The organism is Pseudoalteromonas sp. G5_S1_14_S5 (assembly GCF_054968605.1).
The window spans coordinates 1-51563 of record NZ_JBQKUM010000036.1; the positions used below are offsets into that span (position 1 = coordinate 1).

Consider the following 51563-nt stretch of genomic DNA (forward strand, 5'->3'; position numbering starts at 1 on the left):
GGGGATGACTACACTTGAAACTCAAATCCAAAAGGAAATTCCTTTACCTTCACAACCGAGTGAGTTTATTGAATGGCAAGCAAACCTTCAGCGTCAACATGAAGAAGCAACCAAACACTTCTATGATTTTTTGGCGGAGGATGCAATCGATAAAGAGATTGCTCAATACATCTTGCATGAGCGCTTTGTCGATGGTGTTTTCGATGATCTCTTAGCACTAGCTCAACTGGGTGTTCAAGGTAAGCCTAAAATGGCAATCGCACATAACTATTGGGATGAGATGGGTGAAGGTGACCCAGCTTTAGTACATACGACCCTATTTGATAAAACAGTCGCATGGGCCAAAGAAGTACTGCAGGACGATGATTTGAAAGATAACGTCGAAATCCTTCAAAACAGCAACTCATTTTTCTGTATGGGTTTTCGTCGTCGTTATGCGCCGCGCATCATCGGTGCCCTGTCGTTCATCGAAACGATCGCTCCTGTCCACTTCGAAAAGGTGGTAGCAGGTTGTAAGCGGCTATCTGTACCGAGTGAAGTCATCTTCTATCAAGAAGCTCACATTGAGTATGATGCGGCTCACGCTCAAGAGTGGGTGGATGACGCAATTATTCCGTTGATTAATACGAGTGAAATTCTATTTAAAGAAATCTGTATTGGCGTAGCAATCCGTTATTTGATGGCGACCCAGTATGCGAACGGCTTGTACAAAGCAATTAAACAAGAACAGTAACCCTGACAAGTGGCAACAATCATGTTGCCACTTACTCATCCGAGCCCATTGATATGTCATATAAAAAAGAACTAAATCAACTGCTTAGCAATTCAAGCATTTCTTTGGACTTATCCAAAACGCCTTTTACGTTGTTATTCGTTTATCCAGGGATTGGAGTTGGAAAAGTATTTGAAGATCTAGCTGGGTGTACTAAACAGCTTTGCCAACTGGCAACTACACAGAAACGAGCACAAACACTTGGAATCCAGATCGCTGCGTTGTCATCGGTCGATGAAGTGACAGAATCATTGAACTCGGTCTACTTCCCGATTGGCACTATTTCTCCAGACTTTATACCGAAAGATTTGCTTGTAACCAAAGGGGAACAGCACTTCTTTGAACGTACCGCGTATTTAGTGCACCCAGATGGACAAGTAGAACGCTGGATAGACCCCGATGGTGCACGAATTGTTGATGATGGATTTAAAAAGGTCGAACAATCATATCTACATTTTGTTCATATCGTAACGAAAGACAGTATGGATGCACAGAACGTTAACCAGTGTAATGTTGTTGCCTTACCAACAGGTGCGGACTCCCTGAGTGTTCTGTCCTTTGATATGACCAATAACTATGTCTTAAAAAGAATGTCAGCCGCGGGTACCAATATTGAAACAGATTACATGTTTCAGTCGATTGAAAATAACAATTCGATTTTTCCCGTCATGTACGCACAAAGAGTTTTAGGTTCAGAACGTTGGATCGTGATGGAAAAGCTATCAGAATTACCGGAACGCAACGCTGGTGAACTCATAAAGCGATTAGCCAGCTTCTACCAATCAAATCGAACAGATACTAATATCGAACTCGATTACCATCTTTACCATCGCTTCTTTCAAATACTGAACTCTGAAGCTTTTGCAAATACATTGAAGTCACTTTCGATCTCCGAGGCCCATGTCCTTGAGCAGACAGTATTGGTGGGTAACCGAAAAACATTAACTATTGAAAACATGCTCAACGTCCTCAATGATGCGTTACCAACATTCCAGACCCCACTAATGAGTCATATACATGGTGATGTTCACTGGCCAAATGTCCTTTGTAATAAAGAAGGCGAAATTAAACTTATTGATCCACGGCTTAACTGGGACGGATGCTTTTCGATTGATGGGCGCTTCGACCCAACGTATGACCTAGCAACTCTCCTCCACAGTTCAGTTTTAGAGAAGTTACATCATACGGAAATTTCAAGAAGTATCGATGGAACTCTTGTCGCCAGTACTTATTTGGTCGAAATCATCGAAGAGTTGGAATCGGACCTATTAAATTCAACAAGCATTTTGTTACCAGCACTCACTGACGACTTAACGTTTGTTCAGAAGCTACGAGTGTTTTGTGCGAATGCAACCTTTGGATGGCTCAAATACAATCAAGTTGTCTCATCCCATGAAAAATGGAGCTTCTACTTTGGGCTCACGCTGTATTGGCTAGACAGAGCATTAAAAAAATAGAGGGCTTTATGAAAGAAACTGTACTGATTTTTAGTCGCAATGGGTATTCATCTCTTTTGGACGAAAACAAAGAGCTTTTTTGCGAGCTGCGCGACAAGGAGATCATCTTTGCCTTGTCTGTCCGTACGACGTCGATACCACCAACAAACGCATATAAAGAATTGTATATCATCGAAATGGTCGACAATGATGAAGTTATCGAGCAGTGGTTAGAAGAATTGAGCCTAAAGCATAGTATTAGTGCTGTGATCGCTATGGATGAACAATGTATCTACCCTGCCGCGTTGGCGCGAGCTCACTTCAAATTACTGGGTCTGCAGCCGGACGCTGCCGAGATGGTGCGGAATAAAAACACAATGAAAGAGTGGGCTCGTAAAAGCTCTGTTCGATGCCCGGATTACCTAACTTCCGAGAACCCTGAATGGATTCGAGATTTCTTCAGCAAATATACAAGTGTTGTTTGCAAACCTCTTGATGGTATGGGTTCCAAGGAAACCGCTATCATCAGTTCAATGGAAGACCTCGACAAAATCATAAATCAGTTGGTCAGCGAGAAGCGCCTGAACAAGTTCATCTTTGAAGAGTTCATACCGGCAGATATCTATCACCTAGATGGTTTGTATTCCAATAATGAGCTCGTGTTCTCGAGCCTGGGTAGTTATGTCGAGCCGCCAGTATACTTTGCGGACAGTATTGGCCAAACTACAAATCTGATTCATAAAGGGGAGATTTTCGATAAAGCTAACGTCGCTTTATGCGACATAATGAAGGCTTTCGAACTAGAAAGTGGGGTTTTCCACTTTGAGTTTTTTTACTACCAAGACACCGTAGTTTTCTGCGAAATTGGTTTGAGACCTGCGGGGGGCGGTATTGTTGAAGCCATAAAATATCAACTTGGCATAGATCTCAATCGTGAAATGGTTCGAATCAGCTTAGGACTGACTCCCTCTCAACCAACGAGTACGTTTGAGTATGCAAAAGTAGTTTCTTTGTTTGCGCATGACAAAGGTGAGATTGTATCGATATCATCTATTGATGATTTTGACCCGAGTGTTTATCCATTTGTGAAAATTAATCGTCGTATCGGTGAGAAAAACAATCCACCGCGACACAACACTGACTTTGTAGCGACTTTTGCCATGGTTGATAATGAACCGAACAATCTCGAAATTAAGGCTGCACAAATCTACGATTTATTCGATTGTCAGATAGCCAGTGATTGCGGAATTGAAAATAAAGAGCTGAACCTTTCAGAGCATTAACTCTCCTAAAACTCCTGATTTATATGTATTTTGGAGGTCATTGACTGACCTCTACTTTTATGTTTTTGTTTATGCCATATAAGGACGCAATTACTTGTTGCCATCTTATTCTGGGAGTTCTAGTTGTGATGGTCGCCTCTACTCTTTGATATGGAATAGAGTTAAAATTGAGTGCCCATTCCACTCTTCCTGAGCTGCTTAAACCTATGGCGCAGTAGAGCAGAACTTTCATACTTTCTCCTCCTACCAGTTAAAGGTGGTAGTTTACTGGTATCTCATATTTGGTGCATTAGATAAATTTGGTCAAAAAAGAATTCTTGGAATTGTTCAAAATGCCAACTCTAGAAAGGTTTGGGGCATTTTTGAGTAAGAAAATGCCACGAGTAACATAGAGGTGAATGCGTTTTTGATTTATTTAAGCTTGTTATTCATAGACTGATTGGCGAAGACTGTATCAGGGTCGTTTATTTCTGGCTTAGTAGAAGCTGAAGATCCATTCTCAACACAATCAATGTATAGCATTGGTGCTATACATTGATTGCTGCTTCTCGTTTTTTATACTGAGCCATAAATTATCGAAATATTGTAAACACATGTCTATCTTTTTGTGTATAGCATTAATGCTATACATAATGCTTGTGGCCCTCTTCTCTGAGTCAACCTAACAGAAAAGCATAACTCGTTTATCATAAGGTGAGGGTGTGCCAATCAGGCTTTACTATTGGAAACGAGGATTCTTATCTAGAGTGATCTTTCTAATTTCATTGATAGCTAGGCTAGTAGGAAGTAGTTTTAGTGTTTGATTTAAAAGTGGTGTCAGTTGCTCATAGTGAGCAGAGGAAAGCTAAAATGTGTTTAACAATAAGTACGAGCTTATAAAGCTCTGCTTCTACGTTACTGCTCTTTGCTCAACGCTTATTCGTATATCCATTATGTATAGCATTGATGCTATACACTATTGGTGTTTACCAACAGTTGACTTTATCTTAGTGATTACGACTTAGGTGCAGGACTTACTTACCTTTGTCGTTTATAAAGACCATTAAGGGAATAGTGTCCGGCTCAAAGCTGAGTTGCTCTGGTGTTATACCAAGTGCCTCTGAAATCTTTAGTAGCACAGATTTGTTCTTAATTTTCTCTGAGCAGTATTGGCTTACTCTTGCTTGAGATACGTTTAACTGTTCAGCTAACTCGTGTTGTGAAACTCCAAGGTAGATTAACCAAGCTTTTAAGGATGAGTCTTGGTCTTTTGAGAGCTCTCGAACTTTGAGTGGAATGTCTAAACTTTCCTGGCGTTGTGGCATTTGGTGCGGCTCTAGAAATGAATCTATGTATAGCAATGGTGCTATACATAGATAACTATCTGATCATATTTAATTTTACTTGCTTTATAGCATCTACAATATCTTCATGGCTATGCTGCTTCAGTAAGTAAACGGCTGCGCGTACTAGTTTTGTGTCGTTTATTTCTCTTTCGCTTCCAAGCTCAGTTATAACCAATTCAAGGTTATTGGTTTTGATGTCATTAGCGAGTTCGGTGATCCCAGTTCGTTCGTCATTGGAAAAACGAATTGGTAGCGGATTGATTTTCGTCGTGGGTTTCGTCGCGAATACGTTACTCTTACTCTCCTGTTTACTCGGTTTTTCTGCTCGGTTTATTTTACGCTCAAGCATTTTTAACTGAGCTCTTTCGGAGCCTGTCAGCTTCTTTTTTTGCTTTAATTCAGCGAGTAATTCGGCGTCTTTATCCATTATTAATGACCTCTTTGGCTAGCTCTTTGTAGTAAAGTGCTGCTACATGGCCACGGTTAACTACACTTGCTGGTTCATGCTCCATTTCCGCTTCCGTAAATAGGCTTCGTTCCCAAATGGTAGTTTTAGCTGTATTCTCCGGCCATCTCTCTCTTAAGTATCCTGTACCATAATCAAGCGCTTTTTTGGCCGTTTTGCTGACTTTAGAAGGAACAACTAAGAATTTGATTTCAGTCTCTTCAACGAATTTCACATCTTGAATATGCTCAAGGAGTGTTTCAACTCCATCAAGGCTGTGCTCTTTATATTCAGTTGGGAATAGATATTCCGTAGCCGCCATTACAGCATTGAGTCCAAGCACAGATGTCCCTGGGTTTGTGTCGATTAGTATAAAATCATAACAACCTTTAAGCTTTTCTAAATGCAGCTTTAACCGCTCTTCTCTACGCGTAAGAGAGATCATGTCCATATCAAGCTTAGTCATGATATCGCCTCGACGACCTGGAATAATATGTAATCGTTCTTGTGGCTCACCGTTAATTATTGCTGGGTAAATAGCTTCTTTAATATCAAACTTTCGATCAAGCAGAGCATCGCCTATGTAGTGCTCTGAATCTTCACGACCGTAAAATTTAGTACTATCACCCTGTCCATCAAAATCTAGGATAAGGACACTTTTACCTTGTTGGCTGAGTTCATAGCCGAGGTTTACAGTGGTTGTTGTTTTTGTAACTCCCCCTTTTCGGCAGCCAATCATTATGATTCTAGTTGTTCTATCGTCGAGCGTTGTCATGTCTAAATTCCTTGTATAGCATTGATGCTATACATATTCTATTCTCTAGATTTGGTTATGTATAGCAAAAATGCTATACATAACCAAATTAATTTAAAACTACGTATAGCACAAATGCTATACGTAGTTTTTTTGTTATTTATCAATGCCTTATTTCTTAGGTGTCGAGGTGTTATACATCCAGGCTGATAGGGAGTTGTTTGATCGGTGGAATTTAACTTTCTCTTTAAATAGCTCTTTATCCAAAGTGGCCTATTGAAACACTGTTTTTATATACAGTATAATGTGAGTATGCTGATACTAGAAAACTCGGTTTCTGCCTCTATTACTGGCTTTGAAAACCCGACCCTGACATTTCGTAAGCAAGCCTTAAACTTGAATCAGATGTTTGTGCATTCACCCTCATCGATGTTTCTAGTTGAGAGCAAAGGTGAGCTTATTTACGCTGGCATTGCTATCGGAGATTGGCTGCTCATCGATGCCTCTCGCAAGCCACTCATGAATGATATTGTTTTGGTTGAGCAGTATGATGAGCAATATTGTGTGGAATGGTCTCAACTTTATTCACACATGAAAAGTACATGCAATGGTCAAGATGACTTACTCGTGATTGGGGTTGTCACCATATCTATACACCACTTTCGTAAACCGATTTCTTTGCCAAGACACGACAACCTAACAGAGATCGACCTTCACTCCCTTCTCATTGACGTGGAATACTCAACTTTGATTTGCAAGGCTGATGGTGAATCCATGAAGCCCTATATATTCCATCATGATTTAATGCTCTTGGAGCGTCACTTAAAACCAGATGAGGACGATGTTTGTATTCTTGCTCTTAATCATGATCTTGTTTGTAAGAGGGTACACCTGAGTTCCAGAGTTCTTTCCTCTGATAATCCTGCTTATTCAAACTACAGAGTGACCGAGTCCGACTATTTAAGGTTACACGGCGTCGTTCGTGTTAGTTTTCGTTTACATAGGGGGTTATTATGTATGGGCTCATAGACGGAACGCGATTCTATAGTGAAAGTACTTCAATCTATAAACCGGAACAAAAGTCTTTACCCGTCCTCGTTACCGCAGGCCAGGGGATTAGCATTGCTGCTAATCGTGCTTGTTCAAACTTGGGTATTCAGAAGTTTCAACCGATTTGGGAGAACATCGATTTACTTAAACAGCACCGTGGTCGAGTTTACAAAGCAAACTTTAATACCTTCAGTCATATTTCCGATAGATTTATGTCAAGTGTTGAGGCTGTAATGCAAGGTGAGAGTACCTTTCGGTACTCTGTCGATGAACTGTTTATCTCATTGGCACACCTATACAGCATCAATGTTAATCTCGATGATTTTATATTGGAGCTACGACAACGAGTCTATAGAGAGACTGGTGTACCTGTTGGGGCTGGCGTTGGTCCTACATTAACACTAGCGAAGGTTGCTAGCTGGGCTGGAAAAAACCTACCAGGTTTCAAAGGACAGTGCTGCCTTGCCGTTGAAAAGCAAATTGATTCAATCTTAAAACAAATGCCAGTTGGTAAGGTATGGAATATTGGTGGAGCTTATCAACGTCACTTGAAAAATGAAGGGATATCCACAGCGTTAGATCTAAAGCGTTGTGATCCAAAAACTTATCAAAAGCGATACTCGATCAATATCGCCAATGTCATTTCTGAGCTTAATGGTGTCAGTGTCTTAAATTACTCGGATATACGTGAGAAAAAGAAGCAGATCTGGTCTACATCCAGTTATCGCGATCGTTTAAGAGAATCTGATATGTTGTTTGGAGAAATTGCACATCATTGTGCTGAAGTAATGGCTAAGGTGAGAACTCAAAAAAGTGAAGTCAAGACACTAGCCGTTTTTATCAGTACAGGTAAATACGATAAGTGTATGCATTATTACAGACGTGTAGACATTAAGTTAAACAATGGGCTGACGGACACGGGAAAAGCGCTTTCAGAGATTAGAGCTGTATTCATGGATCTGTTACCCCAAAATTTAAAAAAACAACCTATCTATAAAGTTGCGGTTGGTGCTATCGATCTTATTGATGGTGAAAAGAAGCAGTTTGACCTCTTTGAAGAGCCCAGCTCTAACAAGTTAGAGCTTAATAGGGCTCTCGACACGATAAATGCTCGTTTTGGCAAAGGTACGCTGACTTTTGGCTCTCAGAAGCGAAGTTATAAAGAGCAGAAAGGCAATATCCAATTCGAAAGATTAGAAGATTATTATACTGACTCTAGTGATCTACTGACAGTAAGATGTATTTAGATGTATCTGTGTGATTAAGGTTGACCTTATCTTGAGGTTTTTCTTTAAGCTATCTGAGCTATCTGAGCTATCTGAGCTATCTGAGCTATCTGAGCTATCTGAGCTATCTGATCCCTCTTAGACTTGGATTATTGTGAAAGATAAAATTAACCTGCCTAATAATGCTTACAGTTTGATCAATTGTATGAGTTATCGAAATCATTGAAGCAAGCTTTACTTTGAGCGTTACCCTTCGGGCAAGGCTTTTCGCTTGTATCTTTCAGTTATGGCCTAAGAGTGGCATCACCCTGGTGAGTCACTGCGTGCCGCCCCAGGATGTGCCTCTCTACAGCCCCTATCTCAAAGGATATCGCTTCAATCCTGAACGCACTTCTCTCACTGCGTTCGTTGCGCCTCGTCATTCTTCCTCGTTACTGTTCGTCGTGCCTCCTCACTCTTTTCACTGACATAGGTTAAGTTCGAGTAAGGGCGTGTTGCCTTATGTGCCGATTTCCCTTTCGACTCGCATCATTTGATGGTGCTCGCCGGCTGTTAACCCTCCTCAATCAGAACCTTATCTGCAAGGGTAAATGAACGCTGCGCGCCCCTGCAGAGAAGAACCTTGTTTGAGCTAGGGACAGCCAAGCGGCTCCATAAAAGTGATACTCAAACAAAAAGGGAACTCCTCATGGCACAACGACACTCAAGCCCAACTCTCTCTAAACCCATGCTCAGCGACCAGCGTTTCGCCGCTGGGCACGAAAGCTCACCAAAAAATGATGTCTCTAGTCCGAGCGTTGAACGTGCAGTTCGTTCGACCGTTTCAGCGACGGTTTCAAAGGGGCTGATTTGGGTTAATTCAACGGATTTAAATTCAAGTGTTCGAGCGGTCAAAGTACACGAAATTTTACTGGAGGAGTTTGGTTATACCGATGCTTTGATTCTAGAGGAAAGCCCAAAAGGGAAAGGCATTTCCATTGGCCTGTGTGATAGCAGTACAACGATTAAACAGATGCGCGAAGACTATGCCTACGCCAAAAAGGAAGAAAGAAATGTGGACACTACCGAGAAGCATCAAGCCACAGCGAAAGACTTTTTGATGAGCTTGTACGGTCAATAACACGGATTGGACGCCGCTCAATGCGACTTTAAACATTAAAAGGAAACGATTATGTCTTTACTTGCTAACTACTCGAATCACAGTCTTTTTTCCGTTGAAGAAAAAGACATCCTGAACCATGCTGCGAGCATTTTAAAATCGAAGTTGTTTGTGTCAGAGCAAACGCCCTTGAGTTCCCCTGAATTGGTCAAGTCCTTCTGTCAGACTTCACTCGCGGCCAGTGAGCGCGAGGTGTTTGGGGTGATTTTTCTTGATAACCAGCATCGTGTACTACGCACAAAAGAACTGTTTTTCGGAACCATTGACGCCGCTTCCGTGTATCCGCGTGAAGTGGTCAAAGAGTCATTAGCCACAAATGCAAGCGCCGTTATCTTTTACCATAACCACCCAAGCGGTGACGCTAATCCTAGCCAAGCCGATCGTCGCATTACCCGACGACTGACCGACGCGTTAGCCTTGGTTGATATTCGAGTGCTCGACCATTTTGTGGTGTCTTTTGAAGGGGTGGTGTCGTTTGCGGAGCGCGGTTGGATATAACCATTAATTAGTGAAAAATTTTTCTCATTCACGCCTATTCTGGCGTGAATGACTTCCACATCATAATGCTATAAACTGTAATCAATTAAATAAGGTTTCTACTATGTCTGAATCAAGCAAAGTCACATTAAGCGTTGAAGAGCTGATCAATCTTACCGCGCATGCTGCCACTCAAGAGCAGTTAAATGATACGCGTAAAGAACTCGATCACAAGATCGAAGCTGTTCGTCATGAGCTTTCAGATAAAATCGACACGGTTCGTAATGAACTGAAGTCTGAAATCCAGGGGGTTCGTAATGAGGTGAGTTCTGTTAAAAATCTCATTATTGCCACTGCCTTTACTATGATTGCGACTGTCGCCGGTGCTGCGTTTTGGATCGGCAGCCATATTAACGTCTAATCCTTATTCCTTTCTCAACAGTGCCTCTTATCTTAGAGGCATTTTTCCTTTTTCCTTTTTACTTTCTCGCTCGCGTTAGCTATCGCGCTAAAAGATGTTGAGCCAAAGGCTCGACCGCAAGCGGTCGTCATAATGGCTCTATGTGCGATTCTCAGACCACTTAACCGTTGTTCGAAGGTGTAACCGTGTTCGGGGGTTATTTTTCCTTAGAGAAGCGGATAGAACTTAGTTGCTCAGTGTTTGATACGGATGGTTATCGGATGATTTGAAGTCATTCGTTGGGGTGTCTTGTTGAGTTGGGCGTTACCCTTCGGGCAAGGCTTTTCGCTTGTATCTTTCAGTTATGGCCTAAGAGTGGCATCACCCTGGTGAGTCACTGCGTGCCGCCCCAGGATGCGCCTCTCTACAGACCCTATCTAAAAGGATATCGCTTCAATCCTGAACGCACTTCTCTCACTGCGTTCGTTGCGCCTCGTCGTGCCTCCTCGTTGCTCTCCCTGCCTTTGAATAAGTTCGAGTAAGGCTTGTTTTCTTATGCGCCGATTTCCTTTCACTCGCATCATTTGCGGGCTCGCAGGCTGTTCACCGTCTCTCCCCACAACCTGATTTGCAAGGGTAAATGAACGCTGCGCGCCCTTGCAAAGCAGAACGATGGTGAGAGAGCGGACAGCCAAGCGGCTCCGAAAAGTGATACTCAAACAAAAGGAAAATCCTCATGGCGCAACAAAATTCAAACCTAACTCTCTCTAATTCAAATTCAGTGACCAGCGTTTCGCCGCTGGAGCACGAAAGCTCACCAAAAAATGATATCTCTGAGCGCGTGCACTCAGTAGGGCTAAGTCGTGATTTTTCCCTGGCAAGATCAACACCTGTGGGAAATATTGTCGTGATTGGCGCTCATGTAAAAGCAAGAGCCAGGCATTCCAGTGTTTGGCTAGAGCTGACGGTTTTGTTCCCAGAAACAGAACTCAATAAGCCGTACTGGGGGCAAGGCATCGCGAGAGGTCATGTGATTACTGAGACGAATAAAGTCGGGCTGAATAGTCGTGCCGTCGTCATGGGATGGGTGACAGATAGCCATCAATACATCGAAGCATAAAATGGAGACTTAAATAATGAAATATCTCTCACACTATATTCAAGACAAACAAACTCAGGCTTTTAATGATGCAGGGGCGTTCTTTGCTTTTTCTAATCAACAATTCGATGAGGCAAAAAAAGAGGGCGTGAAATACGCGTCATTAGGTATGGGGTTAATTTGCCCCGTTGATAATGCCAAGCAATTAATGACTCGTTTAGATTCCATCGCTCAAGAAGGGATCGCCGAAGATATCAAAGAGAACGGGAAAAAGGCGATCATTCGCCGTGAGCTATTTAATCACGAATGTTTCTATACTAATGATATTTGTGATTGTGTGGAAAAGCTCGAAGGGTATGGCATTTCATACGATGAGATTTATGAAGTGTTTAATCACATTCGTAAAACGGAAGATGTTTATTAAACGTGAAATTAAAGCGCCTTGATAATTGTTCCATCAAGTATCAAGGCATGTTCAAGTCAATTATGGTGAATATTCGAATGAACATTATGAATACTACACAAAACAGAGAAGAAACAAAAGCAAAATGTTACGTCTGTACGGCCGTGCCGTTTTTGTTGGGGAAGGTGGTCTATACGCAAGGTATCCAATTGTTACTAGATAGCTATGTCGGTGTTAACTTGTCGATATATTTGCAGCGTCACCAAAATGGGGATTGGGGGGATGTTTGTATTGAAGATAAAATCACCAATGACGAAGCCACCAAAACAGGCGAGCGAGTGATATCGAGTTATACCATTTGTGATCAATCGGTTTGGGTAATAACGGAACGTGACCGCAGTGTCACCACAATTTTATTACCTTGTGAATATTGATATCTCTATAGGGTGGCATAAAATGAGAGTCCTATTATTAGGGCTCTTTTTTATGAGAAAACCATTACTTTATCTTTCGTTGTTATCGCCGTGTTTCAGTTGGGCTTTTTGCTTTGATGAGGCAGGTCGATATTATAATGTCGACCCACTTCTTTTAAAATCCATCGCCACGGTAGAAAGTAGCCTAAACCCGAACGCGTACAATGAAAATAAAAATAAATCCGGTCAAGTTGTCAGTCGTGATTTTGGCTTGATGCAAATTAATTCTCATTGGTTTGATAAGTTATCCGTTTTTAATATCAATGAAACAAACATTTATGAACCCTGCTTTAATGTTCATTTGGGCGCGTGGGTATTAAGCTCAAACTTTGCCAGTCATGGCTATAATTGGAACAGTGTCGGTGCGTATAATGCAGGGTTTTCAAAGCGCACCGAGAGCGCCAGAAAAATATACATCCAAAAAGTCCAATCGGTTTATTTTCAGCGAAATTTGAAATAAAGGGCTTTGCACCATAATGGTGCAAAGCCCTTTGTCGTTTTGCCTTGTCCACTTTGTCATTGCATCCTTTCTCAACTCACTATCTCTACCGATTCAATCGCCACCAGGTCGGCTTTTGTCTTTCGCTTCTCTCCAGATCCCACTGATTAGATTCTTTTGCTTGATAGAAAGCGTCCGAGAAGTCGGAGGCTTTTGAAAGTCACCACACCCTACGCTAAATCGAAATTCGATTTAAATGGTTGTCTGAAAAAATATAAATCCAACAAAAACAAAAGTTTATAGGTGTGATTGTGGCGTAAAAGTCGCTTTGAAAAATTTTTAAAATCTCAACTAATTAGCCGTTAATTTTTCAATGAAAAAACATGTATATCCAATGAATATTCATTGAGCCCATGTTTGCAAAGGGCTGGGGAGCATTTCAATGGCTTTTCAATGAGATTTGATTGAATGTTAATTGGTGCCACTGTTTTATTGGCTTTGAGAGGTTTTTGATAAAACTTCTCATTGGTTTTTCAATGAAGTATCATTGATTTTCAATGAAGGGAAAAGGGGTTAATTTTGAAGAAAGGTTACTCGTTACAAAGCACAATTAGGGATCAGTTGGAGCTGGACTTTATCAAGTATAGGGATCGAGAAGGACTAAGCGACGCCGAAGCCACTCGACAACTTTTGGCTTTAGCATTGCGCATCAAGCTGAACGAGAGTGATGATGATAGGCCATCCAATCGTGAGCTGATGGAAGAGATGTACCGTCGCATTCGACAGGTGCAAGGGACGGGAAATTTAAATTTTGCGCATAGCTTTGATGGTGAGCGATATTATAAAAATAAAGCCGATTCCATCGAGCAAAGAAGAGCCAATAGCGCGTTGGTTGATAAAGCCGTGGATGAGTTTCTGTCAGGCAAAAAAAAAGGGTAGCCATGGGCTACCCTTTTTATTGCTGATTATCTCTCCAGTTCTTTTTCTATTTCTCGGTCTTCATGAGAGGCGTCTATATCCTTTTCTAACGAGATGGATTCTTTTTGTTGGCTTAGGTTACTATTGTCGAAATAGTCCAATGCTTGACTGTCTTGCGCTTTTCTTTCCTTTAATTCATCGATTTCTAATCGCTGCGAGTGTTCGTCTTTGAGAATATCGCTCTTATCTTCTTCTGTGATGCTAGATATCTTATCGAGTTTATGTAGACACGATTGAATATCGCGATGCAAATCCTCTTCTGTTATAAAGGTAATGTCTCTTCCGTGAAAGTTCTCCATGATTTTTTCAATGTTGTTGGGATTCAAATCTTGATTGCCTTGACTCAAAACAATGATCACATTTTGTCTCAATTCGTCCGTAGATAGATTTTGGATGTCATTTTTATGATTGACGTTAATAATGTCGATGTTCCCTTGGGTTTCTTCTCGAATTAAAAAGGATTGCTCAATAGACGTGCTGATGATTGTCGCGTGTAAATGCTCACCCTGGTGAAACTGCGTAAATTGCTTCGATTTTGTTCCCAATATTCTCGGGTTAATGTCGAGGGTGTTGTCTTTATTTCCGCTAGAATCTAAATAGGTAATTTCAACGGCTCTCGTTGCTCCATGTTTATCGTGAATGTTCGTGAGCATCGCGGGGTGGAGGGCTTTATCTTCAGAAGAGTACACGGAGGGGTGGTATTTCACATGCTCATTCTCAATATTATTGACCCCCAATTTATTCAGGTACGTTTGTACTAATGAATCGTTAATCGGTTGACTCTGTTTGATATACTCCTTGGCCCTCTCTTCAAATTGCGCAATGTGTCTTGGTGTGGTGTTCAGTAATTTGTCGTGATTCGGGTTTTCAGATAGTTGATGTTTATCTGGATCATTGATCATACTGTTCGCCATATTCATCGCCTCCTTATAGCCGATGTCTTTGTGACTCATCATGAGGTTAACGAGTGAGCCTTTTTCACCTGTGGTGTAGTCCTTGAAATAACCACGGTGGGAGCCGGTTAAACTCACTTTAATAGCAGATTTACCTATCCCGAAGGTTAGATAATCTCGATCCGATTTACTCCTATTTGGCGCCCCTAATAATGCTTCTGCGAGGCTCTCTGTATATTTAGGGAGCGTCTCATTAATGTGTGTTTTGAATTTTTGATAATCAAAATCACCACTGGCATTTTGAAAACGCGTGTCCTCATGGGGCAGTGCATTGCGGTTAAAATACACGGTGTTGGTGGGCGGCGTCTGCTCGATGGTTTCCAACGCGCTCGATTTGTGACTCTCTTTGGATAGCCAGGTTTTGACCAGGTGCTCCGTGTTGTCGGTATAGAGACGTATGTGCTGACTGGCACGGGTGACATCGATACCGGCGCGTCGAAGATTGGTCAATGCGCCTTTGCTCTTAATGGCGGTGATGACGTGTGGGTAGGTTGACCCCTGAGCCATATCCGCCGTGCGGCTGTAGGCGTAATCCCAATGCCCATCTTGCAGGGTCGACGGGTTGATGGTTAGTGATTGTCCAGCCGATGATTGCGCCAAGATAGCCTCGGGGGTGGCGTGAGTAATGCGGTATTCGACGTTCGCTTTGATGTCACGCGTCTTATCGGTAAAGCGCGTCACGATTTTATCCCCGGTTGAAAGTGGCTTTTCAGACACCGAAAACAGGGTGGTGAACGTATGGTCACGGTTTCGAGGCAAGAAAGTGGCCGTCTTACCCGTTTTCTCATTTTGCAGTGTCACGATGCCATGCTCTGAATCGACGCCAGTAATGGTCGCGTATTCCCCTGGCTTAGTACTTAATACTAAGCCTTTTTGATAAGGCATCATGGTGGAGAGCTCTTCGCCTGTTGCGCCCACGGAGCGAAGGCGTGTCGCCACGATGTTCTCTTTACCTAGCTCTCCGTTTTTGATGAGGCCACTGCGAATGTACTCGGTAATGTCATCACGCTCGGCGTTGGTGTAGGCGATGATGAGAGTGTGCTCTCGCGTCTCTGGTGTGCGCTCTAAGTAATCTTTGGCCACAACATAAGGAAGTTTAGCGGTGGCCTCTAACTGCGCCTGGCGTTTATCCTGGGTGTGCTCATTGAGCGTTGAGATCACGTGCTGGGTTTTCCCTTGCGTGTCGGGAGCCTGTTTTTGGAGTTTATCGAGCGCACTGTCTGGTTGTTTATCAATGGTGTTTTGCGCCGCATTGAGTAGCGTGTCGTTTTGCTGACGGACGATGTCAGTCATATCAGCGCTATCGATGCGGCCTTGACTCATCGCCAGCTCAAACGGCTTACCGGCACTGAGTGATAACAACTGCTCTTTGTCCCCTAAAAGAACGGCTTTGGATTGACTGGCCAGAATGAGATCGGTGAACGCTTTGGCTTGCTTGTTGCTGACCATGGAGCTTTCATCCACAAAGAAGAGGCTGCCCTGGTAATCACTCGGCTGACGGTTTCCTTGGCGCAAGTCGGTTAATAAACTTTCTAAGGTCTGCGCTTTAACGCCCTTACTTTCGAGCTCTGAGACGGCCGAGTGGGTGGGGGCTAGACCAATGACGGTTTGCGCTTTCTCCTGGTTAACGGCTTTCACCGATTGAATGAGTTCAATATTGGATTCGAGCATAGTGGATTTACCCGTGCCGGCTAAGCCCTGGATGGCCACAACACTGTCTTTGGTGGTCGAAATGAGCGTGATGCTGCCTTTTTGACCCTCTGTGAGTCTGGGTTTGTCGGCCAGATAGTGCGCCACCTGTTTTGCCGAGGCAAACGGCGTGTGCTGATGCTTACCTTGATCAAGGTTCCGTAATATATGTTTTTCGGTGTCTAGCGCGGCTTGGGTGGTCCACCGCGTGCCGTCACTGTACTGCGCGGATAACGTGTCGCTGCGTTTGGCCAGCTCCGCCTCAATATGGGATTTTGTAACGGATGTGCCCGCTTCTTCAAACGCGTAACGTACCGCCTCAATCACCAGCGCTTTTTGACTAAAGGCGGCTTCTCGCTCTGAGAGGTGGTTCAGTGCAAAGCTCACGGCTTTTTCTATGGTGGGAGCGTTTTGCTCGCGAGAGAGGGCGGTCAGGGCCGCGTTGACGTCCTGTTTGAGCTCATTTGCAGTACGACCATTTAAATAGCGGTCGTTGACAGGGTTTGGTGTCATGACGCGCTCGATGGCCGACGGGGCGATGTGCGTTTTATCTAAAGCGTGTTGGGCTTTGTCTATGTTGTCGGTGAAGACATCGATGCGCCCACTTTTTTCTGTCAGCTCTGTGAGCAGTGGCTTAGACAAGGTGAACGCTTTAGCGGATAGCAAAGTATGCGATTTGGATTGGATATGACTGGCTGTATGGACGTAATCATAGTGAAGAGGGGCATCTTTGAGTGCGTTCAGCGGCAGGCTCTTGGTTTGGCCTTGATGCTCTAGGGTGATGGTGTCTTTATTGAGCGCTGTGATGCGATAACTTTGATGCGCGATTAAACCGGCGGCTTTATGGTGGCTGACGGCCTTAATGCGTTCACCGACAGCCACATTCAGGCTGTCAGGTTTGGTGAGCTGCATGCGTCTGTTTTTAAAGTCAGAGCTGGATGGGTCAAAGCGAACGCTCTGGCCATCTTGCTGGCGAAATGCGGTCATGGTATTGCTCTCTTTATCGATGCTGGCGATGACAAAGCGATGGGGCTGCTTGTTTTCCCACTGAGTGAGTATCATGCCGGGTTTGTAGTGTTGAACGAGGGGCTGTTGCGTTTTAGAGAGGAAGTGAGGAGCTTGAGTAAATAGGGTGGTCTCGATGCGAGACAGGGCGTGGGTGTTTTTTAATTGTGTCCTTATTGCTTCGGTCAGTCGCCGTTGCTCGACACCAGAGGTGGCCAACACTTGGGTTTGGTCTTTATCAGGCAGGTCGGCATAGACACGGGCGAGTCGTCGTGTGTCACTCTGATGAAGCGTCACCTGGCTGTCTTGGCTTTTCCCATTGACCCAAGTGTGGCTCTCAACATGGCCCTTACGGTAGAGCTCGATGGCATTGTGGGCTTTAAAGCCTTGCCGGTTCGTGACGCGATTGAGCATCACCACTTTGCTGTTCGATTGCTTGGCCTTTTCAGTCAGTGCCAGCAATTCATTGGCACTCAGTTTATTGGCTTCATCGATGAGCAATACGTCTTTGTTGGTCAGGGGTAAGTCACCGTTCAACAAACTGTGTGTGGTATGACGATGCTCTGAGCTGAACAGTTGGCTGACCCAGGCGCTCAAAGTGTGGCTTTTTCTTTGAATGCTGTCCATGCTGTCTTGTTTCTCCCTGGCATTGGGTGAAACCAAGTGAACCCGTTTTTGGCTATGGTGACCGACATTCAGTAGCTGCTGAGCCATCGGTTTTGAGTCGCCGTGAACGTTCACGATGTGGAACTGTTTGGTGGACTGGTACACCTCCGTGAGGATTTGTTGCTGCTTGTGAGAGGCGTTGAGCTGATTAAGAACGCTTGGATTAACGTGGGTTCTCATGTGGTGCGCTCGGCCTTGAGTCGCGTCCATAAGCGCGCGCTCGTTATCGAGGAGGGCTTTGGATGTGTACTGTCCTTTTTCCTGAAGCGCAATCAACTGACCGCTTTTGATAAGCTCATCGGTGGCTTGCTTTAAATCTAGAGCATTCAATTGCGTTTTACCGAAAGTGAAATCAGCAGCCGCGCTCTCGATGATTTTTTCAATGTGCAAGGTGGTTTTATATTGTCCCAAATGTTCAACGGCGCGATGGATGGCAGCCTTAGCTTCTTGTGGTGAGGGGCCGACACGTTCAGTTGAAGCACGCTTTGCCAGAGAAACTAACTGAGCAGGCTCATGCCCGTGCTCTTGGATCTTGGCTTGCCATTGGTGATTGAGTGTTTCATGGCTGTGATAGGTTTTGGCTTTGCGTGTATCGAGGGCGGCCGTATCTCTGGCGGTTTGAGTATTACCGAAATCCAACGCTTGTTGGTCTATTTGTTTTTTTCTTGTGGAAAAAGCATCAATAAGAGATTCGGGTACGCCAGTCACTTCAAACTGGCCATTTCCGACCCCTCGCATACTGAAGCCAAGGTTTTCAGCGCTTTTGGCAAGGTGGCTTTGGTACAGTGAGGTGTAATATTTTTGAAAATGATAGATGCGTTCACCCGCTCCGTTAATCACCCCTCCTTTTTGCTTGAGGCACGTTGATAACGCGCGTAATTCTCCTGCTTGATCCCGCGTCATATTGGCGGCGAGGGCGTGAGAGTGGAGCTGCATGTCATTCTCACGACTGGTTTTATGGCGGATCACTGCAAACATCATAGCGTCGGTGTCTTCGTACTCCTGGACGCCTTTTTCATGCGTTACTTTGACTTGCGCGACGTCTTTCTCTAACTCTGCGAGCGCGAACTTAACCGCATTGTTGTGAGCGTCGATTAACCGTGTCTCACCCCCCGCTAAAGCTAAGATACTGATGGACTTCGGGGCTGAGAACGTCAGGTCGAAGCCTGATTTATGATTGGCTCGCTTGCCTTTAATGGTTTCTTGGCCAAGATGGCCAGAAAGGACAGACTCTAAGGTCTCTTTTTCGACCGGCTTTCCCGCTAAATTGACCTCTTCGGCCAATTTCCCGTGCCAAAAAGTGGTTTCAGGTTGGTCTGCTTCTTTTAGGTAATAATTATCACCGTCTTCTTTCTCAAGGGTGACGTCGGGGAGGTCTTTCGGGTTTTCTTCACCAAGGTAGTATTTGGTCGCGCCAGAGGCGGATTTGAGGGGGCTAATCGAAAGCATGGCATTTTCCTTGTGCAATGCCAACGACCGCTGGCAGCAATGCTGAGCGGTCATTGGGGTAAATGGGGCTTTAAATACCTTGGATAGCAAGGTTTCAATGAGTCGTTAATGCACTTCTAGTGCACTATAACTAAATGGTTTGTTGTTAATGAGTCGGACACAGCGCGTTTTTGGAAAACAGTAAACCGCAATACAAGAAGAGCAATCCAATAGAGTGTAATAACCCAAATAATGAGTGCTCCATCGTGATGCACAGTAGTAATATTAACGCAGCCGAAGTCAGCACAAGATAGTGAGGGGAGTTGGGACGCCTTTTAACAAATAGAGCTGCGATGCGCTTAAATCCATAAAGGAATAACGAACCCATGGCTGCGATGAAAAAGTGCGTCCATTGAAATGGGAGTTCGGTGATCTGCATTAAGCACAGTGCGGAAAATAAGAGCGAGACTACGAGGGCCTCAAAAATGAGCTGAGATAGGTGAGTGGTCATTTAATATCACCTTAATTTAGAATGTGCCATCCTAGTGATGACACATCGTTGGTGTGAGATAAGGACTCGGTTAGGGGGAGAAGCTTGAATGTGATGGAGTGTCTACGTTGACGTTATTCCACCATACCTCCAGGCTCCATCTCAACGGGAGGTGAGATGGCTTGCTCTTCAATGACACGTTGCGCCTGCTCCTGGTACGCGTGATTCGCTTCGGGCTCCGGCGTCACCATTTGTTGCACCGTATCGCTTTGCATGGCTTCTTTCATTTGTCTTGTCTCTGTCACCATTTCTTCTTTGCTTTCAAACTGACCGTGTTGACGGTTGAGAAGAGGTTGCTGATCTTCTTTTGAAAGGTGAAGACCCGGCGCGACCGTTTCGTAGTAGACGGCTTGCGAATAGGCTTCTTGCATACCTTGTGACAATGTCACTTCCCTTTTATGGAACGAAGGGCAGATGTCTTTCATGACATCGAACTCTAAGTCCAATTTCGTAATGAGATCGACACCTGGCGTGCGCAAGTAACATTGTAAATCGTCCAGAGCTTGTATTTCACTCGGAGAAACCACCGGTCTGGTCACCGTCTGATGCCCTAGAGATACGCCATCACGCAAGGTATTCGCGCCATACGACACGTTTTCCTTGGAAATATCGACCTCTTGCTCACCTAAATCCTTGGAGGAGATTTGCGCCATTTGGGCTGAGGGCGCTCGAAAGAAAAAGCGCGTGTTCAACAAATCAAACATCTCATCGGCGGCGTTCTTGCCGTAGGTCTTGACCAACTGCGCGTACGACTGGATACCAATCAAATAGCACCCCCCGAATTTTCGAACTTCGGCAATAATGGAACCCAGCTCAGGGAGTTTATGAAGACTCGGCATCTCGTCCATTAATACCCAAATGCGTCGATCTTCATCGGGCTCCAACCCTAAAATGGCATTGGATGCTATTGCGAGCCACATCGAGATAAGTGGTCTCAGTGAAGCGTGCTGTTGGGCGTTGCTCGATAGGAACAAAAAACCCCGTTGCTCATCGTCTTGTACCCAATCAGTGATGGAGAATTTCTTTTGCAGAGCGTCACTGCGTTTGCTGTCGTCCAACCCATCCAAGAAGCGCAAGCTTTTCATGTAGGTCGCCAGTACGGATTTTATGGAAATGGCCGTTTTTTTGATGTCTTTTGAGGCGAGAGACGCCGCTTCAGTGCCTTCTAAAAAGTTACCGAGCGCTTCGAGCTCACTCGTGAGGATCAGGCTGAGTAAGCGGGCAGTGGTCGCCGGTTTACTGTCTTGGCCCATACGGTACGCCGTCGATGAGAAAATGGTGCGGGCCGACTCAACCCAGAACGGGTCTCCATCGCCGTGTTGCGGGATGAGGGCCGCCGCCATGTTTTCAAAATCGGGCGCGTCTTTGGCATCGCACCAGACGTCCCAGTTGGCGCATCGGGCATCAAACGGGTTTAAGATGACATCCGTTTCGGGACGATAGAACTTACTGGTGAACACACAGCCTTTATCGTAAATGATGGCTTTATCGCCTCGCTCGCGTATCCAGCGCACCAACTTTCGGATCATGACCGATTTACCCGCGCCCGTAGTGCCATCAATGAGCAAGTGTTTGACCTCAAATGACTGCTTAAGCAGAGCATGGCCATCAATCTTGAACGGTGAAATGGAGCCGTCGCCATAACCGCGTTTACGGTTCACTTTGGCGCGCTTGATTTGTGTCTTGGTTAGGACGTCAGGGGGCACCAAACGAAAACCACGCACATGGAAGTCTTCACTCTGTTTCTCCCCTTGCGCTTTGAAAAAGCGTTGCAAGAGATAGAAAATGAAAAAGCCGATGGCCATAGAGAGCAAATAGTAAACTTGAAAGTTATGCCACAGTTGATCGTGGATATCGAGCAGCACAGGGTTCTCAAGTTGAGTCGCAAGCGCAGACTGATAGCGTTCTCCCTCCCAAATGGTGGTCACCATGCTGTCGAGGGGTTTTCCTAATTTGGCGTAAACGATATTGCGCCAGTAGTAGAACTCGCCCCACAGCGCATTGGGTGGGGCTTGCCAAAATGTCAGCCCCAAGGTTGAAATGAGCATCCCTATACCGATGAACTTGATGAGCGCGTTATTAACTTGAAAGAACATTCGTATGGAGTGAAAGGTGACTTGGCCACCACGAGTAAAGTGGTTACTTTTTTTACGGGTACGCATCTGCGCTCCTTATTCAGCGTGAACATGAAGATAAAATGAGGGTAGGCGGGCGAAAGCCGCGTTCAAAGCCCCGCAGGGCCATGATTTTTAAAGAGACTTAGGTATATAATGCGCGCAAGATTTCACACACGGATACGGACATGAGTCGCAACCTGAAACACTACCAAGCCCTGGATGAGCTGGTGACCCATTCGTTATTGACGCTCTATTGCACCATGAGCCAGGAAGGTGGGTTTTGGACCGTGAAAAAGCGCAATGCGCTTTTGGTCAAACACCTCAAACCTAAAGTGAAGTTGGCTCAATTTTCGGTGTGTAAAAATGACCTCAAAACCATGCTCAATATCGGTCGTCAGGCCAATGGCAATCTAGAGCGAAAGTTATGGGAGGTAAACCGCCTAAACCTTGAATATCAGGCTCGTTTTTCACAGGCCGATGAACTTTACATTATGCTGACTGAGCTTAATGAGCAGCATCAATTTCCTTCCGAGCTCGACCATCCCGATAAAACCCACGAGATGGAGACCTTGTATATGACGAAATCTGAAATTGAAGACGGCTTTGATGAGGCCAATCGACAAATCAAACCCTTGGCCATGACCGTGAAAACCACGCGCCTTAAAGCGCTGATTGAAGCGGTGCAAGCCAAGGGCGTCTATCGTGTGGAAATCGACCATGTGGATGAGCAGGAAGTGATTCATCTGCTTTTACACCGAACGTCTCCTTAAACATCATGGGTAACCTATGACTGAAATGATAAAAACATTGCTGAACATTCGCGCGCTTCGTGCGTACTCACGTGAATTAACGTTAGAGCAACTGGAAGAAGCGCTCGATAAACTCACGACCGTGTGTCTTGAGCGTGTCGAAATCGAAGAGGCGGCCGAACAAGCGCGCGCAGAGAAAGAAGAAAAAGTGGCTCAGCTTGCCAAACAGATCGCACAAGAAGGCATTGAGGTTGAGGCGTTAATTGCCGCGCTGTCAGGACACTCGGCAGAGAAAACGAAAGGGAAGCGCGCACCACGCCCCGCTAAATACCGTTATACCGATGAACAAGGTACAGAGAAGACGTGGACCGGTCAGGGCCGAACGCCTTCAGCCATTCAAGGGCAGCTTGATTCGGGCGTGTCTCTGGATGAGTTCTTGATTGAGAAATAGGGCTTACTCTCTCCCAAGCAAGTTGTCACACGGCTTGAGCGTGAGTCGTGCGGATGCCGTGCCTTTGAGTTAAATGGATACATTTTCATCCACAGAAAGAGTGAGTAAGTCGATTTTAGCTTAATAAAACAACAGGTTGCATAATGGTTTTATTTCTATCCATAAGCCATTAAAAATTAAGGCTATGATATTATTCACAACAAAGCATTTCTCAGGTTTTCTCCGTTGTGAACAGTCGCCTCCTCCACGTTCAGGAGGCGATTGTTCGTCAGAAATCCACTTCGTACTAAGTGACGTTATGGTAAATAAGGGGCTGAGTGGTCATACAGCCAAAAAAGAAAGTGGTTGGTGTTGTTATTAGCACCTAAACACCTTAAAACATTATTACTAAATAAACACCTAACAAAGCACCAGTCATGACGCCATTATCGAAAAAACGTATAAATAATGCACTAGAAAAAATTCAAGAGTATAAAGAAATCAGCTCAGTAGAATCAAAGGAGCTAGATATAGTGTGCCTACTTATTCGCATCTGTGGGTTGCAAACAAAGAAGATATCAGAAGAAGAACGCAAGATACTGATTGACCATGCTACCGTGGTATTAGAGAGTGAAGTGGAATTTACAGAGAAAATGAGAATGGATGAGCCAAGGGATATTTTAGCTCATCTTAAAGGAATGCTAACAACTAGCTAAAACCCTACGATTACAAATGGTTCAATAGCCCGCTGATAAACGGGCTATTCTTCAATCTAATTAAAAAGCATTCAAGGCTAATGAGTAATTTGGCTCCTCAGTTATCTCTTTAACCAACTCTGAATGTGTCACTTTTCCATCAGCATTCACACATACGATTGCACGAGTTGCTAAACCTCTAAGAGCACCCTCTGGAATTAACACTCCGTAAGTTTCTGCAAAGTCAGAGTTACGGAAGGTAGATGCATGTTGAACGTTATCAATACCTTCAACTTCACAGAAGCGACCTACAGCAAAAGGCAAATCGGCTGATACACATAAAACCGTTGTATTTTTAAGTTTTGAAGCTTCTTCATTAAATTTCTTAACGCTAGATGCACAAACAGGAGTATCAATACTCGGGAATATGTTAATGATTACGTTCTGGCCTTTAAATGATGAGAGTGTCAAATCAGATAAATCCGAAGCCGTAAGAGAGAAATCTGGAGCCTGACTACCTACAGTTGGAATAGATCCTACAACTTTAACTGGGTTTCCTTGAAAAGTTACTTGTTCCATATTTACCTTCTTTTTATATGATATAGCTAATAAAAGCATAGTATTGAGTCAAGCCATGAAAGCTCAATATTAATTTGGCATCAATTAAAACACTGCTCATCGGAGCAGGTTCAATTGAAAACCTGAAAAACCGATGTTTATTATTCCTATGGTAAATGTGCGAGTTTGCTATCAGAAACAGCCCAAATGCAGCCTCAAACGCTCCTAGCGAAGATACGTTGCCGCATGGCTTGAGCGTGAGTCGTGCGGGTACCGTGCCTTTGAGTTAAATGGATACATTTTCATCCACAGAAAGAGTGAGTAAGTCGATTTTAGCTCAACAAAACAACAGGTTGCATAATGGTTTTATTTCTATCCATAAGCCATTAAAAATTAAAGCTATGATATTATTCACAACAAAGCATTTCTCAGGTTTTCTTTGGTGTGAACAGTCGCCACCTCCACGATCAGGAGGCGATTGTTCGTCAGAAATCCACTTCGCACTAAGTGCCGTTATGGTAAATCGACTAGTATTATAATTATTTATTGTCATTTCATTGCGAGGCTTTAATGGATAAAAAAACCATACAATTATCCCTACCGCTAGATTTATTTGAATTAATACAACAAGTTAAGAATGAGAAAAACATATCGCAAGATGAATTGATTCATCTTGCTTTGACTTCATACCTCATACCAGAAAAAACTAAAATCATTATTGGTGAAGATAAATATTATGGCTAATGAATAGGTCAAGAAGGCCGCCAATTTGAAGTGACCACCTTTGCTGTTAGTCCAAATTTAATGCGCGATATTCCTAATAGGGGTACTGCGCACTTTTCCCCGAAAAGTTCGCCCCTCTAACTCAAGGGGACAAATCGTTGTTCATTCTTCCAATTATGTTTAACAATAAATTCACACAATTGTTGCAATAGTGTAAATAGTCATTAATGTTGTAGAAGCTAGCTAGGCATTAATTAGCCAAAAATACGCGAAGGGATCTCGCCTGGAAGAAAGAACGATCCCAAACTCTTTCTTCACCCCAATCATCTTTGTAACCATCACCAACTTGGTGATGGTTTTTTTTACCCTCTCGAATGTCTAATATCACATATAAAATGATTCTCTCTCCCTTGAATAGTCATCGATAGAGGATGAGCTGGACGCTATGAAAAAAGTGCCGTCATTATTAACGACATGTTCTCCAAGCGTAAAAAAAGGCAAGCCAGGCTTACCTTTTTTCTATCATGTTTATCATCGCTCAGTCTAAAGCCGATGTGTCCAAGGCTGCGACTCTCGATACAAGAGATAGCCGCGATGTGACGTTCGCTTTAACAATCGCAAGACTTGAGCGTAAGTCGTGCGAATGTAGCGCCAGTCGTTTCCTTCCAGCATTTCTAAAATCATGCGATCGTTAGAGTTATATTTTATGCTGTTGTTTACCCCTTGAAGACCAAGTTTGCTTAGTAGTTAAAACCCACTAGACGATGCGCTTGTGGCACTTGGTCATAGCAAGGATATTTAGTCTGTAGACCGTATTTAATAATAGCGCTTGATGACATAAACGAAGCTGCACCGTTATAAGCATCAAAGCGCTCAGGGTCATACTGCAAGTCCCGCTCTAACCCGAACCAAACGATGTTCTCGATGAACTCGGTCGGGTTTTTCGCATTGTGGCTGACCGTTTTTAAACTGCCTCCTGGCGGACAAAACCACGGCACCACGTTAGTCTGAATTTGTTGGTTGATGCTACCAATGTGCGCCGACTGCATCCCCCACAAAAACGCCTTGAGCTGCGCGTGCTCCGGCGTACCCGGCTTATCAAGGTAGCGAATGAAGTAAGAAAGATTATCAACACGATCCATTTTCTCACTTTGATAATCAGATAACTCATTTGACTCGTACTTCGCGTTGAGCTTGGTGATTAGCGCCTCCAATTCAGGGCTTTTATGCCATGGCTGCGCCATCGCAGGCAAGCACACTAACACGCTCAGTAATCCCGTTATCATCCACTTCATGCTTCATTCCTACCTTGAATTCGTACCGCTATATTAACACAGTTTAGTATGTGTTTAAATATACAGCGCTGTGTTTTTAACCACCATTTTGGGGCGGTTGATAAAGAGGGTAGCTCGTATTGGTCGGACTGCCCACCCGCGTCGATTTGACTGGCTCCACCTCTTGAGCGACGACAGTTTCTACTGAACCCGTTTCAACCGGAGGAGACGACAACGTTGACTCTACTTGATTCTGCATGTGACCCGCGTACAACAAAGCATTACCTTTCACGTTGTTGTAGGTGCTATCAACGTACAGTTGCCCACTCTCATTGAGCTGAAACATCTCCGCCGAGATTTCATCGGTCTGAGCGCGCGCCTTGCTGGCTCCCGAGCCAATAAGCGAACTCTGCTCAGGCTTAAGCGTCGGCTGCGCGCTTAAATCTTGCGGCTTATAGCGCTCTTTAAGCGTCTCAAGAGAGGCATTTGAGGTGTTGATCCCGTAGTGCTTTTGAAAATCGTCACTATGGGTATAGTCATTAAAGGCCTTCCTTACATCTTCAATGTCCCCAGGCTTGTAGGCGGTCATTAGCCTTCCAACATCATCTGGTTCAATGCGCTCTAAATACTGCTGAAAACCCGTAACGGCGCTGGCACTGAAGTTCACCGTGTCGTTTTTCAATCTTGACTGCATGTGACTGAGGGTGTCGACGTCCGCATTGGACGCGTTGACCGCCGCGGCCGTTTGTTGAGTGCGTTGGAAGTTGAGCGCAAAGTCGTACGCGTACTGCTCCACTTCACTGCGGTTGTCTTTCGCATCGAGCGTGCGGCCCGCGCGCTGCATCTCTGTGGCCCCTTCGGTGTATTGCTCTGTGGCTTGAGACAGCGCTTGTTTCTGCTCCGCGCTCATTTTACTGAACGATTCTCGGTCATCTTGACTCCAACTGACGCCCGCTTTTGCGCTCATACCAAACAACAAGTTTGCGCCTTTTGGTGTCCCCACTTCGATGCCACCACTGACTGCTGTTACATATGCCTTCGCTTGGTCGTGGCTCCAGCCTGTGGTTTCTGAAATACTCTGAATGGCCGATTCCATTTTCGAATGCGACTGGCTGATTTGGCCTTCCGTTGACATGGATTGACCGTCCCCATAACTTCGATTATGACTCCAGTTGTCATTCCAACGGTCGCTTTGCGAAAAGCCCTTTGAAAAGCTGTCATTGAAGCTGTTCATGTGTTGCGTTAGAGCGGTTTTCGCGTCTGTGTATTGGTCGTTGAGGCTGTTTTGCAGCATGTTAGAGGCTTGCGCTTGCCACAAGGGTTTGGATTCGGCCTCTTGCGCGTTGTACGTCCTACGGCCGCCGTCGTTTTGAAAGCGCGTCACACTGGTGCCATCCGCTTGCTGCGCAGTGCTCATCCCGGTTCGCATCAGGAGATTGTCGTCAAACTTATTGGCCGAGGTATTATTGAAGCTGTGGTTTTGCATCTGCAAGTTACCAAAGTCCAAGTTGCCGGTCGAAGAGGCCGCCGACACGCGGGCATTGGTGCTGTTAATCATGCCGGCCAATTGATAGTTCATGGCCTGAGCGGCCGCGACGCCCCCTTGCAGGATTTTGCCCGCTAAGACCGGGATCGACATCATTAAAAAGCCCGCCATATAACCGTAACGCATGTGCAGCTCATCGAGCGCATTACCGTTAGACAGTGACAGTCCCTTCATTGGATTGGCCACCGTGCTTGAAGGGTTAGCCATCGCGCTCGAATGCGATTCGAGCGTCCACGTCATGATGGCATTGAGGATCGCAAACAAAGCGGGCCACGTCGCCAAATACGCAAACGTCTTAATGTAGTTGGTCAGCACCATTTTAGTGAACGCGGGGATCAGCGCCACCGCCGCGACCATGAACCCGAGACAGCTGAACAAGGTAAAGAGCATGGTGTGCATCATGGGAATGAACTCACGCGCTTGCATCCCCAAGGTGGCCCACATCGAGGTTTGCTGCATCTTGTTCGAGGTGTACGCGTAGTTCATGGCCGAGGCCGATGGGTCGAGGTTATTGATGCTGTGACGAATGGCATTCATCGCCATGTTTTGATTGAGCACATTGACGGCGTTATTGCTTATCCCAATGTATTTTTGGTAACTGTTCGACATGGCATTTTGCACGTGCGCTTTGTAGGTGCTCGCTTTACTGCCATGCAAGTAGGTCGCAATCAAATCCAGCTCTTCGGCGGACTCGCCCAAGAATTTTGTCTTGATGTCAGGGTAGACCTCCTCACACGTTTGAAAGGTCTGGTTGATATCGTTCAATATCACCCCGCGCAGCGGGCTCATCCTCTGTCCATCGAGAAAGGTAAAAATGTCCGGCGCGTTTAAGAGCGAGTCCCAGGTGTATTTCTTGTTGATTTGAATATCACCAACAATGCAGTTTTTGAAAAAGTCATCCCATAACCGGCGTAGATCGGTGTCTTTTAAATCGGCTTGGCGTGACAACTGATAAAGCTCGGAGCCAAACATCATGCCTGTGCGGCCATAACGTTCATCGTCCACCGTCGTAAAGATGGACTCGATCGCATCGGCACTGCCCGCCATTAAGGTAGAAAAGAACCAGGTTGGCAGAGCCACGATGTAAGGCACATTCGCGACCGAGTAGCCCGCGGTGGGTTCAGTTTTATCGATGACCTGCATGGTCACGGTCTGTTTGATCAACATCGAGGGCACCAAGGTAAACACCAGGGCCCAAATGTAGATGTGTTTGGGGTTACGGGACGCCACAAAGTGTGCGTAGGTGAGGGCCGCTCCAATCATAAGACTGATGGACATCATCGAGGCGAACGATTGGCTGGCAAAAAATAGAGCAATGGCGTTGAGCGCTTTTTGTATCGCCGCGCCTTGGGTGTAGGTGTAGTATTCGAGTGTCACGTTACCCTCCAAAAGACAGGTTTTGTAGAAGTTGCTTATTGACCTTACTCATGGCGTCTCGATCCGTTTCTTTATACGCCTGAGTCAGTTGCTCCTGCGTTAAAATCAGTCGTTTGGCTTTATCGGCGAGGCCGTCGGTAAAGCGGCGAGCGCGGTCGACGTCGCTCATAATGAGATCGATGTCTTTGCTATCGACTTGCGTTTGATTGAGGGACGTGGACACCACCGTCAACATGTTATTGAGGTAGCGCGTCAACAGCTCAATCGCAATGATGCGTGAATACGCTGCAAAGTTCGGGTACTGATTGCCTCTGACCGAGCTCACGAACACAGCAAGGACCGGCGTTTCGGTGTATTCCAAAAAGCTTTTTTGACTATTGGTGAGTTTGGTGTCGTTGGCGACGCTCATGTAAAGCGCTTCGAGCGTTTTACGTATGCGCGATTCCAGCCCTTTGTCTTGCGCTAACGTCAGTTCTTTTTTCTTCGGTGACAGACACGCTTTCGGGCCTTGGTTGTCGCACTTGTAGTACTCCACCTTCCCGCCTTTGAGTAACGCTTGCACCAAGTTGTTATTATCGGCCAGCAGTGAGGCGTAATATTTGGGTTTTCCGTTGGCATCGTAAACATACGTACCCGATAAACTCATCAAAAACTCCGCCAAGGCTTTGTCTTTGGCTAACCACTCGTTTTTGACCGCCGCTGACCAGACGATGTTGTGGCTGGTCTTGGTGATGTCATCCAGCCCCGAGGCATCATCCGCGCGCGCCTTATCCAATTGCGCTTTGGCTTGTCCGCCGACGCCGCATTCCGTTTGCGCGGCCACCCAGTCGTCAAACACGTTTTGTTTGGTGCCCAACGTTTTACAGACGTGTTTTTTGGCATCCGCTCCCCCAAACGAAGCCGCTAAACCACTAACCGCGGCCTGCGCGGCCTCACACGAGTTGATGGATTGGTTGAGAAACTCATCAGCAATGGATTGCAAGTTATCGCGAATTTGTTTGATTTGTGGCGCCCAAACTTGCAGCGCCAGGTCAACCGCAAAGGGAGCCGCATTTTGCACCACCGCTTTACCAAATTGCACCAGACCATCGGCACTGATGTGCGAGAAGCCCCCCAAAAAGGCGTCAATGCCGCCGCAACCCATTGAGACATCCGGTAAATTAACACTGACCAGCTGCGCACTCATGATGGGCGAGCGCACAGAGAGCGCCCCCGCATTGTAATAACTGGCCGCCTGGCCTTTGTAGGCGTTCGGATGCGTCACATTCGTGTTGTAACCCAAGCCGTTAAAAAAGCCGTCCAGAGAGCCATTGACGCCGCCCGCCTGCACGTTGCTTATCATGAGGCCGCTTAGCCCCACGGCGAGGGCGAAGGGGCGCCATCGAAGTGGTCGTTTCATCGGGTTCATTGCAACGCCTCCAGAGTTTTCGGATCGCCTAAAAGGCGCGTGACACTTTGGTTGAGTACGTCGGTGGCCACATCGCCTATCGATAAGCGCACGAACTTTTGAGAGTTCACGTTAATCAAAAAAGTGGCCGGGACCGTCACGCTGCGCGGATTGTCAAAAAACATTTGGCTTATCTCTGGCGTGGCCGGGATAGGCACGGGGTAGTGGGGAATGGATTGACCATCGAGTGAAAACGCGTAGGTTTGCAGTTGATGACGCTCGGTGACGTGTTTCAGTTTCGGTGCAAAGCGGTGACAGTAAGGGCAATCACTGCGAAAGAAAAACACCATCGCATAGTCGTCATTTTGGGCGGCCTGCGCCGTCGATAGGGGGAGCCAAGCGAAAAGGCATAATAGTAGGGTTCGGATTAACATACATAGACTCTCTGGGTCGCGGCAAGCGTTCGCTGCCTTAAAAATCGGGGGTTTGATAGTCGTTGGCCACGTTATAAAAACGGCCTAACAGCGCAGTTTGCGAGATAAAGCCGTACGCCAAGGGTTTCATCTCACCCGTACTCGGGTTCACTAAAATCAGGGCGGGGGCATAAGGCACGGCCACCTTGTTGTCGTTGGCTCGGTTTTCCCGAATGCCGGACACAAACGTGCGGTCGCGGGATAAGCCCAAAATCTCAATCCCGTGCGTATCGGCAAAGCTTTGCATCGAGGGGGCCAGTTTCTGGCTGAGGGCGTCTTGGCCGTCATAGACAAAGAAAAAGCCCCATCCTTCGTCTCGCATTTGTGCCACTGCCGCGATTTTCTTGTCCCGCTCTAATTGGTGATAGGTGCCGCGGGCCGCAAACTCGGCCGGGCGGTCTTTTAGATAAGAAAGCGCTGGGTTGGCGTGCAAGACTTTTTTAAAGGTCATGCCCGTTTCACTGGTCCGTTCGCCAATGAACTGGTGAAGTTGCATCACCGTTTTGAGCTTGTCTTCGTCTTTCGAATTAATCGTGGCGTCGTTGAGCGCTTCCTTGTAGGTCTGATGAAACCAGTCCATTTGCTCGGTCGCGCTCATCACTCGCGTGGTTTGGTTGGGGGGAATGGGCTTAGGGGGCGTTTTTTTAGGGGCCGGTTTGGCCGCTGGCTCGTTGTACCACTTCCAGCCCTGGGGAGACTGGTTAGCCTGCACGCTGCCCCCATAAAGCAGGGTCAGCGCAAGCAGGGCGCGTGCAATGTGCGTCATTGTTTATCCTCCCATGGCACTGGAAATACGGTCTTGGATTTCTTTGGATGAGGGCAGATTGGTATTACTGTTCATCTCAGCAAAAAAGTCTGAAAAATCGATGTCTTCAAAATTGATTTGCTGCATTTGCTCTGGGGTGATGGCCCCACACACCGGCGCTCTGGGCGTTCCAAGACTGAGGCCCAATTGCCCTTGAACGCCTTGCTGTTGAACAATGCGCGCTAATAAGCTGTCAAACAGGCAGTACGCCTGCTTTTTACGAATGCACTTACCGAGTACCTTTTCGGCGCAATAACTGCCTAAATAAATGGTCAATTTGTCCTCCTTGGCTTTGCCAAGCGCCTTTTCTTGCTCACTGCAACGGGCGAGACCGATATCCGTACCCCAGCCTCCGTCTTTGCAGCAGTTGGCAATGCCCGCGATTTTCTTACTACAGGTTTGGCCTTGGCCGGTGAAGATTTTGGGTGGATCGCCTAGCCCTTCGGCGGCCTTAGCCAAGGCCGCGAGCGCGGCGGCGGATTCATTAAAGTCGTCGGACGGGGTCGGCATTTCGCCATAGCAGTCGCCATCGAGACAAAAGCTCTCTTCGCCGCATAGGAGATTGGTGCTGCTGCACCGCTTTTCAGGGCAGGATTTTTTCAGCTCCTGCTCAATACACACGCCTTTTTGTTGTGCGCTGCAATGGGTGGCAGTGGTGGTGCAATCAGCAGGCAGGGCGCTGCAGGTATTGGCTCTCTCACAGTGATGATTAACTTGGTATTTCCAGCAATCGAGCGTGGTCGGTATGCCATTGATGCGACGGGTCGCTCTACCTTCAACACAACGCTGAGAGGTCACCTTGCATTCGCTTAAAAGATTGCAGTGGGTTTTCCAAGACATTCTATTTTTAATGCAGTTGCCGCCAGATAGGGTAAACCCACTTGAGCAACTTAATGAAGCTTTTATGCTTTCCTGGACAGGACCGCAAATCTCGTAACTTTTGCTCCAGTTTGATCCTTTACACCCCCCCCAACTCGAAGAGCCTTTCATGGCTCCTTTGGTAAACCCTTGATTTGAATTTACATATTTTCCGTCCCATAGATAAGTCGTCCTATTTGAAGAGCAATTACTGTTGCCGCCTGATTGGGTTACAGCGTTCGAACTATTATATCGACATTGCTTTATCGTACGCTTGCAATGATCACCTTGCCGAGTCCACCCTGACGGACAGTTGTAAATCACGGGAGAGGTGACGACTGTGAACACTGGACTTTTTGTACACGGCACATTGCTATTGGTCGGTTGGCGACACACTTTAGGGATATAATCTATGGTGCACTGAGTGGCGTTATCGCAATCGACGTATTGATTGGAGATGCCGTGGGTGATTTCATAGGCGTTGTCTTGAGCAACGAGCGCAAATTCATACGCGGGGTCGTTTTTCACCGCTGGGCGACCTTGATCGAAGCTGCTTTTAACGGCTTGCGCCTCGGCGTTGCTGTGCATCGCCGACTGCTTTTTCGATGTCATATTGCCGTCGGTCAGGCTCGCTTCCCCGGGTCTCGCGATTTTACGCTCACATTCAGGCTCAGCGCAGTAGTCGCCCGCATTTAACTTGCCTTGAGCTCTGGCAGGGATTGCTTGTTGTGCATTTTTTACCCACTCGACGTTGTCGTAGTATTTATCGCCCTGCGCATCGGCTTGAACGGACAACGGCAAACCCACTAGGGCCAATAGCGCCGCCACACTGAAAAAGAACGTCTTATTCATCACCTCTCCTCAATAACGGACGAACGACCTCGGGGTTATCCCCTTCGGCCAATAAGTGGAGCGCGTCGGACAGCGAAACGTTCCCCGTCAAACGGTCAAAGTCGCTGGCCTCGCAAGGCTGCTTAGGTAGGCAGCGCCCTGGCTTGACCGCGACGAAGGTCGGTACTTCGGTCACCTCAAAGGTGCGAAACCATTCCGGGTTAATGGCAAACCCGCTCTGAATGGGCGCATCAAGCGCTTGGGTTTTCAGTAACGACTGAATGCGTCTCGCCGTGGCTGGAAAGCCGTCAGGTAGCACGCCCCGTATCACCAAGGGCACTTGCCACTGCTCACTTTGCTTGAGTAGGGCTCGCAGCGTGGCGTCCGGCATTGTTAAAGACACAAACACCATCACCCCCGTTGGGGCCGCATTGGGGTTTTGTTTCGGCTCTGGAATATCGATGACCCGCTCAAGGTGCTGGGGCTTTAATTTTTCCTGCCAAAACAGGGCCATCTCTTGCGCCTTGGCGGCATGCGCATCACTGGCTTGATATTGAGCGTCGATGGTGCGTGCCGTCTCGTTTGAAACCGGATTGGTCAGCACCGAGGCTTCAAGCTCACTGAACGCTTGAAGCTCTTCTGGCGTGTACGCGTGACACAAGGTCGACACAAGCAGGGCAACCGTGGCGACCCAAGAGAAGAAAGGAGACATAAAGACCTCAACGAAATAAAAGCTCCACGCAAGCGTGGTACTCCTTTTGACAGGGCAGGCAAGCCTACCCCGCCAAAAGCGAGCTCAAGTTAAAAAGCATCAGTTTAAGGAGGCGTTCATCTGTCACTGCCAGTCCGGTGACTTTAATACGCTAGGGCATGGCCTTGTTTCACTCATCCCAACGGGTCTTCTCTTAAGCGATGAGTGTTGACATAAAGCCTGCAAATATTCATCAAGCGTGTAAGCATGATTCTTTGACCAAGGGGCCTTACCGGCACTAAAAAATTGGGTCTGTTTTTCTATCTCTTCAATTAACTCTCGATACTCATCAAGTTGCCTTTCTATCGGGAGATGATGCTCTAGGTTAGAGAGCGAAATGAGATCTTCAGGTATAATTTTGAGTTTTTGACAAAGTTTGAATAACTGAGTCTGCAAGATAAACAGGGACATAAAATCCTCCGATGGGTGATATATGAAATTTTACGGGAAACTAGAATGGTTATTTAAATCTGAATCAGCGAGAGTGAAGTTTGAAAACTTGCTTAAGGTTGCGCATGACATCAATGCTATAAACCCACTTGCGTTATATGACTTTATTAATTTGATCCTGAAACCGATGCAGTCGGAGCTAAACTTGATAACTGTCGAGCTTGGTACTGGTGCTGCAAAACCAATTGGACTAAAGGATTTATTTACAGAAAAAATGGAACCTTATTTATACGAATTCAGCCGATCCCCTATAAATTCAAGCGATCATAAATTAAAGATAAATTGTGATATTGCCTTTACTCGCCCTTGGAATAGGCAACGGTACATTGATAACTTATGCTATTTATCGTCCCGTACTCCAAATAGGGAGCCTGTAGTTTGGCAAGAAGACAGCAACCACTATGTAACACTAATTCTTCCTTGGCGGTTCTTTTTGGTAGGTACGGGAAATCATTCGATAATGGCGGGTATTGCAACGGGTCGAGGCGAAGTTTCCCCCCAAGAAATCGAGGACGCATCCCTACTACTTTCAAAATTTCATACAGATGGGAAATATTGGTTTGAATCAAAAACCAATAAAAAGGTTGATAAAGTGAACAACTATCGAGGAGCCGCTGTATTTGAAATTGGCCGCTTACTTTCTTCTTAGGTTGACTCGGCGATTAAGGACGTGTTGATATTGCGTTTTGATGGCTTCTAATGATTGGTAGGTATAGGGGGGCCCCCCACCTAGAGAGTTCCATCGCTTTCGAGGTAAATGATCATTTATCGCCTCATCATCAATGCCGCATTGCCGGTAATATTCAATCAGCGCGATATCTAAACACTCACCTCGGCCATGGCACTGACTGCACCACCCTTGATCGGCCACTAGGTAACCATAATGCTGAAACACGCCAGGCGCACAGGCATCACACACCTGACTAGGCAATGGAGGCTGCGTCTCATTTTCGATGGCCTGATGCACATCAATCGGGCTCAAGGTATAAGTAAACAAAGGCATGAGCGCCTCATTAATGAGCGCTTTTTTCTCACGCCTTCTCAGCTTGAGCGGCGCGAGTAGGGCGGATAACTCACTCTGTCGATAACGGTGATTCTCCGCACCGTGAGAGAAAATCAGTCGAACACCGGTTTGCTGACACTGTGCCAAAAAAGCAGCAAGCGACGCTATTTTAGGGGGCGAGTTAGTTGATAATAATGACAAGTTATACTCCTCGATAAGAAAAATCATGACGATTGAACGTGATTGCTCTGCTGGTTTGCCTTGCCCATCACACCGAGTGCTCTACCAAGGGCCTTCAAACGTCAAAAAGAGAGCGATTAACGCCAGTGGCCCACATTGGCATGTAACAACGGTTCGATTATCCGATGTAGTGGGGAGCCTAGAACCCCGATACGCCGGGAAATCGTGGCTGGAACTGTTTCCATCTATTGATGCCCCTGGTGGATTGAAGCGTGGTCATCGATTCGCAAGACAACTTCAACAATCTCCTTTGTATTACCTTCCTGAGCATGAGAAGCCAAATATCTCTTTTCGAAATATTGATGGCGAGCTTTATATCGATGATGGTCACCACCGAACCATCATTGGTCGTGTGTTCTTAGAAGCAAATGGCTTTGAACCCATCTTTCACAATGTGGTGGTGGGGTATTACACTGGTGGATTCAAACATCGATTACACATTTTACCGCGACGACTTAAACGCCAAGGGATAAGCCTGCTCAATCGATGCTATCGACTGATAAGACGGCACCTCACCTCTTAACCCCCATCGCGCTTTGGGGAGCTGGCGCTCGATGGTGGCTTCCTCAATGCCGCATTGTCGATAATGCTCAATTAACGCGGCATCAATGCACGGCCCATTTTGATGACACTGACTGCACCAACTGCGTTGTGACAAAGACTCACCATAATAAGCCAACAACCCGGGCGCGCAGTGTTGGCACAATTGGCAAGGAAAGTCAGGGGGCTCAGCGCTGTGGATGGCCGTCGAACAGGCGCCTATACCGATATCAAACACCGACATAGGCCGAAGATACGTTTCGAGAAGGCGCGCTCTTTTCTCATCCGATAGCGTCAATGGTTCGAGTAATTGCGAAAGCGCGTTTTCTCGCGCCTGTCGTGATGCAAAACGGGGAGGAAATTGAAACTGCACGCCTCTTAACTGAGCGAGCAATAAAAACGCGTTAAGCGCATCATCTGGCAGGCAACGCCTCAATTGGTATGTGTCCAGGGCCCGGCGCGCTTTGAATACAAGCGACATTCGTTTCTCCTTAAACTCAAGTTACAAAAAGACGCAATTGCGTTTACGCCACTGAACGAACCCAAAGTTATCGCCGGTGGTGGGGTTATCGTGGCCCATCTCCCAAATCGTGGTCGTCGTGGTGTAGGGGTGACACCAGGCCGCGTCGGTAATGGGGGCGCTCATTTGATAGCGGTATCGAGACTTGGGCAAGATCGGGGTTGGGTACTGGTAACACACCGCGCCATCTTCCCCGCGCGTTTCCCACACCATGCCTTGCCGATGCAGCTTGTAATTCAGCCGCTCCATAATAAGCGTGCCCGCTTGGATGGGGGTATCTCGGTAGTTGGTGTTGCCCGTTAACGGGTAAGCGCTGCCTTGCGAGCCCAGGCACCAAAACAGAAAATCAAAGGGCAGGGCGAGGTTAGTGGTGGTCGCGATGGACTCAGGGATGCAGGCCAATTGGGCGATGGGGTTACCAAATAAAATGGCCTCGGGGTTTAAAATGAACGCCAGTTCATCGTCATTCCACAGGGGATCGACTTCGGTCAAATACGCCACATCAAAATTATCCGTGGCCATGCACGCCGCCGATTGCATCAATTGCAGCCAATAAATCAGCGGGTATTTGTACCAGTGCGCGTGATAAAACCCGCCATCGCTCGACGTCGATTCGCGAGAAGTGCTTCGTCCACCCAGCCTTTGCTGATTGGCCCCCGCCAATTGCATCCCCATGTTAACCATGCAGTACGGCACCCTTGTCACGTCAGTCAGGGCGTATGGCTCCCAATAGCCAATATTGAGTCCAATTTGCATGAAAATGGGCGGGGGTTTAGGACAAAAAGAAATGGGGGAAGCGGGGTTGTTCGTATCAGGATAAGCCGAGGGAATGAGGGGCACTGAGCCGAGCGTCATGGGGAATAAGCAACCCCAACACACATCGGTGATGGGGTTGATGAAACGACTCACGCACGCCGCGCCACCGGCGTTGGCGCTCGGTGGACCAAGTAATACCAGGCACAGCGCCAGCGCGCGCCAAAAACGAAAAGGGATCATGGTCACTCCTCAAAAGGGCGCAAATGCTGAACATCAAACTCTTGCACCCGCCACGCCTTACCCGATTGCTCAACCAGACTCGGCACGGCTTGGATACGCAGCTTCTCGCTCAGCGTCCCTTGTTGATCAAAGTAAATGCGTTGGCCAAGTTGCTTCGCGACGCGATTGGGGCTGCCCCCAGTCAACACGAACAACAACGGTTTATCGTGCTTAAGCGCCAAGGCAAACGTCAATTGCCGCGCGTCCCGCGCATCCAAAAACACCAAGGCTTTGCGGTACTCAAACTGGGGTAAACGGGCTTCACTTGGCCACGTCGCCGTATCAAAAGGGTTCACTCGCGTGCCCGCTTTGGCAAACACGCGGCCTTGCGCGTCCGTTAAGTCCTTGGGCACGACAATGCTGGGGTCAACGAGATACGTCTTAGGCTCCGTGGTGGTACGAAGCGCCAGGGGCGGGGGCGTTTGCACACTTTTTTTCACTTGTTCAGAAAATTCGTGCTGCATTTGGGCCAATTTTCCATTTTGCTCAAACTGCTTCAAACGCGCTTGTATCCAGCTCAGCATATCCATTTCCCCAATGGGGAAGGTGGGCCCCACGCGGCCGAGGTCTTTGGCCATCAAAGGCCCGGCCAGCAGCGCCGTGAGCAGCCCAAGGTAAGAGAGGGGTCGCATCGCGCCTCCTACGGTTGATAACGCTCGATGATGGCGTGTTGAATGTGGTTGGTGATGTCCGGCGTGCCATCGACCACCGCGGCGCTGACGAGCACCACTTGACCGTGCGCCTTGGCGTAACGCGCCACTTCCTCGTTCATCACCTCGGCAAACGCCGCCAATTTGTCGGCTTGCTCTGGGACAGTCAAAGACGAGTCCAGTAACGTTTTGTGGTACTGGTCGAGGGTGCTTTTGACATCAAAGCTGACCAGGGGAGGCGGCGTGTCCAGCGCCCAAGTGGTGGCCACCGAAGCGGCCACACTCAGGCACAAGACGCTAAACAGGCGGTGTAACTCATGCGTCATGAAGGGCTCCTTGCGTTTGTTGAGAAAGGGCGCGTTGGTAGTCGGTAATTTCTTGGCCATAGAAGTGCTGCGCCGTGGCTTCAATGGCGTCTAGGGTGTCCATTCCTTGCTGAATAAGCTGCTCACAATATTCAAACTCGTGGGCATCGGTGCTGTAACACGCGCGCGTAAAAGGGTCTGAAAACACGCGATGATAGGTGGTGTGACCGCCCGCTTTGATGCGCACGCAGCTGTAGCCAGCTTTTGAGGCGCGCGGAAAGCTTTTGATGATCCCTTGCTCCATCTCATTGAAGGTTTTCGGGTTGTCTTGCAAAAACTTCTCAAACCCTTCGCCTTGTCGCATCGTAATATGAATGTCCGAGTTGTCGTAGGAGGCCCGCGCCTCTTCATTGACGAAGAAATCGCCTGTCCCTTGGGTGACCGTACAAAATGAGCCCCCAAACTTACGGGCGGTGCGATAACCGGTATTAATGAAGGTGCGGGTTTGCGCGTTGGTGCCCGACATCAAGCTCCACGCCTCTTCGATGATGCACATCTTCGGCGTTGAGCGAGAGCCCGATAGGTACATTTGCTGGTTGATAGACACAATCAGGGCAAACACCACCGGACGTAACACGTCTTCGGGAAACCCTTCCAGCTCCAATGTGGTGATGTCGACATTGGGATCGAGCATCGACGGTCGATTGAACGTGTCGCCATACACGCCATCGGCGCAATATTTATTGAGCTGCACCGCAATATCGCGAATGCGTCGGTCATTACCATGCTCTTTGGCCAACTCAAACAATTGCGTTTGCACATCATCGACTTGCGTGGCCGTGCCGTGCTGCTCCCAGGCTCTTAAGATCCCATCACCGAGTACGGCGGTCTGATACCCTTCCAGCTCGGCATGGGGCGAGGCGATGGTGGCAAAGAGCGCGGTGATGTTACTGAGCGCCTCTTTCATCGGATCGACCCGCTCACTGTCGTCCCACTCACTCGGCGCATGACGTTGGAGTTGGTCTAAGTGCGTAAACGGGTTTAAGAAGATGTTGCTGTGATTGAGGTACGAGCCTCCCAGCATCAAGGTCAGCTTCTTGTAGCTGTCGCCTTTGTCTAAGATCCAACACTTGCCCCCTTTGGCGTACACGCTGCGCACCAAGCCTTGTGTAAAAAAGCTTTTTCCCGCGCCTGAGCCGCCGGTCAGCGCGATGTTTTTGTTGTCACTGCCACAGTGAAACGGGTCGAAAAACGACACCTGTCCACGCATGGTGGGCAGCAGCATGCCACTGACTAACCGTTTAAAGTCGAGCACCATAGGAAAAAAATTCACCACATTGGCGCTTTTCATCGTCCGAACCCGCCCCGCGCGGCCGCAGTCTTCCCACAGTCCTTCGCTCATCAAAAACGGTAAGGCGCTGAGCAGGCTCTGACTTTGCATCATGATCTGCTCTTTGATGTCGAGCCCTGTCGCTCGGAACGCCTCTTTGGCCGCTTGCACGTCACGGCGTTGCTGCGCTTTGGAGGTGAACAAGGTTAAATTCAACACCATTGAACAGACGGTGGTCGCCTTATCGGCCAAGCCTTTTTGTAGGGCGGTGCGCTCTTCGAGCTCATCGCCGGCCGTCGGGGAGAGGATGGCCATCGGTGACTTCAAGGTTTTGGTCAGGTCGCTGATTTTTTTGTTGTTCTCATGCTCAAAATTGCCCGTGACGTTGTGACGAAAACTCAAGGTCAACACATGAGGGCACGTCAACATCTTGGACACGTTACGCAGTGAAGCGAACGCTTCGGGCATGGCATACAACCGAAAATCGGTCGGCGCTTGCGCCAGCCCTAAACACACGGTGCGTCCTCGGGTCTCTTGGCCTTTCGAGTTGGTGAACCGCGTGGCAATGTGGTCGCGTTTGATGAGCATTTCGGTGTCGGGGGAGAGCACCTGGCGGTTGATGGGATCAAAAGGGTTATATTCTCGCGTTTGGGGGCGGTCTTGCGTGGCATCGAAATTTAAGAGATCGCCCGCAAAGGTCACCAAGGTTGCCGGCGTCACTCGCTCGGTCTCCACGCCCAGTTGCAGCAGCACGGTTTCCATCGCGGCGCGCACGTCATCGAGCTTGTCGTCTTTTTTCTCTTTCGTCGACACAAAGAAATACGCCTCGTAATCGCGCAAATCAAATCGGTGCCTCTGTCGGTGGAAAAACCCGTGTGTGGCAGAAAAGCCGGCGTATCGCACCTCCTCCTCGGCCAAGCGGCGGCAGATCCCGCCACGCTGAGCCATCGCCTCACCGTTCGCCTCCAAAAAATGCGCCACGCGATGATGGCCAAACATGGATAACTGGTAATCCCATTTGTCCCCTTGAGGAAAATCCATCACCATCTTATTGAGTGAGGCCACCAATTCGTCGTTAGCCCCGCCCAACACCGACAGCTTGAGCGCAAACCCGCGTGAATGGCGATTGTGAAAAATCTGACGCTCCCCATCAAATTCGCGATAAGGCAGCTCATGGTGCAGGTGGTTTTGATGGCGGTTGGCGTCTTTGACCAGCGCATCAAGCCCCAATGACGCGGCCCCCTTGAAACGTTTTCTTAGCATGATTAATCCTTCCAAATGGCTTGGGGCGGTCGCCCGGTCCAGCGGCTCTCATCGAGAATCACGTAGATGTCGGTGGTGTCGATGTAATGCCCGAGCGGATCAACAAACGGAAACACCGTGACTTTTTTCACTACATCGTCGGTGCGCGCTGGCGCGCCTTGTCGATCCCGTCTTGGCAAGGTCAAAAACACATTACCAGGGGCCGGGGCAGCCGCTTTCGCCGTCATGCCAAGAGGCTGACGACGTATCTCATCCATGGTGGTGCATCCGGGCACCCCACCGACCTGAGTACAACTGAAGTCTTCACCAAGACCGGCGGCGCAGCCGTTTAAAAGTAAGGGCAATAACACCCAGAATACGCGCATAGCGCCTCCTTATTGATGGCCAAACGGCGACGGGGGCACTTGAATGCCTTGCGCGCTGATTTGGTTGGCTAATGGGTTTTCGGTGACACTGCTGATCACCTCCATGATTTGATTGGATTGAGACTGATGGGTCTCCGCTTGAGCTTGTTCGTACTCGGCAGCCGCAATCGGATCGAGGGGAAAGCCTTCTAAAAACACGATGTTCACGATGGCCCCAGGGTTAATCTCGACAATCGGGTGGTACATCTCCGCGAGCCCAATGTAATAGTCGGCCAATTTCGCGCCAACGGACGCGGTCGCATTGCCCAGTAAGTTGAGCCCAATGTCTTCACCAGACACGCTGGACGTGGCGCCTAACGCCGACGTTGAGGTCGTCTCTGACAAACCTTTCCCCGCTTCGCCAAGCCCCGTTAAAATCCCCGACAAACCGGCCATTTGCACCACTTTCCCGTTTTTCAAAATGGTGGTGCCGCGGATGCCATTGCGCCCAAAGTTGAACACGGTGCCTTTGACCGCCACATCCAATATCTCATCGTTGTCGAAGATACAGCTCATGCGGTTGGTGCGAACGATGCCGCGCGACGAAGAGATCTCCCCATAGGTCGCCCCGGTGACCGTACAATCCTTCAGCTTGGATTTTTTTCCATTCGGTAAAATGCCTTCGTTGAGCGTTTGCAGCACCACTGGGGTCGTGTCCCCTTGACCCAGAACCCCCGCATTGGCGTCGGCCCCGCCGGTGACCACCGCGGTCACAAACGTGCCCGTGGGGACGTAGTTATCGATAGTGCGCTTTGCCGGGCTCACTTCCTCAGCCCAGGAAAAATCGGTACTGTCGAACTGAGACGGCGCGAACGCGTGTTGCTGGCGATCAGAATAGGCCATGCGGTCCATGTCGGGGTTATTCTGGGAGGTCGGGATAGGACGCGGTGGCAGCTTAGCTTGCCCAAAGGTTTCCGGCTCGCCTAGCCACTCATCACCGGTGATGGCCCCTTGATGCCTGTCATTATCCGGCGCGAGCGGCGCGCTGGCTTGCAGCTCGGTGATTTTGGCTTGCAGCGCATCGACCGTCCCTTGCATCTCACGGCGCACGCGCTCTTCGACCAGAGACGCGGTATCTTCTTTCGCACTGTCGATGCGGTGCTCGGTGTCTTTTTCAAGGCGAACCATGGTGTCTTTGAGCGAGCGCATCTCTTTGTTGAGCGTTGCGATCAACTGCTGCTGCAAAGACAACGCCGATTGGTTGTCCTTATCGGTGAAGTCTTTATCGACAATGGCACCAAAGGTCACGGCTTGCTCTGGCGCCGCGGTGACGGCTTTCGGGCGGGTATACTGATACACCCCAAGGACGATAATCACCAACGTGCTCATCACCACCGTTGTCAGATGTTTATTACGCTGGGTCGTCTCGGCATTGATGTCGCCGCCGCGCTCAAAATCGCCGTCTTTATCATCAAAAAACCGAGCTTTGATTTTATCGAACATCGCTGACTCCTCCGCCCGTCACTAAATACAGATGAGTATGCTCGCCAGGCGCGAGCGTCAGCGTATCGAGCGCCGCACTGCGCGCCGCGTAACTGTAGAACTGCGCCGTGGTGAGCGTGACCGCGTCACTTGTTCGATTGTGGACGTCGTAAATGATGCCTGAGTAGTCTTGCCCCACAAACACCACTTGAGGGGTTAACGGTAAGTCGCCGGACTTAGTCTCTAACGTGCTTGGGTCGACCGGATGCACAGAGAAACCGTCAATCGGCGTGGCGTCTCGCTGCCAAAGCATCATTTTTTTGGTGAACTGCGCGAGCGCCGTCGGATAATCAAACTCACGTTCAAAAACCGAAGGGCGAAGCCTATCGGCATCACTGGGCGCAAACTCGGTCACCCCCGACGGCGTCTTTTTCGGGCTCACAAACAATGAAAAAACGCGCCCTTTTTGGGTCGTCACATGCACATTAAACGGCAATTGAATGTTGATTTTGAGCGACACCGAGCCCGTTTTGTCTTTTTGGTTGGCGGTGGTCGTACAAAACCCGCTCGGACAAGTGAGGTTAACGATTTTATCGCCTTTGACCATTAACCGGTTTATGTTGAGCGATGAGAGCGAGACGGGAATGGTGTCTCCATCGGTGAAATCAATCACGCGCTTGGCGACATTGTCCGCCAGCACGGCAGGGCTCAACAGCGCCGCCAGTAACGGCACCATAATGAAAAAACGTGTCACAATGGGACTCCTTCTTTTTTGATACCCACGAGCTCAAGCACCCCATTGGGGTAGGCCATCTGAACCACGACCGTCACCGGCTCGGGCGCTAAGTCTCGATCCCCCACACTTTTGTACAGGGTGCCCGATTGCTTAAATTGCATCGATTCGAGCGCCACTAAGGTGCCATCGTTGTCTGGGACGAACCGGCTCGATATGTTGCTTTTGATGATGTGCTCGGCGTCCGACACCAACGATGGTTGAATATCGGCCCAGTAAGGGGCGGGCACATAATCGAGCAGTAACCCGTATTGACGTGAAACGCTGGCGGGGGTGAGATCGTATTTCAGGTGCAGAAAATAGCTGCCCATCAACGACAAATACGCCTCATCGACATCGCCATCGGAGACCGAAAACGCGCGCGAGAGCGTGGGCGGCACTAACGTTCGACTCTCTTTGAAAGACAGGTAGGCGAGCGCGCCGCCCAGCCCTACGCTAGTGAGGCTGGCGAGCAGAAACCCGACCGCCAAAAACACATTGAGCAACTTGCTCATCGCCAACAGGTCTTTTTTGTTTGAAATCTCCATCGCTGTTCCTTAAGACAACCAATAACGCTGAATTGAAGGCGGCGTATGCTGAAACACTAAGCGACTTATCGAAGCGCTGCCCCACCAATAAAGGGCGTACGCGACGATGTGCTCACCGTATTGTGTTTTGATGTACCGAAGCCCCATAAACCAGGCGGCCGCTAACACAAAGCCAATGGCATAGTGTTTGGCAAAAAAGCCGAGTACGAAGATACACAGCGCGGGAAGCAGCTCCTCACGAGGTAAACCACACATCCGCTTGCCCGAATTGAGGTACTTGGGTATTGAGTAATACTGCGCATTGAGATTCATGGCTACGCCGCCTCCGTGTTAGGCCAACCCGACGAGCGGTTTGACCGTTTCCCAAAACATCATGCCGCCAGCGAAGCCGCCGACCGCACCAAACCAGTTACGCGAGGTGATGCCCACCACAGCCGCGCTGAGCGCAGAAAAACCCAGCATTGCGGTTTCGATCCCCGAGTCGTCACCGGCGTTTTTCTTCACCATCTCTTTACCAGTGGCGAATAAATCCGTGGCCGCTGCCATGGCAGGCTCCGTGGCCAAGACACACAGCGTCGCCATGCCGAGCAGAAGTAAAAGACGCCCACGGGCGTGAGGAGTTGTCATTTGCATGTGCAAAGTTCCTTATTTTCATAGATAAGTAAGCCCATAAGGGCAGAAGTAGCCAAAGTTGGCCGATACCAATGCCCTCAACTCACGGCTGTGGGTTAAGGGCAAAAGAGAGATAAATGGAATGAGTGTGAGGCGGGTTACGAATGTAACGGCGCGTGGTAAGCGTTAAAGACGTGCTTACGTTTAAAAAATTGGGTCCACGAGTGTTCAGACAAGGTGCGCTTTTGTTCAGCGCGAAGGTAGCGCTTCATTGCGCGTTTTGACTTCTGAGATTGACCAATATCGGAGACGGGCCTCTTCAAGCCACGAGCTCTTAGTGTCGGTGTGTGGATCGTTAATAACTGAAATTCCTGGGGTGGAATCGATGTGATCGGCTCAGGAGACTCGACCAGTGCAGCAAAGAGGATTTGGCCATCGACGTGACCACAGGGTTTGATTCGCTTAATGCACAGATGTTGATTGATAGGTCCAGCAAACGAATTAAGGTCATGATTTTGCGAGGCCGCAAAGATAATCGCCAGCATAGTGCGCTCCTTTTGATGGGTTTCCTTTGCCTTCTGTACAAAAAGGCAAAGGAAAGCGCACTGAAACAGTGCGCTCCCTCGCAATCTAGGCTTATTAGTCCCCGCGAAAGGGCTAAAACTGGACACATTCCCGACCCTGACAGTATCGGCCTACGCTTGTCCGTTCCATTTTTCAGGTTAGCGTACACATGCTCTAATTTATTTGGGTTAAATTAAGGTCTATCCCAGGCCGCGAAGCCGCGTCCTTTGACCATAGTGTTGCTTTGGGCCTCGTTGGAGCGGCAGCCTAACCGCTCCAACGAAACCAGAATTTGCATGCCAATCAAATCCTGAAATAGGATCATGAGAAGCAAAAAAAATCAGTTCTTATCTTGGCTAACAGGTAGCTCCCATTGAGCACCGTAACGCTCTAGATGATCAGCCAAACGCTTGGCCGCCTCCTGACGCTTACTTCTTCCACTCAACTTTTTAGAATTATTGAGTATCGCATTGTGCTTATCACCAAGTTTTACGTTTACTGAAATACCGGTTTCTTTTGTCATCATCGACCTTCGATTCCTTCATTCATGATTCATTGACAATCAAATTAATCTAAATGCATATCTGTGTTTTTGATCAGTTGTATGGGGCGATAATAAGACAAAAAACAACCGAGGTAAAGTTTTGTAAAGCGCAAATAATACAAAAAACTACAAATTAAGAGCGACAATAAGAATTATCAGTTCGAAATAAAACTAATTACAGTTATGGGTAACTCAATAAGCAACAAGATAAAAAAATATCGGAAAGACAAAGGTTTAAGCCAAGAAGCGTTGGCGAGCTTAGTCGGAGTGACAAAATCTACAATATCTCAATGGGAGCTCGGTAAATCACACCCCAAAAGCCTAAACTTATTGCGTCTTGCAGACATATTCCAGATATCAATAGACCAGCTTGAGAGTAAACAAATAAGTTTGACTAACAGTGAATGCGAAAAAGAGTTTCAAGCTATTCCATTTTATATAAATGTAAAAGCAGCAGGAGGAGATGGAAGTATTTGTATAAATGAAGAATACAAACTGATCCACGTAACAGACTTACCAAGCAATGTGAAAATAAAAAACCTAATGTGTCTCTGCGTAGTAGGAGATTCGATGGAGCCTGTTTTAAGTGAAAATTCGATATTAGTTATTGATAAAGCTAGGCAACAAATAGTTGATGGAAAAATGTACGTATTTATGCAAGATGGGCAGATAAGAGTAAAAATATTGTCATATAATAAACACCAAATTAGAGTATCTAGCTACAACAGTTATTATCAGGATGAATTTTATAGGTTTGATGAGTTAGATAAGCTAAAAATCCTGGGGCAAGTAGTTCACTACTCGACAAAAATTGACTAATCTTTACTTTACTTAAGAGGTATAGTATATATAATTGTCTTAGTTTCTAAAGTAAAGTGCATTACATAGCACGTTACTACATAGCTTTCTATGTAGTGTATTTTTTAGAAATTAAAATGTGTTGACGTGAGAAATCAACTATAAAGCATTTGCAAGAAGCCGTCTTCCCGTAAGTAGACGGCTTTTTTGTATCTAAAATTTAAGATTTGATCTTTAAAGAGATCTTCTGTAAATTTGAATCATCTGGACTCTCAATCCAGATACTCCTAAAACCTTACGGAATCTAAAATATGAAATATCAAACAAGTTGCAATCTGCAACTCACTAAAAATAGACACAGTCTGCATTCACATTCAACCAGTGTTAAAACACACTCATGGTATGATGTAGAAGGTATGTGTCATGACATCAACTAATCAAACCTTAACGCCTCTAGAACATCACAACCAGTTGACTGATGTAATTGCTTGCGATGAGAGCATTCCGGCCGATGAAAAAGCCTTACTCATTGCTATATCTACCTTTTACAACCTTTCTAATCAATGTGCATTCCCAAACCGAAAACAGATCGCTGCAAGAATGGGGCGTTGCGTTAATTACGTTACAGAGTTAATTAGCAAGGCCAAAAAGTCAGGTCGTCTAATATCTACCGCTCAGTTCGTTCAAGTAGAGGGCGAAGCTGCACCACGACAAATTGCTAACAAGTACGAATTTGTCCTTGAGAAATTTGGGCTGTTCTACAGCAAAGCCAAAGCCATGCTCAACCGTAACTTGAGAAAAAAGAAAAAAGAAAAACAAGTTCGACAAGCTGCTGCCAACTCAAGAGTCGCACATGTAGATCGTACGCTTAATGAAATACATAAAGCGACCTCACAAGATTCTTATCAACCCGAATGGGAAGATTATACACCTCCTGAATAACTCCATTAAGCTTCATTCATGCCGTTAGCTCGGTAGGCTCCACCACACCTAGACAAATACCAGTGTGATCTTCTTCTCAAAACAGTGTTAAACACTATCTTAGTAGAGCAAAAATCCTTCTGAATTTTCTATCAAAACAATAAGAAACTCACCTTTTACCCACCCCCTAAAGATTTTAAGTAATGGATTCCTAAAGAATTATTTAAAGGGAATCCTACAGATATCAGGGTAAGTAAAACAAGAGAATCAATAGACATAAGAATTAATTAACAAAAGATCAGTCACACCTGATTTGTGTGTGGGTAACTTTCGTGAGGTACGAACGAATAGTTATCCATCGCTCAAATCCGACAAGCGTAGCGCGTCAGTGTCATCCCCCACGGCTAACTTGATCGATCTAGACGAAAAAATAAAATATTCGGTGACCGTGCCAAAGTTCAATTTAAGTAGATATTCCGCTTGCTCACCCTCCGACTGGCTACGCCAGCTACGGGATTGCGCCGAGCGGGATAAACCCAATGTATAAGTTTTATAAATCTGTATCACACCATGTATAGCGATCGATTGATAAACATTTAACTACATATACAATTGAGTGAGTATTTGTAACTTAAAGAGATATACTGTGAAATATAAAAAGACATCAATTATTACTGTTGCATTAGCATCAATCCTAGCTCTATCTGGCTGTTCAGCAGTCTCAACAGCTGTGAAAAAACGTAATTTGGAAGTTAAAACTCAGATGTCAGATACTATTTGGCTTGATCCTGTTAGTTCAGAGCAGCGGACAATATTCGTGCAAGTAAGAAATACAACCGATAAACAAATTGATTTAATAGATGATCTAAACAACAGGTTGAGTTCTAAAGGATATAAAGTGGTTCAGAACCCAAATAGTGCTCATTATTGGATTCAGACAAATATTCTTAAATTAGATAAAATGGATTTACGGGAATCTCAAGGTTTTCTTAGCTCAGGTTATGGCGGTGCTATATCGGGTGCAGCAATAGGAGCACTAGGAGGTGCAGCATTTTCTAATAGTTCTAGAAGTTTAGCTGCGGGTGGCTTGATTGGTGGGGCGATTGGACTTGTTGCAGATTCTATGGTCGAAGATGTTAACTACGCAATGGTTACTGATATTCAAATTGTAGAAAAGAAAGATCATAATGTACAAACAACTGAGATAGCAGACATAAAGAGTGGTTCCTCAAGTAGCACAAAAACGGCATTAACAACGAATGATAATAAAATGAGATTTCAGACCCGAATAATCTCTAATGCTAATAAAGTGAACCTGGATTTCGAAGAAGCAAAACCAGTGCTTATTGATGGACTTGTAACTTCTATTTCAGGAATATTCTAGATATTTATATAGCGCACCACAAATACAGGCGTGTTATGTAGAATATGTTCAATAGTCCAAATTAGGGTGATTTTTGCAGGCTCCATTCTCTAATAGCTACGGAATGGCAGAAATCACCCAGCTTCCCTCTCAATACTCACCAATTCCCACTTGACAGTTAATTACAGAACGCCAATAAATGTTAAGGAGTTGTCACTCCCTTTTGTTTCGCCTGATTTTTTGATCTTAAACATTCAAAATGAACAGTTTTCTCTATATTAGTGATACTGACGCCGCTTCGCTCTGTCGGCTTTATACTGACTCTACATGCAAGCATATAGAAGCCAGCATAAACCATACATAAACAAGAACTCATTAAACTATTCATGAAGGTATTTGTTGTGTTGAGCACTGGTAAACTCTATCTAGTTGCTTTTGCACGAATCGATTACACCATATCTCGAGCTTTGCTGATTGATTTATCAATAGTGGTAGGTGATAATTTAGCCTTTCATCAGTCTCACTCCCACTCAATGAACAAAGATAATAAAATCATTAGCCACAAGGCTATCCAGAAACACTTACAAACCTACCTTGAACCGATGTTGCTCGATAAAGCCCAAAATACCGACGTTTCCTGGGTCATGGCGATGGTCAAAGATGAAGTTTGTAAAGCCGTAATTGTGCATACTCGTGGCAATCAAACAAAAGCCGCGAAGTTATTGGGTATTAGTCGTAGTAACTTCGCTGTCAAAATCAAAGACACAGCCTCTCAACGACAAGGTAGGTGAAGCTTCACTATTCCAATTCACTTTGTCTGCCATCACAGAGCCTAAACCTAAGTAGGATACACTCACCTACTCACCTACTCACCTACTCACCTTCGCGCTGAGCATTCATCTTCTTAACGACACGTACAACGGTTCTCGCTGAGACGCCTATCATTTTGGCTGTCTCGTTGATGCTCATCTGGTTACCCACTCTAAGCTTGTAGATTTTTTCATGCAGCTCTAAATCTGGCTTTCTTCCTTGATACTTCCCTTCTTTCTTGGCCTTCTCGATGCCTTGTTTTTGGCGTCGGCGTCTATCTTCATAATCTTTTCGAGAAATTGCAGCCAACATGTCCATCATCATGTTATTGATGGCTTTGATCATTGAGTTCGTGAACTCATCAGAAATTTCCGGGGCCAATGCAATGTGACTGGTCGGTAAATCTAGGCTGATGACTTTCAATTCCTTCTCGTACAGCATTTCCTTTAATTTAGACCAACTTGCTTCATTTAAACGTGAAAGTCGATCTATCTGCTCAATTATGATGACATCCCCTTTTTTAGCATCATTGAGTAATTGAAGTAATTTTGGTCTTTGCAGTGAAGCTCCAGATTCTTGCTCAACATACCAAGCGGCAACACGCATGCCTTTTTGTTCGACAAAATCAGAAAGAATGCCTTTTGCTCTTCCTGCATCCTGCTCACTTGTTGATGCTCTTAAGTATCCAAATATGTACATAATGCCCTTTCTATGACGTTTAAGTTATGACTTTATAGGGTGTGTCATTTATATTATGACATATATTGTTTTATTGCCAAAAATGACCGGTGTCATTTTGGTATACTTAAGTGGCACAGCTAATTTTCATAACAGGAAGCTTATTCATTGCAGCAATGGATAGGGGTGGTACTATCTAATCATTGC

At 46.7% G+C, this 51563-nt stretch carries 51 protein-coding genes; 23 read left to right on the forward strand and 28 right to left on the reverse strand.

Going from position 1 to position 51563, the window contains the following annotated elements:
* The 3 genes from ACTRWI_RS12205 to ACTRWI_RS12215 form a co-directional block, all read left to right on the forward strand.
* The coding region (locus ACTRWI_RS12205; protein WP_499131715.1) for an iron-containing redox enzyme family protein at positions 1–733 on the forward strand (733 nt) is incomplete at its 5' end.
* Between the two features lie 53 nt (positions 734–786).
* On the forward strand, positions 787–2229 hold the full coding sequence (locus ACTRWI_RS12210) for a hypothetical protein (RefSeq protein ID WP_499131717.1): 1443 nt from the start codon (positions 787–789) through the stop codon (positions 2227–2229).
* A gap of 8 nt (positions 2230–2237) precedes the next feature.
* Positions 2238–3491, forward strand: a complete 1254-nt coding sequence (locus ACTRWI_RS12215; protein ID WP_499131719.1) for an ATP-grasp domain-containing protein — start codon at positions 2238–2240, stop codon at positions 3489–3491.
* 1013 nt (positions 3492–4504) lie between these two features.
* On the opposite strand, the gene ACTRWI_RS12220 is transcribed toward ACTRWI_RS12215, so the two are convergent.
* From ACTRWI_RS12220 to ACTRWI_RS12230, 3 genes are read right to left on the reverse strand one after another with little or no spacing between them, the layout of a single operon-like run.
* Positions 4505–4795, reverse strand: a complete 291-nt coding sequence (locus ACTRWI_RS12220; protein WP_499131720.1) for a helix-turn-helix domain-containing protein — start codon at positions 4793–4795, stop codon at positions 4505–4507.
* 55 nt (positions 4796–4850) lie between these two features.
* Positions 4851–5243 (reverse strand): hypothetical protein, encoded by a 393-nt coding sequence (locus ACTRWI_RS12225; protein ID WP_171369629.1) that lies wholly within the window; start codon positions 5241–5243, stop codon positions 4851–4853.
* Positions 5236–6036: a ParA family protein gene (locus tag ACTRWI_RS12230; RefSeq protein ID WP_499131722.1), complete on the reverse strand. Its 801-nt coding sequence runs from the start codon at positions 6034–6036 to the stop codon at positions 5236–5238. The genes ACTRWI_RS12225 and ACTRWI_RS12230 overlap by 8 nt, the downstream gene beginning before the upstream one ends.
* A 291-nt stretch (positions 6037–6327) precedes the next feature.
* Between ACTRWI_RS12230 and ACTRWI_RS12235 the strand changes: the two genes are divergently transcribed.
* The 10 genes from ACTRWI_RS12235 to ACTRWI_RS12280 all read left to right on the forward strand — a co-directional run bounded on the left by ACTRWI_RS12235 (position 6328) and on the right by ACTRWI_RS12280 (position 13680).
* Positions 6328–7044: a S24 family peptidase gene (locus tag ACTRWI_RS12235; RefSeq protein ID WP_171369627.1), complete on the forward strand. Its 717-nt coding sequence runs from the start codon at positions 6328–6330 to the stop codon at positions 7042–7044.
* Complete coding sequence (locus ACTRWI_RS12240; RefSeq protein ID WP_171369626.1) at positions 7029–8312, forward strand: Y-family DNA polymerase; 1284 nt, start codon at positions 7029–7031, stop codon at positions 8310–8312. Before ACTRWI_RS12235 ends, ACTRWI_RS12240 begins: the two co-directional genes overlap by 16 nt.
* A 667-nt stretch (positions 8313–8979) precedes the next feature.
* Positions 8980–9411 (forward strand): hypothetical protein, encoded by a 432-nt coding sequence (locus ACTRWI_RS12245; RefSeq protein ID WP_499131724.1) that lies wholly within the window; start codon positions 8980–8982, stop codon positions 9409–9411.
* A 51-nt stretch (positions 9412–9462) separates the two neighbouring features.
* Complete coding sequence (gene radC, locus ACTRWI_RS12250; protein ID WP_499131726.1) at positions 9463–9948, forward strand: RadC family protein; 486 nt, start codon at positions 9463–9465, stop codon at positions 9946–9948.
* Positions 9949–10051: 103 nt separating this feature from the next.
* On the forward strand, positions 10052–10348 hold the full coding sequence (locus ACTRWI_RS12255; protein ID WP_499131728.1) for a hypothetical protein: 297 nt from the start codon (positions 10052–10054) through the stop codon (positions 10346–10348).
* Positions 10349–11063: 715 nt separating this feature from the next.
* Positions 11064–11447 (forward strand): hypothetical protein, encoded by a 384-nt coding sequence (locus tag ACTRWI_RS12260; protein WP_499131730.1) that lies wholly within the window; start codon positions 11064–11066, stop codon positions 11445–11447.
* A 16-nt stretch (positions 11448–11463) separates the two neighbouring features.
* Complete coding sequence (locus tag ACTRWI_RS12265) at positions 11464–11850, forward strand: DUF7659 family protein (protein ID WP_016799661.1); 387 nt, start codon at positions 11464–11466, stop codon at positions 11848–11850.
* 77 nt (positions 11851–11927) lie between these two features.
* The gene (locus ACTRWI_RS12270; RefSeq protein WP_499131731.1) at positions 11928–12263 is read left to right on the forward strand and encodes a hypothetical protein; all 336 of its coding nucleotides are present in this window, start codon (positions 11928–11930) and stop codon (positions 12261–12263) included.
* Between the two features lie 52 nt (positions 12264–12315).
* Positions 12316–12762, forward strand: a complete 447-nt coding sequence (locus tag ACTRWI_RS12275; RefSeq protein ID WP_499131733.1) for a lytic transglycosylase domain-containing protein — start codon at positions 12316–12318, stop codon at positions 12760–12762.
* 558 nt (positions 12763–13320) lie between these two features.
* The gene (locus tag ACTRWI_RS12280) at positions 13321–13680 is read left to right on the forward strand and encodes a hypothetical protein (RefSeq protein ID WP_171369461.1); all 360 of its coding nucleotides are present in this window, start codon (positions 13321–13323) and stop codon (positions 13678–13680) included.
* Positions 13681–13706: 26 nt separating this feature from the next.
* Here the strand turns inward: ACTRWI_RS12280 and traI are convergent, their stop codons facing one another.
* Positions 13707–19481, reverse strand: a complete 5775-nt coding sequence (gene traI, locus ACTRWI_RS12285) for a conjugative transfer relaxase/helicase TraI (RefSeq protein WP_499131735.1) — start codon at positions 19479–19481, stop codon at positions 13707–13709.
* 603 nt (positions 19482–20084) lie between these two features.
* Positions 20085–22172 carry a type IV conjugative transfer system coupling protein TraD gene (gene traD, locus ACTRWI_RS12290; protein ID WP_499131736.1) on the reverse strand — a complete coding sequence of 696 codons (2088 nt, stop codon included), beginning with the start codon at positions 22170–22172 and terminating at the stop codon, positions 20085–20087.
* A gap of 140 nt (positions 22173–22312) precedes the next feature.
* Between traD and ACTRWI_RS12295 the strand changes: the two genes are divergently transcribed.
* The 3 genes from ACTRWI_RS12295 (at position 22313) to ACTRWI_RS12305 (ending at position 24022) form a co-directional block, all read left to right on the forward strand.
* On the forward strand, positions 22313–22897 hold the full coding sequence (locus ACTRWI_RS12295; RefSeq protein WP_499131738.1) for a DUF2913 family protein: 585 nt from the start codon (positions 22313–22315) through the stop codon (positions 22895–22897).
* Between the two features lie 16 nt (positions 22898–22913).
* The gene (locus ACTRWI_RS12300) at positions 22914–23327 is read left to right on the forward strand and encodes an H-NS family histone-like protein (protein ID WP_499131740.1); all 414 of its coding nucleotides are present in this window, start codon (positions 22914–22916) and stop codon (positions 23325–23327) included.
* A 416-nt stretch (positions 23328–23743) separates the two neighbouring features.
* A complete protein-coding gene (locus tag ACTRWI_RS12305) occupies positions 23744–24022 on the forward strand; it encodes a hypothetical protein (RefSeq protein ID WP_499131742.1) in 279 nt (92 codons plus the stop codon).
* 60 nt (positions 24023–24082) lie between these two features.
* Here ACTRWI_RS12305 and tpx read toward each other — a convergent pair whose 3' ends face one another.
* A complete protein-coding gene (gene tpx, locus ACTRWI_RS12310; protein WP_171369456.1) occupies positions 24083–24580 on the reverse strand; it encodes a thiol peroxidase in 498 nt (165 codons plus the stop codon).
* 549 nt (positions 24581–25129) lie between these two features.
* On the opposite strand from tpx, the gene ACTRWI_RS12315 reads away from it, so the two are divergent.
* Positions 25130–25303 carry a hypothetical protein gene (locus tag ACTRWI_RS12315; RefSeq protein WP_499131743.1) on the forward strand — a complete coding sequence of 58 codons (174 nt, stop codon included), beginning with the start codon at positions 25130–25132 and terminating at the stop codon, positions 25301–25303.
* A gap of 719 nt (positions 25304–26022) precedes the next feature.
* Here the strand turns inward: ACTRWI_RS12315 and ACTRWI_RS12320 are convergent.
* From ACTRWI_RS12320 to ACTRWI_RS12355, 8 genes are all read right to left on the reverse strand, one after another.
* A complete protein-coding gene (locus ACTRWI_RS12320) occupies positions 26023–26577 on the reverse strand; it encodes a hypothetical protein (protein WP_499131745.1) in 555 nt (184 codons plus the stop codon).
* Between the two features lie 76 nt (positions 26578–26653).
* On the reverse strand, positions 26654–29479 hold the full coding sequence (gene traG / locus ACTRWI_RS12325; protein WP_499131746.1) for a conjugal transfer mating-pair stabilization protein TraG: 2826 nt from the start codon (positions 29477–29479) through the stop codon (positions 26654–26656).
* Position 29480: 1 nt separating this feature from the next.
* A complete protein-coding gene (locus tag ACTRWI_RS12330) occupies positions 29481–30887 on the reverse strand; it encodes a conjugal transfer protein TraH (RefSeq protein ID WP_499131748.1) in 1407 nt (468 codons plus the stop codon).
* A complete protein-coding gene (trbB, locus tag ACTRWI_RS12335; RefSeq protein WP_499131750.1) occupies positions 30884–31300 on the reverse strand; it encodes a type-F conjugative transfer system pilin assembly thiol-disulfide isomerase TrbB in 417 nt (138 codons plus the stop codon). Before trbB ends, ACTRWI_RS12330 begins: the two co-directional genes overlap by 4 nt.
* 37 nt (positions 31301–31337) lie before the next feature.
* Positions 31338–32105: a type-F conjugative transfer system pilin assembly protein TraF gene (gene traF, locus ACTRWI_RS12340; protein ID WP_499131752.1), complete on the reverse strand. Its 768-nt coding sequence runs from the start codon at positions 32103–32105 to the stop codon at positions 31338–31340.
* A 3-nt stretch (positions 32106–32108) separates the two neighbouring features.
* Complete coding sequence (gene traN / locus ACTRWI_RS12345; protein WP_499131753.1) at positions 32109–33854, reverse strand: type-F conjugative transfer system mating-pair stabilization protein TraN; 1746 nt, start codon at positions 33852–33854, stop codon at positions 32109–32111.
* Entirely contained in the window at positions 33847–34545 is a 699-nt protein-coding gene (trbC, locus tag ACTRWI_RS12350) for a type-F conjugative transfer system pilin assembly protein TrbC (protein ID WP_499131755.1), read from the reverse strand. Before trbC ends, traN begins: the two co-directional genes overlap by 8 nt.
* A 123-nt stretch (positions 34546–34668) precedes the next feature.
* Positions 34669–34995, reverse strand: a complete 327-nt coding sequence (locus ACTRWI_RS12355) for a hypothetical protein (RefSeq protein WP_499131756.1) — start codon at positions 34993–34995, stop codon at positions 34669–34671.
* Between the two features lie 22 nt (positions 34996–35017).
* Here ACTRWI_RS12355 and ACTRWI_RS12360 point away from each other — a divergent pair, with 22 nt between their 5' ends.
* A complete protein-coding gene (locus ACTRWI_RS12360) occupies positions 35018–35683 on the forward strand; it encodes a DUF6710 family protein (RefSeq protein WP_499131757.1) in 666 nt (221 codons plus the stop codon).
* On the opposite strand, the gene ACTRWI_RS12365 is transcribed toward ACTRWI_RS12360, so the two are convergent.
* On the reverse strand, positions 35669–36238 hold the full coding sequence (locus tag ACTRWI_RS12365) for a hypothetical protein (RefSeq protein WP_499131759.1): 570 nt from the start codon (positions 36236–36238) through the stop codon (positions 35669–35671). The genes ACTRWI_RS12360 and ACTRWI_RS12365 overlap by 15 nt on opposite strands.
* Positions 36239–36263: 25 nt before the next feature.
* Here ACTRWI_RS12365 and ACTRWI_RS12370 point away from each other — a divergent pair, with 25 nt between their 5' ends.
* Positions 36264–36800, forward strand: a complete 537-nt coding sequence (locus ACTRWI_RS12370; RefSeq protein WP_499131761.1) for a hypothetical protein — start codon at positions 36264–36266, stop codon at positions 36798–36800.
* 519 nt (positions 36801–37319) lie between these two features.
* Here ACTRWI_RS12370 and traU read toward each other — a convergent pair.
* From traU to ACTRWI_RS12430, 12 genes are all read right to left on the reverse strand, one after another.
* Positions 37320–38333 (reverse strand): conjugal transfer pilus assembly protein TraU, encoded by a 1014-nt coding sequence (gene traU, locus ACTRWI_RS12375; RefSeq protein ID WP_499131763.1) that lies wholly within the window; start codon positions 38331–38333, stop codon positions 37320–37322.
* Between the two features lie 2 nt (positions 38334–38335).
* On the reverse strand, positions 38336–39004 hold the full coding sequence (gene traW / locus ACTRWI_RS12380) for a type-F conjugative transfer system protein TraW (RefSeq protein WP_499131765.1): 669 nt from the start codon (positions 39002–39004) through the stop codon (positions 38336–38338).
* An 8-nt stretch (positions 39005–39012) separates the two neighbouring features.
* Positions 39013–39348, reverse strand: coding sequence for a TrbI F-type domain-containing protein (locus ACTRWI_RS12385; protein WP_499131768.1), 336 nt, complete (start codon positions 39346–39348; stop codon positions 39013–39015).
* Positions 39338–41920: a type IV secretion system protein TraC gene (gene traC / locus ACTRWI_RS12390; RefSeq protein WP_499131770.1), complete on the reverse strand. Its 2583-nt coding sequence runs from the start codon at positions 41918–41920 to the stop codon at positions 39338–39340. The genes ACTRWI_RS12385 and traC overlap by 11 nt, the downstream gene beginning before the upstream one ends.
* Before the next feature lie 2 nt (positions 41921–41922).
* Positions 41923–42285, reverse strand: coding sequence for a type IV conjugative transfer system lipoprotein TraV (traV, locus tag ACTRWI_RS12395; RefSeq protein ID WP_499131771.1), 363 nt, complete (start codon positions 42283–42285; stop codon positions 41923–41925).
* Between the two features lie 9 nt (positions 42286–42294).
* Positions 42295–43767, reverse strand: coding sequence for a TraB/TrbI/VirB10 family type IV secretion system protein (locus ACTRWI_RS12400; protein ID WP_499131773.1), 1473 nt, complete (start codon positions 43765–43767; stop codon positions 42295–42297).
* Positions 43757–44500, reverse strand: a complete 744-nt coding sequence (traK, locus tag ACTRWI_RS12405) for a type-F conjugative transfer system secretin TraK (protein WP_499131775.1) — start codon at positions 44498–44500, stop codon at positions 43757–43759. The genes ACTRWI_RS12400 and traK overlap by 11 nt, the downstream gene beginning before the upstream one ends.
* Positions 44497–45066: a type IV conjugative transfer system protein TraE gene (traE, locus tag ACTRWI_RS12410; RefSeq protein WP_499131777.1), complete on the reverse strand. Its 570-nt coding sequence runs from the start codon at positions 45064–45066 to the stop codon at positions 44497–44499. The genes traK and traE overlap by 4 nt, the downstream gene beginning before the upstream one ends.
* A gap of 9 nt (positions 45067–45075) precedes the next feature.
* Positions 45076–45378, reverse strand: a complete 303-nt coding sequence (gene traL, locus ACTRWI_RS12415; protein ID WP_499131779.1) for a type IV conjugative transfer system protein TraL — start codon at positions 45376–45378, stop codon at positions 45076–45078.
* An 18-nt stretch (positions 45379–45396) separates the two neighbouring features.
* On the reverse strand, positions 45397–45699 hold the full coding sequence (gene traA / locus ACTRWI_RS12420; RefSeq protein ID WP_499131781.1) for a type IV conjugative transfer system pilin TraA: 303 nt from the start codon (positions 45697–45699) through the stop codon (positions 45397–45399).
* 137 nt (positions 45700–45836) lie between these two features.
* Positions 45837–46223, reverse strand: a complete 387-nt coding sequence (locus tag ACTRWI_RS12425; RefSeq protein ID WP_499131783.1) for a hypothetical protein — start codon at positions 46221–46223, stop codon at positions 45837–45839.
* 359 nt (positions 46224–46582) lie between these two features.
* Entirely contained in the window at positions 46583–46768 is a 186-nt protein-coding gene (locus ACTRWI_RS12430) for a TraY domain-containing protein (protein WP_435250646.1), read from the reverse strand.
* Positions 46769–46969: 201 nt separating this feature from the next.
* On the opposite strand from ACTRWI_RS12430, the gene ACTRWI_RS12435 reads away from it, so the two are divergent.
* The 4 genes from ACTRWI_RS12435 (at position 46970) to ACTRWI_RS12450 (ending at position 50659) form a co-directional block, all read left to right on the forward strand.
* Entirely contained in the window at positions 46970–47605 is a 636-nt protein-coding gene (locus ACTRWI_RS12435; protein ID WP_499131786.1) for a S24 family peptidase, read from the forward strand.
* A 402-nt stretch (positions 47606–48007) separates the two neighbouring features.
* The gene (locus ACTRWI_RS12440; protein ID WP_499131788.1) at positions 48008–48526 is read left to right on the forward strand and encodes a hypothetical protein; all 519 of its coding nucleotides are present in this window, start codon (positions 48008–48010) and stop codon (positions 48524–48526) included.
* A gap of 625 nt (positions 48527–49151) precedes the next feature.
* Positions 49152–49889, forward strand: a complete 738-nt coding sequence (traT, locus tag ACTRWI_RS12445; protein ID WP_499131790.1) for a complement resistance protein TraT — start codon at positions 49152–49154, stop codon at positions 49887–49889.
* A gap of 383 nt (positions 49890–50272) precedes the next feature.
* The gene (locus ACTRWI_RS12450; protein WP_499131793.1) at positions 50273–50659 is read left to right on the forward strand and encodes a helix-turn-helix domain-containing protein; all 387 of its coding nucleotides are present in this window, start codon (positions 50273–50275) and stop codon (positions 50657–50659) included.
* A gap of 82 nt (positions 50660–50741) precedes the next feature.
* Here the strand turns inward: ACTRWI_RS12450 and ACTRWI_RS12455 are convergent, their stop codons facing one another.
* Complete coding sequence (locus ACTRWI_RS12455) at positions 50742–51377, reverse strand: recombinase family protein (RefSeq protein WP_499131795.1); 636 nt, start codon at positions 51375–51377, stop codon at positions 50742–50744.
* Positions 51378–51563 lie beyond the last annotated feature (186 nt).

Bases quoted from the DNA above. Each gene is read 5' to 3' on its own strand.
- ACTRWI_RS12210 (WP_499131717.1), top strand. From the start codon at position 787: ATGTCATATAAAAAAGAACTAAATCAACTGCTTAGCAATTCAAGCATT.
- ACTRWI_RS12215 (WP_499131719.1), top strand. From the start codon at position 2,238: ATGAAAGAAACTGTACTGATTTTTAGTCGCAATGGGTATTCATCTCTT.
- ACTRWI_RS12220 (WP_499131720.1), bottom strand. From the start codon at position 4,795: ATGCCACAACGCCAGGAAAGTTTAGACATTCCACTCAAAGTTCGAGAG.
- ACTRWI_RS12225 (WP_171369629.1), bottom strand. From the start codon at position 5,243: ATGGATAAAGACGCCGAATTACTCGCTGAATTAAAGCAAAAAAAGAAG.
- ACTRWI_RS12230 (WP_499131722.1), bottom strand. From the start codon at position 6,036: ATGACAACGCTCGACGATAGAACAACTAGAATCATAATGATTGGCTGC.
- ACTRWI_RS12235 (WP_171369627.1), top strand. From the start codon at position 6,328: ATGCTGATACTAGAAAACTCGGTTTCTGCCTCTATTACTGGCTTTGAA.
- ACTRWI_RS12240 (WP_171369626.1), top strand. From the start codon at position 7,029: ATGTATGGGCTCATAGACGGAACGCGATTCTATAGTGAAAGTACTTCA.
- ACTRWI_RS12245 (WP_499131724.1), top strand. From the start codon at position 8,980: ATGGCACAACGACACTCAAGCCCAACTCTCTCTAAACCCATGCTCAGC.
- radC (WP_499131726.1), top strand. From the start codon at position 9,463: ATGTCTTTACTTGCTAACTACTCGAATCACAGTCTTTTTTCCGTTGAA.
- ACTRWI_RS12255 (WP_499131728.1), top strand. From the start codon at position 10,052: ATGTCTGAATCAAGCAAAGTCACATTAAGCGTTGAAGAGCTGATCAAT.
- ACTRWI_RS12260 (WP_499131730.1), top strand. From the start codon at position 11,064: ATGGCGCAACAAAATTCAAACCTAACTCTCTCTAATTCAAATTCAGTG.
- ACTRWI_RS12265 (WP_016799661.1), top strand. From the start codon at position 11,464: ATGAAATATCTCTCACACTATATTCAAGACAAACAAACTCAGGCTTTT.
- ACTRWI_RS12270 (WP_499131731.1), top strand. From the start codon at position 11,928: ATGAACATTATGAATACTACACAAAACAGAGAAGAAACAAAAGCAAAA.
- ACTRWI_RS12275 (WP_499131733.1), top strand. From the start codon at position 12,316: ATGAGAAAACCATTACTTTATCTTTCGTTGTTATCGCCGTGTTTCAGT.
- traI (WP_499131735.1), bottom strand. From the start codon at position 19,481: ATGCTTTCGATTAGCCCCCTCAAATCCGCCTCTGGCGCGACCAAATAC.
- traD (WP_499131736.1), bottom strand. From the start codon at position 22,172: ATGCGTACCCGTAAAAAAAGTAACCACTTTACTCGTGGTGGCCAAGTC.
- ACTRWI_RS12295 (WP_499131738.1), top strand. From the start codon at position 22,313: ATGAGTCGCAACCTGAAACACTACCAAGCCCTGGATGAGCTGGTGACC.
- ACTRWI_RS12300 (WP_499131740.1), top strand. From the start codon at position 22,914: ATGACTGAAATGATAAAAACATTGCTGAACATTCGCGCGCTTCGTGCG.
- ACTRWI_RS12305 (WP_499131742.1), top strand. From the start codon at position 23,744: ATGACGCCATTATCGAAAAAACGTATAAATAATGCACTAGAAAAAATT.
- tpx (WP_171369456.1), bottom strand. From the start codon at position 24,580: ATGGAACAAGTAACTTTTCAAGGAAACCCAGTTAAAGTTGTAGGATCT.
- ACTRWI_RS12315 (WP_499131743.1), top strand. From the start codon at position 25,130: ATGGATAAAAAAACCATACAATTATCCCTACCGCTAGATTTATTTGAA.
- ACTRWI_RS12320 (WP_499131745.1), bottom strand. From the start codon at position 26,577: ATGAAGTGGATGATAACGGGATTACTGAGCGTGTTAGTGTGCTTGCCT.
- ACTRWI_RS12330 (WP_499131748.1), bottom strand. From the start codon at position 30,887: ATGAACCCGATGAAACGACCACTTCGATGGCGCCCCTTCGCCCTCGCC.
- trbB (WP_499131750.1), bottom strand. From the start codon at position 31,300: ATGTTAATCCGAACCCTACTATTATGCCTTTTCGCTTGGCTCCCCCTA.
- traF (WP_499131752.1), bottom strand. From the start codon at position 32,105: ATGACGCACATTGCACGCGCCCTGCTTGCGCTGACCCTGCTTTATGGG.
- traN (WP_499131753.1), bottom strand. From the start codon at position 33,854: ATGAATAAGACGTTCTTTTTCAGTGTGGCGGCGCTATTGGCCCTAGTG.
- trbC (WP_499131755.1), bottom strand. From the start codon at position 34,545: ATGTCTCCTTTCTTCTCTTGGGTCGCCACGGTTGCCCTGCTTGTGTCG.
- ACTRWI_RS12355 (WP_499131756.1), bottom strand. From the start codon at position 34,995: ATGTCCCTGTTTATCTTGCAGACTCAGTTATTCAAACTTTGTCAAAAA.
- ACTRWI_RS12360 (WP_499131757.1), top strand. From the start codon at position 35,018: ATGAAATTTTACGGGAAACTAGAATGGTTATTTAAATCTGAATCAGCG.
- ACTRWI_RS12370 (WP_499131761.1), top strand. From the start codon at position 36,264: ATGACGATTGAACGTGATTGCTCTGCTGGTTTGCCTTGCCCATCACAC.
- traU (WP_499131763.1), bottom strand. From the start codon at position 38,333: ATGATCCCTTTTCGTTTTTGGCGCGCGCTGGCGCTGTGCCTGGTATTA.
- traW (WP_499131765.1), bottom strand. From the start codon at position 39,004: ATGCGACCCCTCTCTTACCTTGGGCTGCTCACGGCGCTGCTGGCCGGG.
- ACTRWI_RS12385 (WP_499131768.1), bottom strand. From the start codon at position 39,348: ATGACGCATGAGTTACACCGCCTGTTTAGCGTCTTGTGCCTGAGTGTG.
- traC (WP_499131770.1), bottom strand. From the start codon at position 41,920: ATGCTAAGAAAACGTTTCAAGGGGGCCGCGTCATTGGGGCTTGATGCG.
- traV (WP_499131771.1), bottom strand. From the start codon at position 42,285: ATGCGCGTATTCTGGGTGTTATTGCCCTTACTTTTAAACGGCTGCGCC.
- ACTRWI_RS12400 (WP_499131773.1), bottom strand. From the start codon at position 43,767: ATGTTCGATAAAATCAAAGCTCGGTTTTTTGATGATAAAGACGGCGAT.
- traE (WP_499131777.1), bottom strand. From the start codon at position 45,066: ATGGAGATTTCAAACAAAAAAGACCTGTTGGCGATGAGCAAGTTGCTC.
- traL (WP_499131779.1), bottom strand. From the start codon at position 45,378: ATGAATCTCAATGCGCAGTATTACTCAATACCCAAGTACCTCAATTCG.
- traA (WP_499131781.1), bottom strand. From the start codon at position 45,699: ATGCAAATGACAACTCCTCACGCCCGTGGGCGTCTTTTACTTCTGCTC.
- ACTRWI_RS12425 (WP_499131783.1), bottom strand. From the start codon at position 46,223: ATGCTGGCGATTATCTTTGCGGCCTCGCAAAATCATGACCTTAATTCG.
- ACTRWI_RS12430 (WP_435250646.1), bottom strand. From the start codon at position 46,768: ATGATGACAAAAGAAACCGGTATTTCAGTAAACGTAAAACTTGGTGAT.
- ACTRWI_RS12435 (WP_499131786.1), top strand. From the start codon at position 46,970: ATGGGTAACTCAATAAGCAACAAGATAAAAAAATATCGGAAAGACAAA.
- ACTRWI_RS12440 (WP_499131788.1), top strand. From the start codon at position 48,008: ATGACATCAACTAATCAAACCTTAACGCCTCTAGAACATCACAACCAG.
- ACTRWI_RS12455 (WP_499131795.1), bottom strand. From the start codon at position 51,377: ATGTACATATTTGGATACTTAAGAGCATCAACAAGTGAGCAGGATGCA.